Source organism: Streptomyces katrae (assembly GCF_000717655.1).
Taxonomy (GTDB): domain Bacteria; phylum Actinomycetota; class Actinomycetes; order Streptomycetales; family Streptomycetaceae; genus Streptomyces; species Streptomyces katrae_B.
Window position 1 is genome coordinate 1 of the sequence record NZ_JNZY01000045.1, and the last position, 54489, is coordinate 54489.

The following is a 54489-nucleotide window of genomic DNA, read 5'->3' on the forward strand; positions in this document are numbered from 1 at the left end:
CGGTCGGTCAAGGGTGGCCGAAGGCCATCGCGAAGCGACGCGACGACGAAGGAGGAGCGCCCTTGAGGGACCGGCACGACACGGAAGGACAGTGGACTGGCGGGAAACCCCCGGACTCCCTCTGATGCCGTCGGGCCGGAGCTCAGGCTCCGGTGATCCCGCCGAGGAAAGCCGTCCAGGTCGTCGGTTGCACGGCCAGTTCCGGGCTCGCCGTGAGCTTCGAGTCCCGGATGTGGACGGCGTCGGTGCATGAGGCGACCTCGACGCAACTGTCTCCCGCGCTGCCGCTGTACGTCGACTTGTGCCAGGAAAGGGCGACCTCGACGCAGTTGTCGCCGTCGCCACTGCTGTAGCTGCTCTTGAACCACCGCAACTCAAAGTTGTTCACAGAGATCCTCGCATTCGCATCAACAGACCCGTGCTGTCCGCAGGATTGAGGGCCTGGATGCGAAGTTTGGCATACCGCAGATGGAGGAGGCTGAGGTCTTTCGGGTCAGAAATGAGGCGGCCTGATTGCTGGCCCTCGCTGTATCCCACCCACTCGTTGTCCCTAGTCTCCAGGAGGCAGAAGGGGCCCCCGAGTCCTGCGTGTCGTGGGCTGATCTTCGGCATGATCTGCAGGTCGAGATTGGGGAGCTCCGCGCACTCCAACAGGTGGTTGATCAGCTCGCGGGTTACTGCGGGTCCGCCGGTCTGCCTCTCGATGACCGCCTCGTCGAGAATGAAGCTGAAGACCGTGTACGGGGTGCGCGACAGTAGTTTCTGTCGGCCCAGACGAGCCAAGATCCGGGCTTCCACCTCCTCCGCAGTGGGCGGTGGAAGGACGTCGGCGACCAAGGCTCGGGCGTACGACTCCGGCTGTAACAGCCCGGGAACCGAGCGGCACTCGAATGTGTCGAGGGTGATCGCTTCCGCCTCCAGATCTGCCCATGGTTTGAACCAGGACGCCAGCCCCCGCCTTCGCGTCAGCTCCCTCGCCGCGATACGGATGACGCCGAAGGCGTCCAGTGCCTCTTCCGCCCGGCTCACGAACTTCACCGACGGATGCCGACGGCCCTGCTCGACCGAGCCGACGTACTGGACCGAGTACCCGACCCGCTCGGCCAGCTGCTCCTGTGTGAGTGCTGCGCGTTTACGGAAGGCCTTAACGGTTTCCCCGAAGTTCCGCAGGCCGCTGTCCGGCTCGACCTCGCCGGCACCGCTCTCGTCGTGACTCACCCTCGCGGTCACCTCCCGCGTTCAGGTTCACGGGCGGTGACCGCCACTGTCCAGAGTGTGAACTCGTACAGATGAAAAGTAGTGGTCGTGTTTCTGGGAACTGCCTTGCGCACCCGGCACGTTGCTCCCATGACCGCACCCTCTCGCCCCACCCAGACCCTCGTACGCGTGTTCACGCAGCGTTTCAGCAGCACCCGGCGCGGAGCCCGGCTCGCCCGGTGTCTCGCCATGGTCGAGCTGCACGACTGGGGGATCCCGCACCGCACCCCGCTGTCCGAGGACGCGGAGCGGATCGTCGCCGAGTTCACCGCCAATGCCGTCACCCACGGGCGGGCCGCCGGGAGGGACTTCGAGCTCAAGCTGACCCTCGTCGAGAACGTCCTCCGCATCGAGGTGTCCGATGCCCGCAGGGAGCGGCGGCCCGCCCTGCTGCCGCACGCGTACCAGGCCGAGGGTGGCTACGGCCTGCGGATCGTCGATGCCCTCGCCGCCGACTGGGGGGTCACGGACCGGCTGATCGGCAAAACGGTCTGGGCCGAGCTCGGACGACGGTGATATCTTCTTTGAGAATCGTATATACGCCCCGGTCTGGAGGCCGCGATGTCCCGAACGGTGATCGACCTGGATGACGAGGCCTTGGCGGAAGCGGCCCGGCACCTCGGCACCACGACCAAGCGGGACACCGTGAACGCCGCCCTGCGGGAGATCGCCGATCGCCGCCGCAGAGCTGCTGCGGTTGAGCGTATGCGGCAGATGGTCGCCGACGGCGAGATCGACTTCTCCGCCATCGAGGGTGGCGATGCCGGGGGCATGCGGGAGCCGGGAAGGCACTCGGCTGCGTGAGCGAGAACTTCCTGATCGACACGAGCGCACTCGTCCGTTTCTACCGTCGGCAGGCCGCTCCCGCGTGGGACGAGGTGGTCACCTCAGGAGTCGTGGGGCTGTGTGAACCGGTCCGCCAGGAGTTCCTGCGTGCCGTCGGGGGCCGCCCGGCCTACTACGAGGCCGACGGTCTGCTGCGGGAGACCTTCCCGTACTTCGTGGCCCGTGATTCCGCTTGGGAGGACGCCTCGGCACTCCAGCAGAGGTTGGCCGACGAAGGCTGCCACCAGTGCGCGAGTCCGGTGGACCTGCTCGTCGCCGTCACCGCGCAGCATCACAAGCTGACCGTCCTCCACCAGGACGCGGACTTCGAGACCATCGCCCGCATCACAGGGCAGCCCGTGCGGCGCATCGCGGACTGAGGGCGCTGCACCGTCCCGTCAGGGCCGCCAGCGCGGTGCCTCGCGTCCGGCTCGGTCGGGCCGGGGAAGTGGAACGGACGCCGGGGTGGGTTGCGAGGTCCGAGCCCGCCCGGGTGGCGAGGGCGGCGTGCGGGTCGAGGGGACCTCGACCGCCACGAGGTGGCCCGGGAACCCGGCGGCGCGGCCCGCCTCCCGGACCGTCCGGACGGCGAACAGCGGGCGGTCCTGGAGGACGCATCCGTCGGCCTGTTCACGGATGCCGGCCGGGAGGCTCTCCCGCCGGATGCTCATGCGGATTCGTCCGGGACGAAGACGCTCAGCCGGTAGCTCGTCGGATGGGTGAGGCGGCCGCAGAACTGGTCGATGCGCAGGCTCTCTGGCTCGACCGTGCGCGCGGCGTAGAGGCGGCGGACGTACTCCTTCAGCTCCGCGTGCACCTGCGTGGAGAACAGCGGTTCCCAGTGGCCGGGTACGGCCGCTGCCCCGCGGCGGCCCCGTTCCCGGCTTCGAGTGCGCTTTTGCTGGCCCGGCAAGTGGATCAGCCCCCTTTCGGGGGCCATCGTCGGGGCGGCCGTCTGGCCGCGGCGACCGGATCAGAGGTACTGCGCGAAGTCGTCCAGGACTCGGAGGATCTCGGCCTCCTTCGCCGACGGGAGCTGGAGGACGACCTCCTCGATGCCCAGGTCCGCGTAGTGGCCGAGCTTGCCCGGGTTCGGCTGGACCGCGTACGGGACCACCTGGAGGGTCTTCGGGTCGCGGCCCGCGGTTTCCCAGACCTGGCGCAGCACCGGCAGGGACTCGGAGAGTCCGCCGCCGCCGATTGGGAGCCAGCCGTCGGCGTGGTCGGCGATGGCCGAGAAGAGCTTCGGGCCTGCCGCGCCGCCGATCAGGGTGCGGGGGCCGTGCAGGGGGTGGCCGGGGCCGAGCTCGCGCGGGGGCTGGGCCGGCTTGGGGTGGGCGGCGCTGGCCTGGACGGAGGAGAACTCGCCCACGTAGGCGGTGGGTTCCGGGGCCCACAGGGCGCGCATCAGGGCCATCCGGTCCCGGACCAGTTCGCGGCGGGTGTGCCACTCGACGCCGTGGTCGGCGGCCTCCTCGACGTTCCAGCCGTAGCCGATCCCGAGGGTGAAGCGGCCGCCGGAGAGGTGGTCCAGGGTGGCGATCTGCTTCGCGAGGTCGATCGGGTCGTGCTGGGCGACCAGGGTGATGCCGGTGCCGAGGGTGAGGCGCTCGGTGACGGCGGCGGCCTGGGCCAGGGCGACGAAGGGGTCGAGGGTGCGCCCGTACATCTCCGGGAGCTCGCCGCCCATGGGCGCGGACGTTTCGCGGCTGACCGGGATGTGGGTGTGCTCGGGGAGGTAGAGCCCGGCGAACCCGCGCTCCTCGAGGGAGCGGGCGAGGCGGACGGGGGAGACGGTGTGGTCGGTCAGGAAGATGGTCGTGGCGATCCGCATGGCTGAGGGCACCTCCGTGGCTCTTCGGGCTGTCCGGGTGTGGGGTTCCCCCTGGCGTACGGGTGGTCCGTGGCGCCCGGGACCGGCGGAGGTCACGCTACGGCCTGCGGGTCGGATTGTTGAGGGGGCGTCAGCCGACGGGGTAGCGGGTCGGCCAGCCGGAGGCGGGGACCGCCGGGCCGTGCAGGGCGGGGCCCTGGGTCATCTCGAGGGCGAAGTCGTCGGCGATTTCCAGCAGGGTGGCGCGGCCTTCGAGTTCCGCGAGCCAGGCGCCGGGGAGGGCGGTCTCGCCGTGGAGGGCGCCGAGCAGTGCGCCGCAGAGGGCGCCGGCGGCGGTGGAGTCACCGCCGTGGTTGACGGCGAGGCGCAGGCCGTACGGGACGTCCTCGGCGACCAGCGCGCAGTAGACGGCGACGGCGAGGACGTCCTCGGCGCCGCCGACACCGCCGTCCCCGCCCGCGGCGACGGCTGCGACGGCCTCCGCGGACGGCGGGCCCTGCGGGACGGCCGCGACGGCGCGCTGGAGGGCGTCGGTGACGTTCTGGTGGCCCGGGCGGGCGCCGAGCAGGCCGAGGGCGCGCTGGATGGCCCCGTCGAGGGATTCGCCGCGGGTGAGGCCGTGGACGATGACGGCGAAGGCTCCGGCGGTGAGGTACGCGGTGGGGTGGCCGTGGCTCTGCGCGGCGCACTCGGTGGCGAGCTGGAGGACCAGGGCCGGGTCCCAGCCGACCAGCAGGCCGAAGGGGGCCGAGCGGGTGGCGGCGGCCGCGTCGCGGGCGGTGGGGTTCTTCGGCCGGCCGAGGGTGCCGAGGACGTCGTCGGCGAAGCCGGTCATACAGGCGCGCTCGGGGCCGCGGCGGGCGTAAAGCCACTCCTGCCGGGCGAGCCAGCCGTTGTCCTTGCGGCGCTCGTCGGGGCCCCAGTCGTGCTGGGTGGCGGCCCAGCGCAGGTACGCGCGGTGGATGTCGGTGGGCGGGTGCCAGGCGCCGGTGTCCCGGCGTACGTGGGCGCGGATCAGCCCGTCGACGGTGAACAGGGTGAGCTGCGTGGCGGCGGTGACCGTGCCGCGGCGCCCGTACGCGGGGGCGGGCTGGGTCAGGCCGTGCGGACCGTGGGCCTCGCGTATGGCGTCGAGGGAGAGGTCTGCCAGGGGGGCGCCGAAGGCGTCGCCGAGGGCGGAGCCGAGGAGGGTGCCGCGGACGCGGCTGCGGAAGTCCTGCTGCTCGGCGCGCCCCCAGAGCCCGACGGCCGCACCGGACCGCCCGCCGGGGGTCCCGGACCGGCCCCCGGGGGCTGCGGACCGCCCGCCGAGCGTCCCGCCGGACCGTGCCCCGGTGCCGGGTCCGGCAGCCGGCGCCGTGTGCTCTTCGGCCGGCTTCTCGGTCGTCGTGTGGTCCATCGCGATCCCCCTGCCCCGCCCCGGCATGCTCTGGCGCGCACTGTAATGGACACGTTCGATCGAATCCGGAGGGAGGTCGTCCAGCGGCCCGGATGCGCGCGCGGAAAGGCCGGATTGCGTGCAGGCGCCTGCGGACATCTCGTTCACATCCGGTCCGAAAGGGTGGGTAGAAGTGCAGGTAGCGCGCCTTGGTCGATAGATGGCACGTTTTGTCACTCGCCGTGGAGCCGGTCGGTTTCGGCCATGTCCCGTTCATGCAGAGTTCTTCTGCGGCCAACAGCCACCGAGGGCATGAAGAAGGCACTCCTCGGCGGAGGCGACGACGGGCGCGAGCTGAAGCAGCTCGAGAAGGACCTCCTCGTCGGCTGATCCCCCCAGCAGCGACGACGAAGGCCCGGCCGGGATCCCTCCCGGCCGGGCCGTTCCCGTTCGCCCGTACCCCTGCGCCTAGTCCAGTACGGGCAGCAGCTCCGGCAGGTGCCCGTCCGAGGCGCGCGCCGCCTGCTGCCGCTCCTGGGGCACCTCCCCGTACAGCGTCGTGCGGGCCTTCGCGGGCCGCCCGGCGGCCTCCGCGACGGCGATCAGGTCCCGTACCGACTTGTACGACCCGTAACTCGATCCGGCCATCCGGGAGATGGTCTCCTCCATCAGCGTGCCGCCGAGGTCGTTGGCTCCCGACCGCAGCATCTCGGCCGCGCCCTCCGCACCGAGCTTCACCCAGCTCGTCTGGATGTTGGTGATGTGCGGGTGCAGCAGGATCCGGGCCATCGCCGTCACCGCACGGTTGTCGCGGACCGTCGGGCCGGGACGGGCGATGCCCGCCAGGTACACGGGCGCGTTGGTGTGGATGAACGGCAGCGTCACGAACTCCGTGAAACCGCCGGTCTGCTGCTGGATGCGGGCCAGCGTGCGGAAGTGCCCCAGCCAGTGCCGCGGCTGGTCCACGTGCCCGTACATCATGGTCGACGAGGACCGGATCCCGAGCTCGTGCGCCGTGGTGATGACGTCGATCCAGTCCGCCGTCGGCAGCTTCCCCTTGGTCAGCACCCAGCGGACCTCGTCGTCCAGGATCTCCGCCGCCGTGCCCGGGATGGAGTCCAGTCCGGCCTCCTTGGCCGCCGTCAGCCACTCCCGTACCGACATGCCCGTCCGTGTCGCGCCGTTGACGACCTCCATCGGCGAGAACGCGTGCACGTGCATCCCCGGCACCCGCTGCTTCACGGCGCGCGCGATGTCGAAGTACGCCGTCCCGGGCAGGTCCGGGTGGATGCCGCCCTGCATGCACACCTCGACCGCGCCCACGTCCCAGGCCTGGGCGGCCCGGTCGGCGACCTGGTCCAGCGACAGCGTGTACGCGTCGGCGTCCGTACGGCGCTGCGCGAAGGCGCAGAAGCGGCACCCGGTGTAGCAGACGTTCGTGAAGTTGATGTTCCGCGTGACGATGTACGTGACGTCGTCGCCCACCACCGACTTGCGCAGGTCGTCCGCGATCCGGCACAGCGCGTCCAGCGCCGGGCCGTCCGCGTGCAGCAGGGCCAGCGCCTGTGCGTCGGTCAGCTTCGTCGGATCGTCGGCGGCCTGCGCGAGCGCCGCCCGTACGTCGGTGTCGATGCGCTCCGGGACCATGCCGGGGGCCGCCGCCTCGCGCAGCGCCTCCCAGTCCCCGTAGACGTGGTCGAAGTCCTCGCGCCGGTCCCCGGTACGCCCCTGCGTGTCGATGGTGGCGTGCAGATCGGTGCGCCCGTACGAGCCGAACCCCTCCTCGGGCTCCTGCCACGGGTGCCCCTCGACGGTCGCGTCGGGGTTCGCCAGGCCCGTCTCCGGATCGGCCAGCGCCCGTACGTGCGGCAGCAGCCGCGGGTCCAGCCACGGCTCGCCGCGCTGCACGAACTCCGGGTAGACGCAGAGCCGCTCGCGCAGCTCGAAGCCGGCCGCCGCGGACTGCTCGGCCAGCACGTCGATCTGCGGCCAGGGCCGCTCGGGGTTCACGTGGTCGGGGGTCAGGGGCGAGACGCCGCCCCAGTCGTCGATGCCGGCCCGGATCAGCCGCGCGTACTCCCCGTCGACCAGGTTGGGCGGCGCCTGGAGGCAGCCCGAGGGGCCCATGATGTGCCGGGCGACGGCGACCGTGGCGACGAGGTCGTCCAGCTCGGCATCGGGCATGCCGCGCATCGCCGTGTCCGGTTTGGCGCGGAAGTTCTGGATGATCAGCTCCTGCACGCCGTGGTACGAGCGCGCGACCCGGCGCAGCGCGAACAGCGACTGCGCGCGCTCCTCGTACGTCTCGCCGATCCCGATGAGCAGCCCGGAGGTGAAGGGCACGGAGGACCGCCCGGCATCCTCCAGCACCCGCAGCCGTACGGCCGGCTCCTTGTCGGGGGAACCGAAGTGCGGGCCGCCCGGCTCGGACCACAGCCGCGTGGCCGTGGTCTCCAGCATCATGCCCATGGACGGGGCAACGGGCTTGAGCCGCTGGAAATCGGCCCACGACATCACACCCGGATTCAGATGGGGCAGCAGCCCCGTCTCCTCCAGGATCAGGATCGAAATGGCCCGCACGTACGAGACGGTGTCGCTGTACCCCTGCGCCTCGAGCCACTCACGCGCCTCGGGCCACCGCTCCTCGGGCTTGTCCCCCAGCGTGATGAGCGCTTCCTTGCAGCCGAGGGCGGCACCCCGGCGGGCGATGTCGAGCACCTCGTCGGGCGACATGTACATCCCGTGGCCCGCCCGCCTGAGCTTGCCGGGGACGGTGGCGAAGGTGCAGTAGTGGCACTTGTCGCGGCACAGGCGGGTCAGGGGGATGAACACGCTCTTCGAGTACGTGATGACGCCGGGCCGGCCGGCGGCCGCGAGGCCGGAGTCGCGGACCCGGGCGGCGGAGGCGGCGAGGTCCTCCAGGTCCGCGCCGCGCGCCTGGAGGAGTACGGCCGCCTCGGTCGCGTCGAGCGCGACGCCGTCGCGGGCTCGCTTGAGCGCGCGGCGCATCGCGTTTTCGGTCGGAGTCGTCATGCGGTGAGCATACGATCCGACGCCCCGGCCGCGAGGTGGCTCATCGCATCAGCTCACCGGCGTTGACCAGCAGGGACTGGCCGGTTATCGCCCGCGCCCGGTCGGAGGCGAGGAACACGGCGGCGTCGGCGACGTCCCCGTCCGTGGCGAGGTCGGGCAGGGCCATCCGCTCGGTCAGCCGGGCGTGCACCTCGGCTTCGGGGACGCCCTCGGTGTGCGCGGTGAAGGTCACGAACGCCTGCACGGGCGGACCCCACATCCACCCGGGCAGCACCGTGTTGACCCTGATCCGGTGCGGGCCGAGCTCGCGGGCCATGGAGTACATGGCAGAGGTCAGCGCCCCCTTGGAGGCCGCGTACGCAGCCTGCTGCACCTCGTTGGGCGCAGCAACGGCGGACTGCGTGCCCACGATGACGACGGACCCGCCCCCCGCCTTGAGCCCGCCCAGACAGGCCCGGGTCATCCGCAGCGTCCCCAGCAGATTCACGTCGATGATCTGGGACCACGTCCCGAAATCGGCGTCCTCGAGCCCGCCGAAGTACGAGTCCCAGGCGGCGACGTGGACGACGGCGTCGATCCCGCCGAACCGCGTCCGCGCCAGCTCGGCGAGGGCCGCGCACTGTCCTTCATCCGTGATGTCCGTCGGCAGGTAGGCCGTGTGGGCCCCCTCGGGGTCGATCTCGGCGGCGGACTTGGCGAGGTTGGCCTCGGTCCGCGCCCCGAGTACGGCGTTCCCCCCGTCGCGCACCACAGCCGCAGCCACCTGATGCCCGAGCCCGGCCCCGACACCGGAGACGATGACGGTCTTCCCTTGCAGCAGCATGCGCGTGGCCTCCCGGCGCAGGGTGTATCTGACGGCGTGTCAGGTTACGGCGGGAGGGCTCCGGAGGGAAGGGGCGGTCGCCCCGGATCGCGCCGACGTGACGACGGCCCGCCGGCGGCCTCCCTGACGGCCATCCGAGTGGTCATGTTCATTGCAGTAACGATCAAGCCTCGTGTGGAGGACGGTCCGAGCCGTCCGCGGGTGGAACGTTTGGGGCACCGATCCCCGCCGGAGACGCCGACGGGGCTGAAGAACGGAGAGAGCCATGTCGCAATTGCCGCCCGGCGTAGTCCAGATCCTTCCCGAGGGTGCGCCGTGTCCGCCCAAGACCCTCGGTCTGTACCAGCACTACAGCTGCCAGGGCCCGGGCTACGGAATCGGTGCCGGCTTCGACGTCGACCTCGCCCAGCTGCCCATCCCCGGCGGGGGCAGCATGTCCAAGAACGTCTCCTCGTGGGTCAACCTGACGGACAGTGACGTCAAGCTGATCGGCAAGGGCGAGCGCATCCTGAAAGCCGGCGAGAAGCTCGAGGAGCCGTCGGGCTACAACGACACGGTGCAGCGGATCGCCTGGGTGAGCTAGTCCCTGCCGATCCGCGTTCGGTGCGGGCGTGAGGCCTCGCGCCCGCACCGAACGGGACGGTCCCCGGAGCCGATTCCGGGGGCGGCACGTCCGCCAGGCATCGAGGAGGGCCGCTTCGGGGGTCAGTCGGAAGCAGCTGCTGCCTGCGTCAGGCGGACCAGGCCCTCCTCGATCTCCTCCGGCGTGTGCGTCGTGAACGACAGGCGCAACGTACGGAGGTCGGGCGCGCCCGTGTAGAAGGGTGCTCCCGGAACGAATGCCACGTCACGCGATATCGCCTCCTTCAGCAGGGCCGTCGCGTCACGCCCCTCCGGCAGCCGGGCCCACACGAACATCCCGCCCTCCGGCCGGCTCCAGGCCGAACCCGCCGGCAACGCTGCGCCCAGACCTGCCAGCAGGGCATCGCGCCGGTCCCGATAGGCGGTCCGCACCGTGGCGACGTGCGCGTCGAGGTCCACCGCGCGCAGATAGTGCGCCGCTGCCAGCTGGTCCACCGTGGACGTGTGCAGGTCCGCCGCCTGCTTGGTCACCACCGCCGCCCGCCGCAGTGCGGCCGGCGCGCGGAGCCAGCCCAGCCGGAGCCCCGGAGCCATGATCTTCGAGAAGCTCCCGAGCAGCGCCGTACGGTCCTGCGCCCCCGGGTGCGCCGCGAGCCACGGGATCTCGGCCCCCTCGAACCGGAGGTCTCCGTACGGATCGTCCTCCACCAGCCACAACCCGCGCCGCGCCGCGACCTCCGCCACCGCCGCCCGCCGGGTGCCCGGCAGCGTGCGCCCGGTGGGGTTCTGGAACGTCGGCACCGCATACAGCAGCTTGGGCCGCTCCCGCGCCACGATCTCCTCCAGCGCGTCGGGCAGGATGCCCTGCTCGTCACAGGGCACGGGTATCACCCGCGCCCCCGCCAGCCCGAAGCACTGGAGCGCCGCCAGGTAGGTCGGGTTCTCGACGAGGACCGCGTCGCCCGGCTCGACGAGCGCCGAGGTGATCAGCGCGAGGGCCTGCTGGGAGCCGGTGGTGATCAGTACGTCGTCCGCGGCGGTCTCCAGCCCCCGGGCCGCCGCCCGCGCGGCCACCGCCTCCCGCAGCTCCGGCGCGCCCTCGGTGGTCGAGTACTGCAGCGCCCGGCTCGCCGACACCGTGAACGCGGCGTCGTACGCGGCCCGCAGGCCCTCGGTGTCGAAGAGCTCCGGGGCGGGCAGACCGCCGGCGAAGGAGATCACCCCGGGGCGGGCGGTGAGGGCGAGGATCTCTCGGATGGGGGAGCCGGCGACGGCGCGGGCGCGGGCGGCGAAGGCGGGCGGCGGGGACGCGGAAAGAGCAGAGGGAGACGACACGGGAACTCCTTCGGGGAGGCGAGTGGGGCGCATCCTAACCGCGAAAAGATGCATACGACACCTACCTGTCAGGGGGTGGAACGCAGCGCACCCCCTCGTCATCTGACGTCGCATCAGCTAGACCGTTCTCCATGACGACGGAGAACCGGAAGAGCCAGGACGCCCATCCCGACACCCGCCCCGGCACCTACGCCGAGCTGGCGGCCGTGGGCCCGTACGGTGTCCGCCCGGGCCATGCGCTGATCACCATGGTCGAACCGCACCCGGGCCACGAGTACGCGTACAACCGCTGGTACGAGGACGACCACTACTACGCCGGCGCCATGGCCATGCCCTGGATGTACGCGGGGCGCCGCTGGGTCGCCACCCGCGAACTCCAGGAGCTGCGCTACCCGGAGAAGTCGGCCGTCGCCCAGCCCGTCACCGCGGGGTGCTACCTCTCCACGTACTGGGTCACCGAGGGCCGCTACGACGAGCACATGAAGTGGACCGTCGGAATCAACAAGCGGCTCAACCGGGACGGCCGCGTCTACCAGGACCGCACCCACGTCTTCACGTCCTTCCAGGACCACGAGGCCACCGTCTACCGCGACGGGGCCGCCGGCCCCCGGGACTTCCACGCCCTCGACCACCCGTACGCCGGCCTCGTCGTCCAGGTCGTCGACGCCGACGGGCCCGAGGAGCGGGCGGAGCTGCTGGAGTGGCTGCGCTCGCGCGCCCTGCCGAAGCGGCTGCACGGCTCGCCGGCCGCGATGGTGACGGTCTTCCGGCCGACCCCGCTGCCCGGCGACCGGATGACGTACGTCAAGCAGGTCGAGGGGGTCGACACCCGGCTGACGCTGCTGTGGTTCCTGGAGGCGGATCCGCGCACCTGCTGGGACCGGTTCCGGGGGCTGGACGCCGAGGTCGCCGAGGCCGGGCTGGGGCGGGTGGAGCTGGTGGCGCCGTTCATCCCGACGGTGCCGGGGACGGACCGGTACGTGAACGAACTGCGCTAGGGGGTCGGGGGCGACACCCCCTGGTCACCTGGCCCCGGACATGGCCGAGCCCCCTCGGCCGGGACGGCGGGCCAGTCGAGAGGGCTCCAGTCAGTGGTGCAGGCAGTGCAGGTGTTGCAGGTGGTTCCTGTAATGCAGTGGTTGCGCGTGGTGCAGCGAGAGGGCCGGTGGAGTCGTACGCCGTGACGTTCAGGCGAGGCGCCCCAGCCGGCCCTCGGTGACGTCGGCCACGAACGAGGTCCAGGAGCCCGGCGCGAAGGTGAGGGACGGACCGTCCTGCACCTTCGAGTCGCGCACCGCGATGGCCTCCATGACGGGGGACTTGACCTCGACGCAAGCGCCGTTTCCGCCGGAGTAGGAGGACTTGGTCCAGTTGTCCGTGCCGCCCTGACGAATAGCCATGTTTCTCTCCGGTTCAGCGAGTCGTGCCAGTGGGTTGTCGGCCATTTCGGTTTCCCCGGCCGACGTGATCGACGCTACCGGCACCTTCCGACGGGCGAAGGGGTCATTCACCCGACCGAGTGGCATATTCCATTCAGGACTTCTGTGGCCGGGGAGCAACGGTGTACCGTACCGGCCCCCTCGCCACCTGCCCGCCGACGCGGTGTCCGCTGCCTCCGCTTTTACTTCCCCTTGACCGCATACTCGCCGATGATCTCGGCGATGAACTGACGCGTCTGCTCCACATTGAGCGCCTGCGCCCGCAGGTGCTCGTACATCACGCTGTACTTCTGTACGTCGTTGGCCTTCTCCAGGTACAAATCGCTCGTCACGCCCTCGATGTAGACGACCGTCGAATCGGACGCGTCCGGGAATTCCAGGATGGCGTACTGGCCGTTCACGCCCGGGTGCGCGCCCATCGAGAACGGCATCACCTGCACGGTGATGTACGGCTGCTCGGACTGCTCTATCAAGTACTCGAGCTGCCTGATCATCAGCTGGGGGTCGCCCACGTGCCGCCGCAGCGCGGCCTCGTCGATGACCGCCCACAGCCGCAACGGCCCGACCTCCGGGTTGTTGTTGTCCGTCTCGGAGAGCCGTTTCTGCCGGTGCATCCGCACCTGGACGCGCTTCTCCACGTCGACCGGGGCCGTCTCGGGCAGCGCGCCGCGGATGAGGGCCTGGGCGTACTCCGGGGTCTGGAGCAGGCCGGGCACCATCTGGGGTTCGTACGTGCGCAGGCTCGCGGCGTCCGTCTCGAGGCCGTTGTAGACGCTGTACGGGATGTCGCCGAAGGCGTGCCACCAGCCCTGCTGGCGGGAGTCCTTGGCCATCTGCATGAGGGAGTCGACGAGCCGGCGGTCCTCGACCTCGTACACGTCGCACAGGTCGCGGACGTCACGCTGGCTGATGGAACGGCGGCCGTTCTCCAGCCTGCTGATCTTCGACTGGGAGACGAGCAGGCGCTCGGCGACCTGCTCGGCCGTCATGCCCTTGTCTTCGCGGAGCTTGCGCAACTCCATGCCCAGTCGGCGGCGTCGGACGGTGGGATTGACATTGGACGCCACTTGAACGGCACCTCCGCCTTCTTCTGGTTCTGTCTCTCTGCGTGTCTGATGGTGAGCAGACTGCCACCGAAGGGCGGGGCGGCGCCGGAGAACGGCACGGAAATGCAGACGCGCGGGACGGCGGGGCCGGCGGACCGGCCTCGCCATCCCGCGCGCTGGCGGCTCCCGAACCGGGTCATCGGGGACGCCGGTTGCGGCGATGGCGGCGATGGCGGTTCGGTGGAGCAGTGGATCCGTGGTGCCGTGAATCGGTGAAGCCGTGAAGCAGTGGATCAGTGCGCGGCCGCGCGGGCCATCGCGCCCGTCCGGCGTGCCTGCAGCGGAACGCCGTTCGCCGTGGCCCGGGCGGGCGGCGGTGCCGCCGGTGCGCGGTCACGGCGTGGCTGCGCAGCCACACCGTTCTGGACGTCCATGACGGCGTGCGCCACGAGTCCGCCCATCGGGTCGTGCCGGATCAGATCCCGCAGCCGGGACCTGGACGACCGCCCCTCGTTGCCGGGGTACAGGTGCTTGCCGAGTCCGACCGCGTGGGCCAGTGCGGCGAGCGCCGCGGTCCGCGGGTCCGGCGGTACGCCGGTGCGGATCGCACTGTCGAGCCGGGCGCGGATCTCCCGGCTGATCGCCGTGTCGGTCGCCTGGTAGCGAGTCGTCGGCAGCACTCCGCACATCTGTCCCGCGACGGCATGCACCATGCCGCAGCGCTCCAGATGAGCGAGGTAAATCTGGCGGAGCCCCAACCGGGGTCCACCGATCCAGTGGACGGCCCGTACCGGGCTGCCGCGCCTGCGCAGCAGTTCCAGTGCGGAGTCCAGAGTCGGATCTCCTGTCGGCCGTGGCATCACCACGGCGATACGATCCCCGTCAGGGGCTATCCGTCCTGCCAGAGCCAGCTCTACTAGCTGTGCCCCGGCCAGGCCGAGGTCGAGCGACTGCGGCTGCGCCGTGGTACCCGTGGTCGGGTCCAAAGCGAGCAGCAGAAGCTCCTCCGGAATTGTTCTGCGGCTCCTGCCCATCCATGCCTCCCCGCGTGGATGAGTGACAGGGTGACGCCTCTCACATTCATCTGTCGAGAGCGCGTGGTCGCTTTGTGGGGGAACCCGCAACTATGTCGTTCTCGTCTAGCACGGGGGCGATGCCCCCTAGACGGGACACTGTTAGACATTCGGACAGCCGGACGTGGTGGCGATCGAGGAGGAACTGGTGGCGGGCGAGTCCCCCGACAAGTCGGTTGATGAAGGAGCGTCGGGGGCGGCGATGTCCTCCGCGGAGCGTGACCCGAGGTTGTCCGTGTTCCGGCCGCGGGAACCAGAGTCCGGGACCGCTTCCGCCTCCGGCTCGGGCTCCGGCTCGGGCTCCGGCTCCGGCGAGGGCAAGGACCGGGATCCGCTGCGCGAGGCGGTGGCGGCGTGGGTGGCTACGACCGACGCGGAAGCGGAGGCCGACGGCTCCGCCGCGGAGCCGAAGCCGGGCGCCGGGTCCTCCGGACGGGTGGACTCCGAGGCCGCGGCTGAGGCCGAGGGCGACTCGGCCCCGGCCGACAGCGAGCGCACCGCCGTGTCCCGCGCGCCGAAGCCGGACGCGGATGTCCCCGACATCGATCCCGGCTCCGATTCCGACTCCGATTCCGGCTCCGACTCGGATTCCGCTTCCGGCTCGGATTCGGCTTCTGCGGACGAGTCGTCGGACGCCGAGCGGCTGCGCTCGGAGCCTGCCTCCGCCAAGGGCCGTACGGATGCCCCCGCGTCCGCGGCTGCGAAGCCGGTGACTGCCGATGCGCCGGCCGAGAAGCCGGGCTCGGCTTCCGTTTCCGCGGGCGAGCCGGCGGCCGACAGCGAGCGCACCGCGGTGTTCCGCGTCCCGAACGCAGGTTCGGCTTCCGCTTCCGCCGGTGCAGCGGCCGGGAAGCCGGGCTCGGCTCCCGTCCGGAGCGGCTCGGACGATTCCGCCGGGGACGAGCCTGCGGGCGGCGCTCGCACGGATTCCGGTTCGGTGTCCGCCGCTGACGAGCCGGCTGCCGCCGATGCGCCGGCCGAAAGCGAGCGCACCGCGGTCTTCCGTGCCGTGAAGCCGGGCTCCCCGTCTCCGTCAGGTTCTGCTTCGGCCAAGGGCGGTACGGACGCCGTCGCTGCGGACAAGCCGGCGGAAGCCGCTGCCGAGGCGTCGGCGAAGGCCTCGGCGGACAGCGAGCGTACGGCCGTGTTCCGTGCCGTGAAGCCGGGCTCCGCGTCCCCGTCCCCCTCTGCTTCGCCCAAGGGCGGTACGGACGCCGCGGCCGCGGGCAAGCTGGCGGCCGACAGCGAGCGCACCGCGGTCTTCCGTGCCGCGAAGCCGGGGAGCGGTACGGGTGCCTCGGCGTCCGCCGCCGAGAAGCCGGCCGGTGGTGACCGGGGCCCTGCCGGGGGTTCCGCTTCGGGTGACGCCAAGGGCGCGGCCCCCGCCGATGCGGCGGACAGCGAGCGCACCGCCGTCTTCCGCGCTCCGAAGCTGGATGCCGCCTCGGGTGCCCCGAAGGCCCCCGCCGCAGGCAAGGCTTCCGACGAGCCCGCGGACAGCGAGCGCACCGCCGTCTTCCGGGCCGTGAAGCCGGACGCGAAGGCGTCGCCCCAGGCATCGGCATCGGCGTCGGCATCGGCTCCGGCTCCGGAGAAGCCCGCCGCCTCCCGCCCCGTGCCGCCGAAGGCGGTCGGCGGGGAGCGGGCCAGCACGTTCGTGCCGCTGCGCAAGGACGAGGGCCCGGCGTCCAAGCCCGCGGCTTCGGCTTCGGCATCGCCGGCCGCCCAGGCCCCGGCCCCGGCGCCCGCCGCCCCGAAGCCGGTCGTCGTCCCCGAGCGGACCGAGCGGACCACGCAGCAGCCGCTGCCGCCCAAGCCGCCGCTCGACATGCTCGCGGACCTCACCAACAACCCGCCCCCGCCGCCGAGCCCCCTGCGTACGGCGGTACGGCGGTTCAAGATCTACGCCCCGCTCGTCGCGCTCCTCGCGATCATCCTCGCCGTCGTCCAGCTCGTGCGCCCGCTGCCCGAGCCGAAGCTCACGATGACCGCGAAGTCCTCGTACACCTTCGACGGCGGCAACCCGGTCCTGCCCTGGCCGAAGGAGGGCCAGGCCCACATGGCCGCGGCCGGCCTCGGCACCGTCGGCAGCTTCGGCGAGCAGAAGCCGATCGCCATCGGCAGCGTCGCCAAGACGATGACGGCGTACGTGATCCTGAAGAACCACCCCCTCAAGAAGGGGGAAAAGGGTCCGATGATCGATGTCGACAAGACCGCGGTCGACGACGGCAACAAGGACTCCGAGGGCGAGTCCACGGTCAACACGCTGAAGGCGGGCGACAAGATCTCGGAGTACGACGCCCTCGCCGCGATCATGATCCCGTCCGCCAACAACGTCGCGCGGCTGCTCGCGCGCTGGGACGCCGGCGGCGACCAGGAGGCGTTCGTCAAGAAGATGAACGACGCCGCCAAGGAACTCGGCATGACCAACACCACGTACACCGACCCCTCGGGTCTGGACGCGACGACGGTCAGCACCGCCGAGGACCAGGTCAAGCTCGGTCTCAAGGTCGTCGAGATGCCGGAGCTGATCGCCATCACGAAGCTGCCGGAATGGATCGACCCGTCCGGCAAGAAGTGGCGGAACTACAACACCCTCATCCCGTACAACGGCGCCCTCGGGATCAAGACGGGCTCCACCACCAAGGCCGGCGGCAACCTGCTCTTCGCCGCCGAGAAGCAGGTCGGCAAGACCAGGCAGCTGATCGTCGGCGCGGTGCTCGGCCAGCACGGCAGCCCGATCCTCGACACCGCCATCGCGGCCAGCAAGCAGGTCATGCTGGCCACGCAGAAGATGCTGGTGGACGCGCCCGTCGTGAAGAAGGGCGACGTCGTCGGGTACGTGGACGACGGTCTCGGCGGCCGCACCCCGGTCGTCGCGACCGGCGACGTGGCGGCGGTCGGCTGGCCTTCGCTCACGGTCGACATCAAGCTGGCCGGCGGGGACGGCAAGCTCCCGCAGAGCGCCAAGGCCGGCACCGAGATCGGCGTGCTGACCGTCGGTGAAGGGGCCAGCCAGGTGAAGGTGCCGGTGGCGCTGCAGAGTGATCTCGTCGCGCCCGGCATCGGCAGCAAACTGACCCGTGTCGGCTGATCGCCGGCATCGGTGAGCTGACCGCGTGATTCGGCGCCCCGGGCAACCCCGGGGCGCCGTGGCGCGTCTAGCGACCCGGGAACGGGACCCGAGAAGGGCCGCAGATGTTCGATCGATGTGCCGGGAAGTCCCGGAAGTCCGGGGAGTACGGCAGTGACCACTGCTGAACAGCAGAGCCAGAGCCAGAGCCGGAGCGCACCACCCGCCGTCGGCGGATCCGGTGTGCCCGAGGCCGTCTCCGGCTCCGCTTCGGGCGCCGTCCCCGCTGCCGCGCCCGGCGGCTCCGGGGCCCCCGGGGTCCTCGGCTGGGCCCGCCGGCACCCGGTGCCGGTCACCACCGTGCTCGCCGCGGTCCTGCACGTCGCCTGGTTCTTCAGTTTCGCCAACAGCGGCGGCGACCTGGCCGCGCAGGACGCCTGGGCCGAGTTCGTCGGCCGCCATCCGGACTCGGCGTACAACCTCGCCTGGTACGGCGGCATGCACCCGGTCTCGTACAGCGTCGTGTCCCCGTACGTCATGTACATGATCGGCGTACGGACCACGATGATGGTCGCCGGCACGGTCTCGGCCGGGCTGCTCGCGCTGATCCTGACCCGCTGCCGCGGCACCGTCCGCGAGCCGCTGTGGCCGGCCCTCGCCGGGGCGTACGGGCTGCTCTGCAACGCCCTGTCCGGCCGGGTCACCTTCGGCCTCGGCGCGATGTTCGCGCTCGGTGCCGTCGCCGCCGTCTTCTGCTGGCCCCGCAAATGGGCGGAGCGGCGCTGGGCCAAGGCCGCGGTGGCGGCCCCGCTCGCCGCGCTCGCGACCGCCTCCAGCCCCGTCGCCGGACTGTTCCTCGGGGTGATCGCGGCCGCGCTGTTCCTGTCAGGGCGGCGCCCCGGGGCGTACGCGCTGGGGCTGGCCCCGGCGGCGGTGGTCGGGCTGTCGGCCTGGCTGTTCCCGTTCTCCGGGACGCAGCCCATGAAGCTCGGCTCGGCCGCGCCGCCGTTCTTCTTCGGGCTGGCGATCCTGTTCCTCGTACCGAAGCGGTGGAAGACGGTCCGGATCGCCTCCGCCGTCTACGCCTTCGGGGTCCTGCTGACCTGGGCGATCGACTCGCAGGTCGGCTCGAACGTCACCCGGCTGGTCATGCTGTTCGGCGGGGCCGTGCTGCTCGCGGTCCTCCCGTACGCGGTCCCGCGCACCCGGCACTGGTACGCGGTGCTGCTCGCCTTCGCCGGGATCAACATCTGGATCACCGCCAACAGCATCACGGACATCGTCCGCACGACCCCGGTGGCCGCGTGGAACCGCGAGCTGGCCCCGCTGGTCGACCAGCTGAAGAAGGCGGGCGCCGACCGCGGCCGCGTCGAGGTGGTCCCGGCCAGCAGCCACCGCGAGTCCTCGGCCTTCCCCGCGTACGTGAACCTCGCGCGCGGCTGGAACCGGCAGGCGGACCTCGAGCGGAACCCGCTCTTCTACGACGACACCCTCACGGCCGAGAGCTACCGGGGGTGGCTGGACCGCTGGGCCGTGCACTACGTGGTGCTGCCGGCCGACAAACCCGATTCGGGAGGGGAGGACGAGGCGAAGCTGGTGCGCGCGGGGCTCCCGTACCTCCAGCAGGTGTGGGGCGACGCGAACTGGCAGCTCTTCAAGGTGGACGCGCCGACGGACCTGGTGTCGGGGCAGGCCACGGTGGTGCGGGCGGGGGCGGACCAGCTGGTCGTCGATGTGAAGGCGGCCGGGCGGGTGCTCGTACGGATCCCGCACTCGCCGTGGCTGGGGCTGGTGGACGGCGCGGGCAAGCCGGTGCCGCCGCCGCAGGAGACGTTCGCGTCGAAGGCGCGTAGCGGGGGCGGCGGCTCGGGCTCGGGCACGCTGCCGAAGGAGTACGCGAACACGGCCGGGTGCCTGTTCAAGGCCGCTCCGGACACCGCGGGCGATGTGTGGACGGAGCTGCTGGCACCGGGGCCGGGGGTGTACCGGGTGGCGGCGAAGTACCAGCTGCCGCGGGGGACGCCGTGCCCGGAAGAGCTGACCCGCTGGGTGGCGGGGGCGGCGCAGCGGCCCTGATCGGAGGCGGGTCCGGAGTTTTTACGCACGGTCCGGGTGCGTTGCTCCGCATATCTGCATACCATCCCAATAGTCCGATTGGGTGCTTCCCGAGGGAGTTGACGACGGGATGAGCAAAGAGCAGCAGAAGCAGGATTTCCGAGAGGCCTTCCAGGCCCAGGAGCCGGATCGGCCGCCGCGCCCGGCAGGCCACGGCTTCGACGGTCTGGTGCGGAGCAAGGTCAAGGGCGGGGCGCACACGAAGGCGGCCCTCAAGCGGGCCGGCACTCCGCAGGGTGACCGCATCGGTGAACGCAGCAGAGGCCTGAGCTGATCCCACGCCCCCGCCCACGCCCACGTCGCCAGTCGATGGACGTCAGCCCTTCCGGTTCCGGCCGGGAGGGCTTTCGTGCGTCTGCGACCAGGGACTCTGGTCCTTGGCGGGTCCGTGGGCGAGGATCCGGACAATTGTTGCATTACCGACGGATGGCCAAAACGTGACCCTCGTAGCGTGAGGGTCGTCGCCAGGGCGGACCACATCGAACGTGGCCGGCCCGGACCGAGAGCCAGAGGCGACTCCGACCCGAGGGGAACCACGCGTGCGCTCCACCTTCCGTACCGCAGCCGTCGTCGCCGGTGCCTTCACCGCACTGGCCCTCCCGGCCGCCCAGGCCTTGCCACCGACGCCCCTGCCGCGGAGGCCGAGGGGATCATGCAGGAGGGCTGGACCGGGGCCGCGGCGCTGATCGCGGGTGGCGCCGGCCTGGCCGCCGCGGGCGCCGCGGGCCTCGGCTTCACGATGCTCCGCCGCCGCCGCGCCGAGGGCTCACCCGACACGATGTCCAGCACCCTCACGCCTCGCACGCGCCGTGATCGTGACGACGACCCTGGCGGCGTCGGTCACGGCCGCCCTGGCCGCCTGCGGTAGCCAGCTTCCCCCGGACCCGAAGGCCGCCGGCACCGCCGCGGCCCCCGTGGCCCACACATCGACCGCCCTCCCCCCGTCGAAGCCGACCGGTATGAAGATCGAAGCCGCGGGCGTGGACGCGAAGAAGATGGTCGACCCGGAGGTGGACGCCGCCACCGGCGAGCTCGGAGCCGAACGCCGACACGGACGCGAACCACCCCGGCTGGTGGACGGAGGGCGTCACGCCGGGCGAGAAGGGCGTCTCCGTCCTGGTCGCGCACTTCGACACCCCGGCCTGATGACGGACGTCGAGAAGATCAAGCTCGGCGATCTCATCGAGGACTTCCCGACCGGCAAGGTCTACGCCGACACGCAAGGCCTCGAACTCCGCCCGCTGACCTGCGGCGGCGACATCAAGGACGGCCACCGCACGAACAACATCATCTTCTACGCCGACCTGACGACCTGACCGCCGCCCCCCGAACCGCAGGCGCGCTCCTCACCCGCTCCGCGACCGAGCCCACGCCCCGTCAGACGCTCGATCGACACCACCCGGGGAGAACCCGCTGCATGCATGCGAAAGGGCCAGTCCGAGAGGATCGCTCCTCCGAACTGGCCCTCAGCCGCGTGCCCCCGGCAGGATTCGAACCTGCGACACCCGCTTTAGGAGTTCGCCCACTGCATGAGGCGGGGCATTCGGGGTGGCGAGAGGGCTGCACCCGGAGAGCCTGGGTGGTTGCCGTCGTTCATGGACGTTGCCGTCACGGACTGCCGTCAGGCCGCAAGCAGTCGAACCCCGTCGTGCGACCGGACGTGCGGCACCGGGCCGTCCAAGGCGTCCGCGACGCGCACGGCGAACACTTCCTGCATGGACTGCTCCACCTCTTCGGGGGTGAGCCAGCGAACCGCCGTTGATTCGTCGGACAGTTGCTCCACCCCTCCCACCGGCCGACACCGGAATACCAGGGCGATGACCCCGAGCGTGAGGTTCTTGTAGACCCCAGTGAGTCGCTCCACCTCGACATCGATCCCGGTTTCCTCGGCGACCTCCCGCAGTACGCCCTCCTCGGGTCGCTCATCCCGTTCGAGAATGCCGCCTGGCGGCTCCCACGCCCCGTTGTCGGCGCGCCGGATCACGAGGACGCGCCCGTCCTCCCGGACAACGATTCCGGCGACCGAGACGGAGTGCAGCGGTCTCTCAGAGGTAGCGTTGGTCATATACATGAGTCTAGGAGAATCAGCAGAGTATGCCCCTCTCGCCAGCACGTGACGCCGGTCGCCCGCGCTACCTCCAAATCGCAGACGACCTCAGCCAGCAGATTCAGGAAGCCCTCCGGGATCCCGAGGCCAAGCTCCGCCCGGGAGAAAAGGTGCCGAGCGAGTCAGAGCTCATGGACCGGTACTCGGTCGCACAGGGCACCGTCCGCAAGGCGATGACCGAGCTGCGGATTCGCGGACTGATCGAGACGCACCACGGTCGCGGCAGCTTCGTACGCAAGGCTCCACCGATGCAGCGGAAGTCCAGCGATCGCTTCCGCCGCTCGCACAGGAAGGCCGGCAAAGCCGCGTATCTGGCAGAGGCCGAGCAGTCGGGTTCGAGGCCCAGCGTCCGCGTCCTCTTCGTCGGCCAGACCGAGGCCCCTGCCGAGGTGGCCACCCGGCTTGGGCTGGACCCTGGCACCAAGGTGCTCGCGCGTCGTCGGCTGTACTACAGCGACGGCATCCCCACCGAGGAGGCAACGTCGTACCTCCCGTGGGACCTTGCCGAGAGCATCCCGCAGCTCAGGGAGGAGAACCCGGGGCCGGGCGGGATCTACGCCCGCATCGAAGAGCGCGGGGACCTGCTGGTGGAGTTTCGGGAAACGGTACGGGTTCGTCTCGCCACCAAGGAGGAGCAGAGCTCGCTGAGCCTGAGTCCGGGGGCGCCTGTCATCCACCTCATGCGGGACGCTCAAATCGAGTCAGGTCGAGTGGTCGAGGTCTGCGACACGCTCATGAGTGCTGACCAGTTCGTTCTGGAGTACCGCATCCCCGCCGGAGACTGACGACCCACCACATTCAAGTCAGCCCGCAGCGCCACACGCCGCCTAGCGGGTTGACTCCTCTACATGAGTACAGCACTCTCTTATCAGTGACTCCTGCACAGGAGTACACGACTGAAGGAGTTGTGTGGCCCTTCTTTGGGCTGCTCACGCACCCGAGCTTTGCCCGCAGTACCTCGCTCCGACGGTGCCCCGTACCTACGGGAGAGCCTTCCTGGCCTACCGCGCCCCGCCGGAAATCGACTGCTCTTTGAGAACTCAACAGTGGACATGTAGTTGAGGCCGCCGCCTCCTCAGTAAGGCGGCCGGCGCGGCCAAGGTCCGCGCGCACGACCCCCTCGCAGCCCTTGGGCTGCGGCTGGTTGCCTCCCCCGCCCGTCCGGAGCTTCGGCGCCGTACGGGCGGGGCCGAGGGGAGCCGGAGTTCTTTCCGCTTCACCCCCAACGCAATGCAGCCCCCGGCGCTGGAACGCCGGGGGCTGCTGTTCGGGCCCCGTTCCTCTCTCGAAGGAGCAAGACCCATGAAGTCCATCGCTGCACTTCAGGACCGTGTTACCCCGTGGTCGGACGGCTTGGAGCCGTCGGACGCGGAGCTGGACGCGATCGACCAGGAGTTGCCGCTGATCCTGGCGGAGCGCGACCTGCTGGACGCGCAGATCATCACGCTGGACCGGACCCCGACCGAGGTCGACGCCCGCCGGATCCGCCGGGCCCGCAACCGGGTCCTCGTGGCCCGGCGGGACCTGGCTAACCGCATCGCCGGATCGACGGCTTCGGGGGATGCGGCATGAACAAGCAGACCTTCCGAGCGCAGCTCTCCCTGCGCTGCTGCGGCACCACCGCCCCGGAACAGACGGCCGGCCCGTGCTGGCAGTTGTACGTGGCCATGACCGGTCTGGTCAGCGAGTGGCCCACCTTCACCTGGCCGACATCTACCGCGATCCCGAATCTCTACCAGCGTCAGGCCGCTCTGGCGTACCTCGGGTTCGTTCTCGCCGAGGACGCCGAGTGGGAGTGGACGGAGAGCACCAGCCCGGCCTACCACCCGCACCCGGCACGGGTCAGCCTCCTGGGCGCGGTGAAGGTCCGGCCGCTGGAAAACGGTGCGGTATGAGCATCCTGCGGAAGCTCTTCAGGCTGCCCCGGCCCGCCTCGCCGCCCGCGCCGCCGCAGGTCGCGCCGCCCGCCGAGTGCGAGGTGGACGACTGGATGGGCGAGTCGTGGATCTGGGAGCCGGGCGACCTCGACGGGGAGGCCGACCGGTGAACCGCAACGCCAAAACCCTCCTGGTGCTCGCCCTGGTGCTCGTGGTCGGCATGGCGTTCCGGGTCTCCTGGAACGCACTGCGGGACGTGGCTCGAGCAATCGGCGCGGACAGCACAGCCGCGACGCTCTACCCGTTCGTAGTCGACGGCCTAATGGCCCTGGCGCTGGTCGCCGCCCTCGTGCTGACCGGCGAGGCCCGCACGTTCGCCTTGCGGGTTCTCGCCGCGTACACGATCGCGTCGCTGGTCCTGAACTACGTCCACGGACTGCTGCCCGAGCTGCACAGCGAGTCGATCGGCTGGACTCGACTGGCTTCGGGTGACTGGACGCACTACGCACTGGTGCTGCTGGCGACGTCGCTGCCGGTCGGGTCGATCTACTTCGGCTCCGATCTGGTCGCCAAAGTCCTGCACCACCGGCCCCCGATCGAGCCGACTATGCAGGAATCGGTGCAGATCGATGTAAATCGGTCGATGGTTGAGCAGGGCGAACCGACGGTCGAAGAGACCACCGAGCCGCCCGTGCTGGAGCCGGTACCGGTTGATGTGCTCGAGGTTGCTGACCCGATCGCGGTCCGGGTGCCGGTCGCTGCTGCTGAGGTTCCGCGTTCGCGTCGGGCGACCGGTCGGGTTCCGGAGTCGGCCCGATCGGCTCGACCGGTCCGCACACCGGAAGAGCTTCTCTCTGAGGCTCGGAGCATCACGGAAGCGTGGCCGGTCGAGGACCTGACGGGTGAGCGGATCCGCAAGGCCCTGCGCACGTCCCCGGCCAAGGCCCGCGTCCTGCGCGAGACCTTGAAGGGTGAGCGGGCCGCGAGTGCTGCCGCTGAGGCGGTAGCCGGATGACCCTCTGCATCGATCCGACCGGCGCCCGATACGGAATACCCACCTTCCCCTGGCGCCTGGCCCCGGACGGGCTCGCCACCCGACGGCAGTTACGGGCCCTGGGGCTGCGGCCCGGCGGTCAGGACATCGCCGGTCAGGTGCTCCGCCCCCGCTACCGGCGCGGCCCGCTCGCCGCGTTCCTGTATCGCGTCGACCGAGCCAAGCCAGTCCGGCCGATGACACCCGCGAAACGCGCTGCTCTGGCCAAGGCCAACACAGCCCGCCGCACCTGCCCGTCCTGCGGGGTGGATGCCGGATACGTCATCCCGGCCTCGCTCGGCATGTGCGTCCCGTGCGCCTACCCCGAAGCCTCCTGACGGGAGATGACCGTGAACCACCTGCCCGAACCCGTCCGACCGGCCTCCGTGGTCCGGCTCCCGGACGGCACCCACGTCTACTCCGACAGCCTGCCCGTCACATACGCCGGGCCGCAGGTCGTGCACCAGCACATCCACCAGGCTCCACCCGACCGCACCGTGCAGCGCATCGCGCTCGGCTCCGGGGTCGGCGCCGGAGCCGTCGCGGCCGGCGTCTACTTCGGCCCGCTGCTCGTGGCCGCCCTGGCCTCCATGGCCGCGAGCCTCGCGTTCCTGGCCTTCCTCGCCCTGATGCTCGGCTGGGGCGTCCACACGGTTGTGAAGTCGGTCGGCAGCCCCGAGGGCACGCAGGCCGGGAAGAACGTGCGCAAGGCCCGCCGCCGTCGCGGCTGACCCCTCCCCCTCACCGTCTTGAGGAGTACTCGCATGCTCACGACCATCAGCCGCTACCTGCTCATCGCCCTGCTCGGCCTCGCTCTCGGAATGGCCCTGCTGTGGGTCCAGCGGACCTGCGGCCAGCACATCGGATGGACCGCCTTCCTGGCCGTCGAGGCCGCACTCGCCATCCGGATCCTGCTGCTCTCGCGCCGTCGCTGACGGCTGCCCGATCCACCCGCCCCAGGCGGGTGGTGAGGGGAGCCGGAGAGACCGGCCCGGAAGGAGCTGCACGCCATGGCGAAGGACCCGAAGTTCACCGCGCGTGAGATCACTCAGATCGGCTGGTACACGGCCCGGATGGCTAAGCGTGGGATCGCCGGGGAGAACGTCCACCTCGGCGACCTGCAGAAGAAGGTCGACCGGATCATCGACGGCGCCCGCGAACGCGAAGAGCGCCAGGCCGCCGACGCGGCAGAGGCCGAGAAGGCCGCCCGCAAGGCCAGGACCAAGAACCGCAAGTAGCTGTGCCCCGGGGCGGCCGTCCCTTCTCGCCAAAGAACGCCGGCCGCCCCGGGCCCTACCCACCCACTTGTCAGCGAGAGCAGGAGTTCTCAGCATGACCGACAACGTCGTCCCCCTGTTCAAAGACCCCCAGAGTCCCACCGACACGATCCCCGCGGCCGCCCCCGGACCGGCCGCACCCGACCCCGTGCGTCCGATCGGCGTGTGGCGCCAGCGCGGGCGGGGCCTGCGTGCGGCGGTCACCAGCGAACGCTCTCGCATCGCCGTCCGGCTGGTGGCCCGCCACGGCATGTATGTCATTGGCGGGACCCGGATCACGGCCAAGCGGACGTGGGACGCACGGACCGCGTCCCGCTACGAGCGGATGATCCGCGCCGCCGAGGCTGCGGGGAACTTCGAGGAGGCCAAGGAGTGGGAGGACCGGCTCACCCGCTTCCGTACCGGCCGCCACCACCGCCGCATGGACCTGCTCCGCTCCGCCCCCGACCTCGCCAAGAGCGCCCTGTACGGGACCGGTCTCACGGTTGGTGGCCTGCTCCTGCTCGGGATCGTGCTGGCCATAGCCAACAAGGACATCACCTGGGTCATCGGCCCCATCGGCGCCGTGATCGAGGCGATCCGCTGGGCCGCCGTGGTCGCCACCGTGGTGTGGGGGCCCGCGCTCACCCTCGGGCCGTGGCTGGCCTTACTGGCCCTGTGGGGAGTCGGCCGCCGCCAGCAGACCGCACCGCAGTGGACACTCCCCGCCCAGCAGCGCGACGACACGGGCGCCCCGATCACCCCCTCGATCGTGGTCACCGCCTTGCGTGACCTGGGCATCGCGCCCTTGCGTAACGCCATCAAGGAAATGGGCGACGCCGGCGCGGCGATGCTCGGCCCGATCCGGATCGCCGGATGCGGCGTGGAAGTCGATGTCACCCTGCCCTCCGGGGTGTCGACGGCCGAGGTTCAGGGCCGCCGCAGGAAGCTCGCCGAGAACCTCGCCCGCCACGAACACGAGGTGTTCATCACCCTGCCGACCGCCGCTCGTACGGTCCGGTTGTGGATCGCCGATTCCGGCGCGCTCGACGAGCCGATCGGGCCTTCCCCGCTGGTCACCGACGAGACCATGACCGCGAACTACCGCACGGGCAAGGCGCCGTGGGGCCAGGACCTGCGCGGCGACGCTGCGCTGATCAGCCTGTATCAGCGGCACCTTCTCATCACGGGTCTGTCCAACCAAGGCAAGACCGCAGCCCTGCGCGCGCTCGCCCTGTGGCTCGCTCTGGACCGCAAGGTGGAGCTCCGGATCGCCGACCTCAAGGGCGTGGGCGACTGGGCAATGTTCGAGGGCCTGGCCACCACCCTGATCCAGGGGCCGACCGACGAGCACGTCATCGACGCGACCGAAATGGTCGAGGGCATGGTCGCCGAGATGGAACGCCGCATCCAGGCACCGCCCGGCACCGTTTTCGATCCGCTGATCGGCATCGTGGACGAAGCACAGGTCGCTTTCATGTGCCCCGCCGTGGGCGACGACAAGCGGCCCTACGGCGGCTCCAAGGCCACCAGCCGGTACTTCATGGCCGCCCGGAAGCTCGAAAACCAGGGCCGCGCCGTGGACGTGATCCTCTACCAGGGCACGCAGGACCCCACCGACCAGAACCTCCCCAAGCTCGTCCGCGAAGGCGCCCACACCCGCGCCTCCCTCGCGCTCGGCACCGAATCTCAGGCCCGCATGGCCCTCGGCGACAAGGCAGTCGACGGCGGCGCCGCCCCGCACCTGCTTCGCCAGGGCCTCGACAAGGGCACCGTGGTCGTCGCCTCCGACGGCATCGCCATCCCCGCCGGACAGGCCTCCATCACGGTCCGCACGCACTACATCGACACCGACACCGCGGGCGTCATCGCCGACCGGGCCAAGGCCCTGCGGTCCGGCATCGTCACCGCGCACACCACCCCGGACGTGGACGAGCACGACCCGCTCGCGGACATCCTCACCGTCCTGGGCACCGAGGCCCGCGTGCTCACGCAGGAGGTCCTGAAGCGGCTGGCCGCGCTCAACGACAAGGCGTACGGGCGGTGGTCGTTCATCGATCTCAAGCGGGTCCTCGACGGCACGGGCGCGGAGCCGTACAAGTCCGACGGCCGGATGGTCATCGGACGCGACCGCATCGCCCGCGTCCTCGGCTCCCGCCCGCAGGACGGTTCCACTTCTGCCGCCGAGTAGAGGGAGCCGACCCCCGCACGGTCAGGGAGGCAGGGAGAACTCCCTGAACCCCTCCCTGACCTGCCTCCCTGCCTCTGACCTGCGCAAATGATCTGCTAGGGAGGCAGGGAGGCGCCGCAGGTCAGACCCCCGAAACCCCCTCCACACGCACCCGGACAGGGGGTGCCCATGCCTCCCTGCCTCACCTGCGGAAGGGATTCCGCATCACCCGTACGACATGCCAAGAGCGGCCCCCACTCACGCCAATGACTGGGGCCGCTCTCGTCCAGCACGCTCAAGAACTGGAGAGACCAGCATGACCCACCCGACCGACTTCCCGCGAGACCCCGCCCGGTCGGCCTTACCCGCCCACCTACGCACCGCGCTCTGGCTCGCCGAACTCGGACTGCCCGCACTGCCGCTACGCGAGGGCAAGCTCCCGTTCGGGAACTGCCGCGGCTGCAAGAACTCGGCATGCGGCGACCGGCCCCACATGCTCGCCGCCGGCCCCTGCCAGTGTCCCGCCCCCTGCCACGCCTGGGCCGCCGCCACCACCGACCCCGCCGTCCTCACCTCGCCCGCGTGGGCGGGCGCCTGGAGGCAAGCTCAGGCCGTCGCCTACCACCCCGGCGGCGCCGGACTCACCGTCGTGGACCTCGACAACGCCGAAGCGGTCTCATGGGCCCGCCAGGAACTCCCCACGACCAAGGTCGTGGCGACCACCCGGGGCGAACACTGGATCTACCGGGGCGCCATGCGCTCGGTGAACGGCGTACGGCCTGGTGTCGATCTGAAGTCGACGATGTCCTACGCCCGGTGGCGTGGTCCCGGCACCGGCACCATGCAGGCCCTGCCTGATGTCGTGCGCGCGCTGGCCGCGAAGGAGCCGACCGTTGCCCGGCCCGCGCCGTGCATCGTCACCGTGCCGGCGTTGGCCGCGGGCGGGGAATGCCGCCACCGCTCACCCGCCTACCTCGAGCGCGGCATCGCCATGGCCGAGCAGCGCATCAAAGAGACCGGGGAGGTCATCCACAAGACCGTGTACCGGACGTTCCTCGCGGTGCTGTCTAGGCACGGATGGTGCGGCTGTCTCACCGAGGCGCACATCAAGCGGCTGTTCACAGCTGCGCAGGAGAAGGGCGAGTCCCTGCGCAACTGCGAGGACGCCTGGGCCAACGCCCGCACGAAGCTGGGGATGTAGCCATGCCCGAGGAAGAGAAGACTCCGGCCCGCCAGATCATCACTGACTACGCCCAAGCCCACTTCCGGTACTTCCGCACCGCCGACGGGACCGTTTACGCGCAGAAGCAAGGCCACCCCGTGGCCCGTCCGATCCGCTCCCAGGGGACGACTGGGAGCCACCGCCAGGAACTCATGGTCGGTCTCTTCAAGGACGGGATCGGCACGTTCAACGGCACAGCACTCAAGGAGGCGTTGGACTTGATCGAAGCACTCGCGCTCAGCCAGGACGTACAGCCCACCCACATTCGGGTTGCCCCGGGATTCGACGGCGCGACCTGGCTCGACCTGGGCCGCAGCGACGGTCAGTCCGTCCGCATCCACGCGACCGGATGGGACATCCTCACCCCCGACCCGCAAGAGGTGTGCTGGCGGCGTACCCAGCTGACTGGGGAACTACCGTTGCCGGCCAAGGACACCGACGGCAAGGGCCTGGACCTGCTTCTGCAGCTGTGCAACTTCGCCGGGGCGCAGACGGAGTGCCTGGCCGTCGCGTGGCTGATCGGTTGCCTTGGGCCGTCCGTGCCGGTCCCCGCTCCGTTCCTCACCGGCCCCCAGGGGGCGGGCAAGTCCACCGGCGGGCGGATGCTGGTGCGGATCATCGAGGGCATGAGCGGCGACCTGCGACGGGCGCCGAAGGATGAGGAGAACCTGATCACGGCCGTCGCGGCCGGATGGATCACCGCCCTGGACAACCTCTCGCACCTGCCACCGGACCTGTCCGATCTGATGTGCTGCATCGTCACCGGCGCCGAGAGCATCAAACGCGCACTGTTCACCGACGGCGACGTCGTCCGCTCCCGCTACCGCCGCCCCCTTCTGCTGACCGGCATCGACGTGGGCGTCATCCGCCCCGACCTCGCCGAACGCCTCCTCCCGCTCCGCCTGGAACGTCCTCGCGTGCGGCGGACTGAAGCGGAGCTGTGGGCGGAGTTCGAAGAGGTCCTGCCCGTCATCCTCGGCTCACTCCTCGACCTGACCGTCAAGGTCCGCGCCGCCCAGGCCGACATCCCCACCGATCTACGGATGGCGGATTTCGCCCACCTGTGCGCGCAGCTCGACGCGGCCACCGGCCTCGGAGCGCTGAACGCCTACCGGGCCGCCCTCGACGACCTCAACGACGACGTCATCGAGGGGGACTTGCTGGCCCAGACGGTTCTCAAGCACGCCGCCGGCGCCGTCCCTGGCGAGGAAGTCCGGATGACGTCCACCGAGTGGCTGTACACCCTTACTCAGCTCTACGCCGGGGAGGAGTGCCGCCCCCTGCCCAAGGGGTGGCCCACCACCGGCAAGGTCTTCTCCGACCGGCTCAAGCGTCTTCAGCCGACGCTCGCCGCGCGCGGCCTGCTCGTCGACTGGGGCCGCACCAAAGCGGCCCGCTACATCGAGATGACCCGCCCCGCCCCCACGCCGCCGGATCCGATGTTCTAACCCGGCCGCACAAGCAAGAGGAGCACCCGGCCTCCGGGCGAGGCGTGCTCCTCTTGCTGTTCCGGCGGCTTGCCGCCGCTGCACAGGACGTGCCGCGCAGCGGCTCCTTCTTCACGTTCTGAGGCGCACCGCACGACAACAGAAACCCCCTCTCTTTTTCCTAGGAGAAGAGACGCTGCGTCACCCGCGTCACGGCAGGCCAGAAGACGGCCTGTGACCTGCGGATACACCGGGTGACGCAGGCGCCCACAGCTGCGTCATTCCACGTCACCCGCGTCACCGGCCGTGTCACCCGGCGGCGCGGTGACGTGGGCGGGTGACACACGACCGCACCCCTTGCGTCACCAAAAACCGCAGGTCAGGCGCGCAATTGACGCAGATGACGTGATGACGCAGAAATCCCAGCCTCGGACAGGAACGGGCCTTGACCGGACCCGGCCCCCGCTCCGCGACCCATCGCCCTCAACCCTCTCGGCCCAGCGACAGGAGAGCCCCTGTGCCGACCGCGCTCCCGCCCCCGCCCCTGCTCATGACCGTCCCCGAGACCATGGCCGCGCTCAAGCTCGGCCGGCACTCCGTCTACAACCTGATCCGCTCCAAGCGACTCCCCAGCATCACCATCGGCCGCGCCCGTCGGATTCCCTCCGACGCGGTGCGCCGCTTCATCGACACCGAACTGGAGGCCGCCGCCTGATGGCAGGCAAGAAGAACCCCAACGGCGCTGGCAGCATCTGGCAGCGTAAGGACGGCCGGTACGAGGCACGGGTGTACGTGCCCCAGCCGGACGGTACCCGCGCCCGCAAGACCGTCTACGGCAAGACCTGGCAGGAGTGCGACGAGAAGCGGCAGGAGCTGGTGTTGCGCGACCGGCAGGGCGTCCCGACGCCGACCCGCTCCGCCCGCTTGTCGGAGTGGCTGCCGTACTGGCTGGAGCAGCACGTCGAGCCGCGCCGGAAGCTCAGCACCTACGACAAGTACGAGACCCACGTGAGGCTGCACCTCGTGCCCCTGCTCGGGTCCCGAAGCCTGGAGTCGCTGAGCACAGCCGACGTGCGCCGGTTTCTCACCCGCGTACAGAAGGAGAAGACGGTGGCCACGGCCAAGGAGGCCCATCGCGTCCTGCGCACCGCGCTGTCGGGGGCCGTGCGGGACGAACTGATCACGCGCAACGTGGCGTTCCTGGTCGAGCCGCCAAGGGCGAAGCAGCGGGAGATCCGGCCGTGGACGCTTGAGGAGACGCTTGCGTTCCTCGAGGCCGCGCGAGGGGAGGCCCTCTACGCGGCGTTCGTCCTGGCCATCGCGATGGGGCTCCGGCGAGGTGAGCTGGTCGGGCTGCGGTGGTCGGACCTCGACCTGGACAACCGGGTTCTGCACGTCCGCCAGCAGACCCAGCGCCGGCGCGGGCAGCTGTACCAGGACGACCCGAAGAGCCGCCGCCAGCGGGCCGTGCCGCTGCCCGCGATGTGCATTGCCCCCCTCCGGTGGCACCGGCTCAAGCAGCGCGCGATCTTCCGAGAGACGGGCGTCGCGTGGTCCGAGGCCGGGGCCGTCTTCGCCACCCGGAACGGTCGGACGGTGGAGCCGAGGAACGTCTACCGGGCCTTCACCCGCGTTGCGGCCGACGCCGGCCTACGGGTCGTTCGCCTGCACGACGCCCGCCACGGGTGCGCGACTCTGCTGACCGCCGCCGGGGTCGCGCCCAGGGTGATCATGGAGATCCTCGGGCACAGCCAGATCAGCATCACCATGGACGTGTACACGCACGTCGTGGACGAAACGAAGCGTGAGGCGATCAGCCACATGGACCGGATGCTGCGGCGGCGACGGCCGAGTGCATGACCCCGTTGCCGTCAGGCGGTGCAGTCAAACGGCCCGGAGCGTGATCGCTCCGGGCCGTTTGCCCTGGTGCCCCCGGCAGGATTCGAACCTGCGACACCCGCTTTAGGAGAGCGGTGCTCTATCCCCTGAGCTACGAAGGCCTGACCTCCGACAGCCTAGCGGATCGTGCTCCACGGATGCGCCCCCATAAGCGAGGCTCGACGTCGGCCCGTGCCCGCCGCACCACGTAGGACACACGGATGCCGAAGGCCGTGATGACGACCGTCCTGTTTCCCGCTGTGGTGGTGCCACCGCCGTCCGAGTCCCACAGGGGCGCTCGGGCGGGGGTGTTGGGAGGCGACGGGCCGTGGACGACTCCGTGAGCAGCAACATCTCCGGCGGCACCTTCTACGGGTCCGCCTGCAGCCGGGACTTCAACGGGATGACGTTCGGCGAACGCCCGCAGCGTCCGGATGACCGGGGGAATTCCGCCTGAATCGGTTTGAGCCCGAACACCCCGGTCCATGGGACCCCCATGGACTTCCTTCGCCCCGCCGGCTGGGAGGAGGCGCTCGCCGTCAAGGCCGAGCACCCCACCGCCGTGCCCATCGCCGGTGGCACCGACCTGATGGTCGAGATCAACTTCGACCACCGCCGGCCGGAGTACCTCATGGACCTGAACCGCATCGGGCTGCTGCGGGAATGGGAGATCGGCGAGGACGTCGTACGGCTCGGCGCGTCCGTCCCGTACACGGAGATCATGGAGCACCTCCGCGCGGAACTCCCGGGGCTGGCCCTCGCCTCGCACACCGTCGCCTCACCGCAGATCCGCAACCGCGGCAGCGTCGGCGGCAACCTCGGTACGGCGTCCCCGGCGGGTGATGCGCACCCGGCGCTCCTCGCGGCCGGCGCGCAGGTCGAGGTGGAGTCCGTACGGGGCTCCCGGCTGATCCCGATCGACGCGTTCTACACCGGGGTCAAGCGCAATGCCCTCGCCCCCGACGAGCTGATCAAGGCCGTCCACGTGGCCAGGGCCGACGGGCCCCAGCAGTTCTCCAAGGTCGGCACCCGCAACGCCATGGTCATCGCCGTCTGCGCCTTCGGCCTGGCCCTGCACCTGGCGTCCCGGACCGTCCGTACGGGCATCGGCTCCGCGGCCCCCACGCCGATCCGGGCGAAGACGGCCGAGGAGTTCCTGGCCGCGGCGCTGGAGGAGGGCGGCTTCTGGGAGTCCCGCAAGGTCATCACCCCGTCGATCGCGAAGCAGTTCGGGGATCTCGCGGCCGCGTCCTGCAACCCGATCGACGACATCCGCGGCACCGCCCGCTACCGCCGCCACGCCGTCGGCGTCCTGGCCCGCCGCCAACTCCTGTGGACCTGGGAGGAGTACCAGGCCGGCGGAGCCGCGTGACCCTGCGCCTCAGACGCCCATCGGGGTGTGCAGCTCCACGGTGACCTCGACCTCCACGGGTGCGTCCAGCGGCAGCACCGCCACCCCCACCGCGCTGCGGACGTGGATGCCGGCGTCGCCGAAGGCGGTGCCGAACAGCTCGCTGGCCCCGTTGACCACGCCCGGCTGGCCGGTGAACCGCGGATCGCTGGCCACGTAGCCGACCACCTTGACCACGCGCTTGACGGCGGACAGGTCGCCGCTGACCGAGGCGATCGCGGAGAGGGCGTTCAGCGCGCACTGCCGGGCCAGCTCCGTTGCCTGCTCGGCGCTGACCTCGGCCCCGACCTTGCCGGTCAGCAGCAGTTCGCCGTCGACCATCGGGAGCTGGCCTGAGGTGTACACGTAATGCCCGTTGACCAGGGCGGGCACGTACGTGCCCAGCGGGGCGAGCGTTTTCGGGAGGCTGAGTCCGGCCGCGGCGAGCCGTTCTTCGGGGGTGCCGGTCGTCATCCGGTTCTCCTCGGGTCTTCGTGAGCTGAAGCCGTCCGGCCTCAGGGGCGGGTGATCCGGACCTGGAAGCTGCCGTTGCGCAGCTCGCCCACCACCGAGACGCTGATGCCGGCCTTGTCGTCGGTGAACGTCTCTCCCGGCCGGAACGGCGCGTCCGACAGCTCCCCGTGCACGTTGGGCCGCCGGGTGCAGCCGCCGCTGCCGGTCGCGCTGTCCGAGACGGTCACGGGCCCGCGCCCGGTGTCCACCTGCGAGTCCACCTTGTAGATCAGGACGCCGGGTTTGCAGACGGCTTCGTCGTTCCCGGACCGGGTGCGCACCTCCACCGCGTACCCGGCGCTCTCCGACACCGGTACGAAGGCCAGCTTCGTGCCGCCCTCCACCCCGAGCGGGGTCAGGGTGTGGTCGCTGATGCCGGACTTCGAGGCGCAGCTGATCTGGGAGCCGTCCAGCCAGCCCAGCTTCCACTTGTGCCAGCCCAGCAGGTCGTTGTTGGCGCCCCAGTCCTCGCTCATGATGTCCCAGTGCCCGACCGCGCCCCCGCCGTCGGGGGTGTACAGGTCGGGCAGTCCGAAGACGTGCCCGTTCTCGTGGGGGAGCACCCGGTAGCCGGTCTCCCGGTAGGAGCCCGAGCCGTCGTCCTGGCGGCTGTAGACGAAGGACGTGTTGGCGAGCGGCACGCCGTCGGCCATGGGGGCCTCGCCGTTGCCGGAGAAGGTCACCGAGAGCACGGTGTCCAGGGCGGACGGTCCGGCGTTCGGGGTGACCAGGATGTTGACCAGGTCGTAGCGGCTGAAGTCCACCTCGGAGTCGGCGGCCTTCGCGATGTGCTCGACGAGCTGCCGGTAGCCCGGCTCGTACGCGGAGCCGCGCTCGATCCCGTACGCGGCGAACGGCATCGGCATCCGCAGCCAGGTCCTTATCGGCGCCTCGGCCCGGTACGTGAGCCGGCCGTAGGAGCTGGTGCGGAACCATTCGGAGGTCTGGGGGAAGAACTCCGCGAGCCGGTCCAGCGCCGTGCCCTCGCCCTTGGCGTCCGGGAAGTCGATCATCAGGTTCAGCGCCCGGACCTCGCCGGTCGAGCGGGAGTACCCCGGCGGGGTCGGCATGCCCTCGGACATCTGCACGCCCATGGCGCCGGTGATCCGGCAGGGCGCCAGCGCGGACTCGGCGCTCGTGGCCACGGGCCCGGCCGCGGAGTGGCTGCGGTCGGCTATCCCGGTGCTCGCGGTGGCGGTGACACCGAGGGCCAGCGCGGTGAGGCCGATGTAGGCGCCGGCACGGCGTGGCGTGCGTATCCGGTGGCGGGTCTGCGGCATGGAGATCGCCTTCGGGTCCGCGGCAGCCGGCCGGGCCCGGACTGCGCTCTGTGCGATCACCCTCCGTCGGCTCCGGCGCGCCCGCGCGTCGGGTGCGTCCGAACGGGAGCCGGGGTGTTGCCCAGGTCACACATGAGAGTGAAATAACCGGGGACTCGATCCCCGTTTGTACGGGAGTCCCGCAAAGCGGGGACCAGCTCCCCGTTTACAGGAGCGGGATACGAGTCCCAGGCCCAGGGAGGCCTCGAATGAAGCGCTCCACCACCCTCGCGGCGGCCCCGGCCGCCCCGCAGGCGGCCGCGGACCTGCCGGGCACGGACCTGCCGGCCACGGACCTGTCGGGGGACCGGCCGGGCGACGGCCTGACGGCCGCGGAGCCCGAGCCCGCGCGGGTCCTGCGTCCGCGCGCGGACGCGGTCCGCAACCGCGAGCGGATCCTGGTGGCGGCGCGCGAGGTGCTCGTGGAGCTGGGCTCGGGCGCACCGTTCGACGAGATCGCCCGCCGGGCGGGCATCGGCAACGCCACGCTCTACCGGCACTTCCCCGACCGAGCCGCCCTGGTCCACCACGTCGTGCTCTTCGTCATGGACCGGGTCACGGTCCAGGCCGAGGACTCGCTGGCCGAGGAGTCCGACGCCTTCGCCGCGCTGTGCCGCTTCACGCACGCCGCCGCGGACGAGCGGATCGGGGCCCTGTGCCCCATGCTCGCCGGCGACTTCGACGGCGAGCACCCCGAACTCGTCGCGGCCCGCGAGGCCTTGGCGGAAGCCGTCGAGACCCTGGTGACGGCCGGTCAGGAGGCCGGGCTGATCCGCACGGACATCGGCGTCGGCGACCTGATGGTCGCCCTCTCCCAGCTCAGCCGGCCCCTGCCGGGCATCAGCTGCACCGAGGTGGAGGGATTCGTCCACCGTCATCTCCAGCTGTTCCTGGACGGGTTGCGGGCTCCGGCCCGCTCCGAGCTGCCCGGCTCGGCGGCCACCCTCGACGACCTGAGGCAGAAAACCATGTGACGCCCCCGGGTCGCGCCCGCTAGCGTCGTAAACCCGGTTTAAACGTTGTAAACGTAGCTTTTTCAGTCATTCCGCACACGAAATGGGTATCCCCATGCCAAAAACGGCCGCGACCCTCGCGCCGGCTGCCGATCCCAGCCGCTGGAAGGCACTCGTCTTCATAGCCCTGGCGCAGCTGATGGTCGTCCTCGACGCGACCATCGTGAACATCGCCCTCCCGTCCGCCCAGACCGACCTCGGCATCTCCGACGGCAACCGCCAGTGGGTCATCACCGCCTACGCGCTGGCCTTCGGCGGACTGCTCCTCTTCGGCGGCCGCATCGCCGACAAGTGGGGCCGCAAGAACGCCTTCATCGTGGGTCTCATCGGCTTCGCCCTGGCCTCCGCGCTCGGCGGCGCCGCCAACGGCGAGGCGATGATGCTCGGCGCCCGCGCCCTCCAGGGTGCCTTCGGCGCCCTGCTCGCCCCGGCCGCGCTCTCCCTGCTGGCCGTCATGTTCACCGACGCCAAGGAGCGCGCCAAGGCCTTCGGCATCTACGGTGCGATCGCCGGCGGCGGTGGCGCCGTGGGCCTGATCCTCGGCGGCTTCCTCACCGAGTACCTGAACTGGCGCTGGACCTTCTTCGTCAACATCCCGTTCGCGATCGCCGCGGCCGTGGGTGCCTGGCTGGTCATCCGCGAGCCCGCCGGCGGCCGCAACCGCGCGCCGCTCGACGTCCCCGGTGTGGTCCTGTCCACGCTCGGCCTCGTCGCGCTGGTCTACGGCTTCACCCGCGCCGAGTCGGCCGGCTGGTCCGACACGGTCACCGTGGCCATGTTCATCGCCTCGGCGGCGCTGCTCGCGGCCTTCGTGTTCGTCGAGTCCCGGGTGAAGTCCCCGCTGCTGCCGCTGCGCGTCCTGCTGGAGCGCAACCGCGGCGGTGTCTACCTCTCCCTGGGCCTGGCCGTCATCGCGATGTTCGGCCTGTTCCTCTTCCTCACCTACTACCTCCAGGTCGTGAAGGGCTTCTCGCCGGTCAAGACCGGCTTCGCCTTCCTGCCGATGATCGCCGGCATGATCACGGGCTCCACGCAGATCGGCGCCCGCCTGATGACCCGGGTGGCGCCCCGGCTGCTGATGGGCCCGGGCTTCCTGCTCGCCGCCGGCGGCATGCTGATGCTGACCCAGCTCGAGGTCGGGTCCTCGTACCCGGCGCTGATCCTGCCGGCGCAGCTGCTGCTGGGCCTCGGCATGGGTACGGCGTTCATGCCGGCCATGTCGCTGGCCACGCACGGGGTGAACCCGGCAGACGCCGGCGTCGCCTCCGCCATGGTCAACACCTCGCAGCAGGTCGGCGGCGCGATCGGCACCGCCCTGCTGAACACGATCGCCGCCTCGGCGACCACCGCGTACCTGACCGACCACGCGGCCGAGGCCGCGGCGGGCGGCCCGGCGGCGAAGCTGATCCAGGCCCAGGCGATGGTGGAGGGGTACTCCAGCGCCATCTGGTGGGCGGTCGGCATCCTCGCCGCCAGCGCGACCATCGCGCTGACGCTGATCAACACCGGCCGTCCGGGTGCCGGCGGCCCCGTCGCCTCCGGTGCGGGCGCGGGCGCCGACGCCGAGCTGAAGGTCCCGGTGATCGCCCACTGACGCGGCTCGGGGAACCCCGGGAATGACTGCCGGCCCCTTATCGTTCAAATTTGAACGACAAGGGGCCGGTCTCGTGCCCGGCACGGCCCCGCGCTGACGAACGAGGAGCGCCCCGTGACGACCATCCCGACCCCCGCCGATTCCCCGGCCCCCGCCGATTCCGCGACCCCCGCCGATTCCCCGGCCCCCGATTCCCCGTCCTCCGACTCCCCGGCCCGCATGCCGGCGCTCTACCAGAGCCACGGCGCCCCGCCGCTCGCCGACGACCCGGTCTGGCCGGGTGAGCTCGCCGCCTGGTCCGCCGCGCTGCCCCGCCCCCGCGCCATCCTGATGGTCTCCGCGCACTGGGAGGAGGCCCCGCTCGCCCTCGGTGCCACGGAGCCGGTCCCCCTCGTGTACGACTTCTGGGGCTTCCCCGAGCACTACTACCGGGTCCGCTACGACGCCCCCGGCGCCCCCGCGCTCGCCGCCTCCGTACGGGCCCTCCTGCACGCCCCCGGCACCCCCGTCCAGGACGTCCCGGACCGCGGCCTCGACCACGGCGCGTACGTCCCGCTCGTGGAGATGTTCCCGCAGGCCGGCATACCGGTCCTGCAGATCTCCCTGCCCACGCTGGACCCGCGCCGCCTGATGGACATCGGCCGCAAGCTCGCACCCCTGCGCGACGAGGGCGTCCTGATCATCGGCAGCGGCTTCTTCACCCACAACCTGGCCGCGCTGCGCCACACCGGCCCCGGGGTCCCGTCCTGGTCGGCGGAGTTCGACGCGTGGGGCCGCGAGGCGCTGGCCGCGTCCGACATCGACGCGCTGCTGGACTTCGAGGCCAAGGCCCCTGCGGGCCGCCTCGCCCACCCCCGTACGGAGCACTTCGCCCCGCTCTTCGTCACCCTCGGCGCCGCGGACGCCCCGGGCGATCTCGCCCGCCGCTCCGACGCGGTCGACGGCTTCTGGAGGGGCCTTTCGAAGCGATCGGTCCAGTTCGGCTAGGAATGGGCCGGTTGCCCAGGCAACCGGAGACGGGCGAGGGCCGTCTTCAGGGGTGGAGTGCAGCTATGGCATATGTCGCGGAGTGTGACGGCGGTCTCACGGACGCGGCGCCCGTACGGGTCGGCGAAGGCTTCCGGGCCGGCCTCGAACGCGGGCCTGACCTGCATCTCTTCGAGCTATCCCGCCCGCTCCCTGCGCGAGGGAGGCGAGGCAGGATACTGCAAGATCTCGAAAAAGAGGGACCGGCGTGGGAATTCTGTCCCGATTCCAGTCGTTGTTTCCTTCGGAAGCGGGCACTCGGGAGAGTGTCCAGGGACGCAGAGCCGCGTTCCAGCAGCCGCACCGCGACCTAAATCATTGCAAGGGAGCACGCATGGCAACCCGCGCCGTCGCCCGTCGTCAGTCCAGGGGCAGCGCCCGCGCTGTGGGCGGGGAGATCGCCGACCGCGACCTGGTGGGCATGTACCTGGACGAGATCGCGCGCACCCCGCTGCTCGACGCGGCCAAGGAAGTGGAGCTCTCGCAGATCATCGAGGCGGGCGTGTACGCCCAGCAGATCCTCGACGGCGAGACGGAGCGCGAGGGCGAGATGCCGTCGCGCGAGGAGCTGGAAGCCCTGGCCGCCGAGGGAGAGCGGGCCAAGGAGATCTTCATCCGCTCCAACCTCCGGCTGGTCGTGGCCGTCGCCCGCCGCTACCCGCGCAGCGGCCTGCCCCTGCTCGACCTGATCCAGGAGGGCAACGCCGGCCTGGTGCGCGCCGTCGAGAAGTTCGACTACGCCAAGGGCTTCAAGTTCTCCACGTACGCCACGTGGTGGATCCGCCAGGCCATCACCCGCTCCATCGCCGACCAGTCCCGCACCATCCGCCTCCCCGTGCACCTGGTCGAGGAGCTCGGCCGGATCCGCCGGATCCAGCGGGAGTTCAACCGGGAGAACGGCCGGGACCCGGACCACGCGGAGATCGCCGCCGAGCTGGACTCGACGGAGAAGCGCGTGGGCGACGTCCTGGACTGGGCGCGCGACCCGGTCAGCCTGAACATGTCCGTGGACGACGAGGGCGAGACGCAGTTCGGCGACCTCCTCGAGGACACCTCCGCGATCTCGCCGGAGCAGTCCGTCCTGTCGCTCCTGCGCAGCGAGGAGCTGGAGGACCTGCTGGGCAAGCTGGACCAGCGCACGGCGTCGATCATCAAGATGCGGTACGGCATCGACGACGGCCGCGAACGGACCCTGACGGAGGTCGGCAAGCAGCACGGCCTGACGCGGGAGAGGATCCGCCAGATCGAGAAGCACGCGCTCCTCGAGCTGAAGCGCATGGCCCGCGACACGGGCTTCGACGCAGTGGCCTGACCGGCCCGCACGAAGCCCCCTCGAACGAGCCCTCGGCGTCACCCCCCCCAGACGCCGGGGGCTCCCTTTTCCGCCCCTGCGGCGGTGAAGCCCCGGGCGGTGTCCCCGGCTACGGAGCCGTCGCCGAGGTCAGGCGCGCGGCCAGCGCACGGGCCGCCGCCGCCAGGACGTCCGGGGCGTGGACCGTGAAGGGAATGCCGACCAGGGCGAGGCGGGCCGCCACCCACTCCGGGGAGTCCGCGCTCGGGAAGCGCACCCGGCAGCCCGCGCCCTCGGACTCGGCGTCGGCCTGCAGCCACCCCGGCAGCGCCTCCGCCGGGCCTGCGAACGACACCTCCACCGCGTACGTCTCCCCGCCCCGCAGCCCGCGCCGTACGAACTCCGCCGCCTCCATCGGCAGCTCCCGCGGAGTGAACCGCGCGCCCGTCGCGAAGGGCTCCGCCACCCGGTCCACGCGGAACGTCCGCCAGTCCTCCCGGCCCAGGTCGTACGCCACGAGGTACCACCGGCTTCCCGTGCTCACCAGCCGGTAGGGCTCCACCAGCCGCCGCGAGTCCGCCCCGTCGCGCGCCCGGTACGCGAACCGCAGCCGCTCCGGCCCGGCCGCCGCCGACGCCATCGTCGTCAGCGTCCGCGGGTCCACGCTGGCCCCGTCCCCCCGCGTCACCGCGATCGTGGCCGACTGCAGCGCGCCCACCCGGCGCCGCAGGCGCCCCGGCAGGACCTGTTCCAGCTTCGCGAGGGCCCGTACGGACGCCTCCTCCACCCCCTCGATCGCATGCCCGGCGCCCGCGCGCAGGCCCACCGCGATCGCCACCGCCTCCTCGTCGTCCAGCAGCAGCGGCGGCATCGCGGCCCCCGCCACCAGCCGGTACCCGCCCTCGGCGCCCAGCGTGGCCTCCACCGGGTACCCGAGCTCCCGCAGCCGTTCGATGTCGCGCCGGATGGTCCTCGCGCTCACCCGCAGCCGTTCCGCCAGCTCGCTCCCGGGCCATTCGCGCGGGGTCTGCAGCAGGGAGAGCAGGGTGAGCAGCCGTGCCGGGGTGTCCGTCATGCGATCCAGGTTGCCAGCAAAATAGGACACCAACTGACCTACATGCCGTCTAGGTTTCTCTCCATGAGCAGCGAGACGTCCAAGACAGCGCCCGAGAGAGAGAACGGGCCCATACGAGAAGAGCGGAACGACACCGTCCACGACGCAGCAGTTTCCAGCTCGCCCGCCGACCGCCGCCGCTGGCTGGCGCTCGCCATCGTGATGACCGCGGCCTTCATGGACCTGGTCGACGTCACGATCGTCAACATCGCGATACCCCGCATGCGCGAGGACTTCGGCGCCTCCACCAGCGCGATCCAGTGGATCACCGCCGGCTACGCGCTCGCCTTCGCCGCCGGCCTGATCACCGGCGGCCGTCTCGGTGACATCTACGGCCGCAAGCGCCTCTTCCTCATCGGCATCGCCGGCTTCACCGCCGCCTCGCTGCTCTGTGGCATCGCCGCCAACCCCGACATGCTCGTCGCCTCCCGCATCCTCCAGGGCGGCATGGCCTCGTTGATGGTCCCGCAGGTGCTGGCGATCATCCACGTGACCTTCCCGCCCCATGAGCGCGGCAAGGTCTTCGGCATGTTCGGCGCGATCGTCGGCCTCGGCGCCGTCTCCGGCCCGATGCTCGGCGCCCTGCTCACCGAGTGGAACCTGCTCGGTCTCGAATGGCGCCCGATCTTCCTGATCAACCTGCCGGTCGGCATCGCCGGCGTGATCCTGGGCCGCAAGTTCATCACCGAGTCGAAGGCCCCCAAGGCCCTGCGCCTCGACGTGGTCGGTGTCGTGCTGGCCACCCTCGCCCTGGTCATGCTGATCTTCCCCCTCACGCACGGCCGCGAGAACGACTGGCCGGTCTGGGGCTTCGCCTGCATGATCGCCTCGCCCTTCGTCTTCGCCGCCTTCATCGCGTACGAGAAGTACAAGATCCGCAAGGACGGCTCCCCGCTGGTGGAGCTCTCCCTCTTCAAGGTCAAGAGCTTCGCGGGCGGCATCGCCGTCCAGCTGACCTTCGGCATCGCGACCGGCATCTTCTTCCTGGTCTGGACGATGTACATGCAGATGGGCCTCGGCTGGAGCGCCCTGAAGGCCGGTGCCACCGGCATCCCCTTCTCCCTCGCAGTCTCGGCCGCCGCGGGCATGTCCGTCGGGAAGCTCGTACCGCGCTTCGGCCGCAAGGTGCTCCAGGCGGGCGCGCTCGTCATGGCCGCGGGCATCCTCCTCTACATCTGGGAGGCGCAGCGCTACGGCATGGAGATCGCCTCCTGGCAGATGGCCGCACCCCTGATCCTCATGGGCCTCGGCATGGGGCTGATCGTCGCGCCGCTGAACGACACCGTGCTGTCCGAGGTGCCGCGCGAGCACGCCGGTTCGGCCTCCGGTCTGATCAACACCACCGGCCAGATGGGCAACGCGCTGGGCCTCGGCCTCACCTCCGTCGTCTTCTTCGGCCTGATGGACGACGACCGCGTCTTCGGCGCGCCGTACGTCGACGCCTTCCACGGTGCGCTGTGGTGGATCGCGGCCGTGATGATCGTGATCTTCGCGGTGATGTTCGTCCTCCCGCGCAAGTCGGTCCCGACGGAGCAGCGCGAGGGCGGCCTGCAGGCCGAGTCCGCGGCCGCTCCGGAGGCCGTCCCCGCCGGGTAGCCCCCACCGTTCCCGCTGACGGGCATGTCCGCTTCGCCGGCGGACATGCCCGTTTGCTTTGGTTTGGTCCGGAACGGGCGTACCGTGGGCGCGTGATCAGCAGAGGTCGTGCTCGTATGATCCTCACCGTCACCCCGAACCCCTCCCTCGACCGGACGTACGAGGTCCCCTCGCTGGACCGCGGCGCCGTGCTGCGCGCCACCGGCGACCGCGTCGACCCCGGCGGCAAGGGGGTCAACGTCTCCCGCGCGGTGGCCGCCGCGGGAGTGCTCACGACGGCGGTCCTCCCGCTCGGCGGCGCCTCGGGCGCACTGATCGCCGAACTGCTGGGTGCACAGGACGTGGACGTCACCGCGGTGACGGTCGCCGGGCAGACCCGGTCGAACATCTCCCTCGTCGAACCGGACGGCACCCTCACCAAGATCAACGCGCCCGGCCCCGAACTCACCCCGGAGGAATCAGCCCTCCTGCTGGAGACCGTCCGTACCGAGGCCGGAGAACCGGCCTGGATCGCGGCCTGCGGCAGCCTCCCGCGCGGCCTGCCGCCCGAGTGGTACGCCGACCTGGTCGCCCGGGCCCGCGAGGCCGGCGCCAAGGTCGCACTGGACACCTCGGGCCCGGCGCTGACCGCCGCACTGCACTCCCGCCCGGACCTGATCAAGCCCAACGCCGCGGAACTCGCCGAGGCGGTCGGCCGCCCGCTGACCACCCTGGGCGAGGTCGCCCGGGCGGCCCAGGAGCTCCGCTCCCGGGGTGCGGGCGCGGTGCTGACCTCGCTCGGCGCGGACGGCCAGCTCCTGGTGAGCACCGAGGGCACCTTCCACGGCACGGCCCCCGTGGCCGCCGTCCGCAGCGACGTCGGAGCGGGCGACGCCTCCCTGGCCGGCTTCCTGATCGAGGGCGGGACCGGCCCCGGGGCCCTCGCCTCTGCCCTGGCCCACGGCGCGGCCGCCGTCCAGCTCCCCGGCAGTGCGATGCCGGTCCCCGCGGACCTGCGCCCCGAGGCGGTCCGCGTCACGGGGAACCCGCCCCCGGACCTCCGCCTGTCCGCCCCCGCCACGCCGTGAAGCGGTGCTGGGGGGCGTCGCCAAACTTTCGTCCGGCCTCACGGGCGGACGGCGCTACTTCGACGACACCCCCTGGAGCAGCCTCACCTCACCCGTGCGCGAAGCTCCATCGCCCCGCGGGCAGCCGCCTCGCTCTCGTACACCTCGCACATGTGCCGCCCGTCCGGCGTCGCGGTGTGCTCGACCTCCCACAGGCTGACCTCGCTCCCGTCCAGCAGTACGAACGAGTGCTCGTACAGGCTGAATCCGGCTCTCCGCCCGTCCGCCCTGCGCGGCCTGGTGCCGAACGCCTGGGTGATCCGGTGCGCGTACGCCGATCTCAGCAGCAGCGCCGTCCCCTCGCCGGGCCGGTCCGGGTTCTCCGCACGCCGCAGCACCCTGCGCGCATGGTCGGCGGACTCCTCCACCGCGTACTCCCGGTGCCGGTGCGTCGGCGCACCGGCCGCGAACAGCGCGCTCAGCACCGCCACGTCGGTGTCCGGATCCTCCTCGGCAGCGGCGAACGCCGGATCCAGCTCGGGGTCGAAAGCGGCCTCCGCCGGGGCGTCGCCGAACAGCCGGGCCACGGCCAGGCAGGTGTCCGCCTTGCTCGCGAAGACCTCGTGCCGGATCGTCCGGTCGCCCTCCAGCCGGTACACCAGCTCCCACAAGGACGCCGAACCGCCGTCGGACAGCAGGTACGTGTGCCGGTGGGTCTCCCGCCACCGCCCCGCCGCCGGGCTGTGGTGGGTGGTGTACAGGGAAGAGCTGTGGGCGAGCGCCGTACCGAGGCGCTCGACCAACCGGTCCGGCAGGTCGAAGGAGTTGAGGGCGCGGCCCAGGAGTCGCTCGAGGTGCGCCTCGGTTGTCTCGTACGGATCGCTCAAGGTGGGTCTCCAGGCCGTCGCAGCTAGTGACTTCGCGGAAGCTCAACGTAGCCCCTGGCTCTGACATCACGTCCGGGATTCGGTAAAACGTCCGGGAAGCATCAGGGGTTCCCCCACCCCTTCAGGTCAACTTGCGCAGGGATGCGCATGGTTCACCCGGGTCTGTGCCGGAGCGGGAGAACATGGGCCGTATGGCTACGAAAACAGTGGGCCTTCCCCGCCAGCAGGGGCGGCCCCACCGTCGAGACGAGGACGAACCGGCCGCCACCCCCCGGGCGTTGGCCTGGCTGCTGGTGCTGACCGGGGCAGCCGGGGTGCTGGCCGCCTGGGTGATCACCCTCGACAAGTTCCTGCTGCTGGAGGACCCGGACTTCAAGCCCGCCTGCAGCCTCAACCCCGTGGTCTCCTGCGGCAGCGTCATGCAGAGCGACCAGGCGGCGGCCTTCGGCTTCCCCAACCCCCTGCTGGGACTGGTCGCGTACGGGGCGGTCGTGTGCGTCGGCGCGGGCCTGCTGGCCGGCGCCCGCTACCGCGGCTGGTTCTGGCTGGGACTGAACGCCGGCACCCTCTTCGGAGTCGGCTTCTGCAGCTGGCTGATGGCGCAGTCCCTGTACGAGATCAACGCGCTCTGCCTGTGGTGCTGTCTGACCTGGGTGGCCACCCTGCTGATGTTCTGGGCGGTCACCGCGTACAACGTCCGCACCCGCGCCCTGCCCGCTCCCGGCCCGGTGCGGACCCTCTTCGCCGAGTTCGGCTGGGCCCCGCCCGCCCTGCACATCGGAGTGATCGGGATGCTGATCCTCACCCGGTGGTGGGAGTTCTGGACCGGCTGACGCCCGGCACGCGCAAGGGCCCCGGCAGCTGGAGGCTGCCGGGGCCCTTGTCACATCGCTCCACGGGCGGGGTGGGCCCGGACTGCAAAAGTCAGGGGAGCGGAGATCAGCTGCCGACGGCGCCGTTGCCCGACAGGACCGGGATGTTGTCCAGGATGTGCGAGAGGGCCTCGTCGCCCTTGGCCTGGGTGGAGTTCTCGGTGCACTGCTGGTTCTGCGGGTTGGACAGGACGTTGATTTGTTGAGCGTGCCCTGGACCAGGCTGAGCTGCGGGCTCAGGTCGCCCGCGGTCTTCTGGTTGCCGTAGATCTGGGAAGCACCGTTCCCGTTGATGGTGGTGATCCCGTTGTCGTTGCCGATGGCCATGGCCGGGGCGGCAACAGCAGCGCCCGCGCCGACGGCGGCGGCGGTGACCGCGGCAGCAGTCATGATCTTCTTGAGCATCATTGGTCCTTTTGTCGCACGAGTGCCCGCTAGTGGAGCGTCCTGGTCAACTGCCCTGCCTGGGGGTTGGTTCCGCGGCTTCACCCGAACGGCCCGCTCGGCTCGAGGTTTTCCCCACCCCGGGTGAGCCTCCTGCGGACGTGTGCGCGAAGCCCGTACGCAGCCCGTACGGCCGACCGGCATCCCGCACGCTCCGGTTGCGCTCCGTGCAGGGTGTTCGCACGGTGGGTAAGGAAGCGGATCGCCCGGGTCCGCCTCTGTGCGACCACCGAAGGAACCCCTATGCACCGCACGAAGCCGTTCCGCAGCCGCGTCCTCGTCCCGTCGGCCCTCGCCGTCGTCATACTCACCGGCGCGGCCGCCCCCGCGGGCGCCGCGGACGGTGACGCGTCAGCCGCCGTCAGGAAACGAGTGGCGGCCGCCCAGGAGCAGATCGACCGCCGTGTGGCGGCGGCCGGCCCGCTCGACGACCTCCTCGCGGGGATCACCGCCACCCTGGACGGACTCCTCAAGTCCCTCCAGAACCTGCTGCCGGGGGTGACGCTCCCGCCCGTCCAGCTGCCGACGCTGCCGAACCTGCCGGCGATCCCGTCGCTGCCGATCCCCTCCATCCCCGAGATCCCGGAGATTCCCGAAATCCCCGAGATCCCCGAGATCCCGGAGACCCCCGAGGTTCCTGAGATCCCCGTCTCGAAGCCGGCGGCACCCGTCTCGAAGCCGGCGGCGCCCGTGTCCAAGCCGGTGGTCCCGGCCAAGCCTGCACCGGCACCGGCCAATCCGGTTCTGACGCCGGTGGAGATCGTGCCGGAGCGCCCCGGCCTCCCGTAGCGGGAGGGCAGGGTGGCGGAGGGCGGCCGGAAAAAAACCGTGCGTGATTACGACTATTGAGCTGAACAGGTCTGATTGCGTGCGAGGCCGTGTCGTCCGGGAGTCTGAACCGTTTCGCTCGATGTGAGCCCCGCGTCGGGGCAGAACATCGAACAGAAGGTGCACTTCCCATGAACTCTGCCAAGAAGGCCGCCCTGGTCCTGGCCTCCGCCGGTCTCGCTGCGGCCGGTGCCGCCGGCTCCGCCATGGCCGACTCGTCGGCCGAGGGCGCGGCCGTGGGCTCCCCCGGTGTCCTCTCGGGCAACCTGGCCCAGGTCCCGGTTCACGTTCCGATCAACCTCTGCGGCAACACCGTGAACGTGATCGCTGCGCTGAACCCCGCGTTCGGCAACGTCTGCGTCAACGACTGACGTCTGTCGCACACCTGACTGTGGGCGCCACCGGCTTCGCCGGTGGCGCCCACAGCGGTTTGTGCTCCGGGCGGTGACCCGACGGGCTCAGTGCGCCCCGCCGTTGAGCTTCACGCCACCGAGGAGCGGGGACGCCTGCGTGAGACCGTTCGCCACTTCGAGCACCTCGGCCGGCGCATTGTTCCGGACCTGGTTGACGCGCTGGGCGGTGTTCACGACCTCGGTGACGGTCTCGCCCTGCTCGGCCAGCCCGTTGCCCAGGGTCTGCGGGAGCGACTCGGTCACCGGGGCCAGCGAGTTGAACGTCTCGGTGGCGCCGCCCGTCAGGCTCGTGGGGGGCATCGCGGCCGGGGCGTCGGCGGCGAAGGCGGGAGCGGAGGCGCCGAGCGCGGCAACGGAGCCGGCGATGACCGCGGCGACCTTCGTGAGCTTCATTATCGAAATCCTCTTCTTTCGTGGACAGAGGGACCAGTGGCGACCGTCGCGCCGCTTTCGCCCTGGGTAACGATTCCCCGCCGCTCCGGAAACGCGTACGGCAACGGCCGGAGAACCCGTCAGGGATTCTCCGGCCGACATTTCTTCCGATTACCGGTATTGCCGGTCAGGAGTTACGGGACCTCCGGTACAGAATGGCGCCGCCCAGGATCAGTGCCGAGGCGAGGGCCGCCGCGGCGGCGGGCTGACCCGCGCCGGTCTCGGCGAGCGCCGGCGCCGACACGTGGGCCGGGGCGGGAGCGGGCGCGGCCGGGACCGGTACCGGGGCCGCGGGGACGGGCACCGGTGCGGGTGCCGGTGCCGGTGCCAGGTGGACGGGGGTGTCGCCGCCGGGAGCGGCCGGAGGCTGGTCGGCGGGACGGACGACCTCGGGCGCGGTGGCCGGCGCCGGGTGCTCCACGAACCGGCTGCCGTGCGGCGGCGCGGGGACGGGAGCTTCCTCGGCGACGGGCGCGGGGGCCGGAAGCGGCCGGGGCGCTTCCGCGACCGGAGCCGGGAGGGTCACCGGAGCGGGGACGGGCTCCGGCGCGGGCTTCGGCGGCGCGGGCGTCTGCGCCACGGGAGCATCGGGGACCGGGGCGGGCCTCGGAGCCGGGTGCTCCGCCTCAGGCCTCGGGTGGGGCCGCGGCTGCGGCCGTTCGGGTGCCGGGGGTGCGTGGTGGGCCGCGGGCGCCGGGGCCGGGAGGGTGTGCGGGTGGTCGTCGCACTCCTCCTCGTCCGGGCCGCGGTGACCGCCCTGCCCGCGCGGTCCGCCCTGGTCGCGGTGGTCGGCCGGACCGCCGTGATCGCGGTGGTCGGCCGGTCCGCTGTGGCTCCGGTCGCCCTCCTCACCCGAACCGCCGTAGCCGCCCTCGTCGCGGGACTCCTCGTGACGGGGTGCCGCGTGCCGCGGCGGCTGCCGGCGGGATTCCTCGTAACGGGGCTCCTCCCGGCGCTGCTCCGGCAGCGCGTGCCGGCCGCCCTGGCGCTCCTCGAGGTAGCGCTCGAAGACCTCGGCGTTCTCGGGGCTGAGGTAGCGCCCGTAGTCGTGGTCGGCGTGGTGTGCGTCCGAACCGGTCGTGGTGGCGCACGTGTTCCCGAACGAGGGGTTGAGCGCTGCTCCGCCGTCCACACTGTTGCCGCACACGTTCGGCGAGAGGGTGATCGGTACCGAGACGCTGTTGCCGGACAGCACACCAGGCGAATGCGAGGCTTCGGCCATCGCCGCCGGGTGCGCGCAGGCCGCGCCGGTCGCGATCGACAGCAGGCTCGAGGCGGCCGCCGCCGTGAGCACCCCCTTGCCCAGTACCTGTCGGCTCAGTACCTGTCGCATGGGTCCTTCCCTGTCTCCGGCACTCCCGCCGGTGCTGAATCGAAGGTGGCCCCGAAGTGCACCGCCGTGCACTCCGAGGCCACCCCGAGGAGGTTTGCCCTTGCGGGCAGGCGCTTCGTCAGGCGTTGACGCAGGTGTTGCCGAACGCGGGGTTCAGCAGGGCGATCACGTTGACGGTGTTGCCGCAGACGTTGACCGGGACGTGGACCGGAACCTGGACGAGGTTGCCGGACAGGACGCCGGGGGAGCCGACGGCCTTGCCGTCGGCGACCGCGTCGGCCATGGCGGGCGAGGCGGCACCGGCGGCCATCAGAACGCCGGCGGCCAGCACCACTGCCTTCTTGTACGTCATTTTGATTTCGATCCTTCCCGCAGAGGCGTGTCCACTGCAGAAATAACAACGAGTGGGTCCGGAAAAAGAAACCGCAGATTTCTGCGGGCAGCTCCGTAATTCACCTCAACGCCCGGCAGCCGGAAATCATGGTGAATTTGCGACGCTATTGGCGCGCCGACAAGCGGCGAGGCCGCCGCGACCCGGAGCGGGTGCGGCGGCCTCGCTGGCACGCGGTCCGGTCAGCTGTGGACGGCGCCGTTGCCCGACAGGATCGGGATGTTGTCCAGGATGTGCGAGAGGGCCTCGTCGCCCTTGGCCTGGGTGGAGTTCTCGGTGCACTGCTGGTTCTGCGGGTTGGACAGGACGTTGATGTTGTCGTTGCCGATGGCCATCGCCTGCGGGGCCATGGCGGCACCGATGCCCACGACCGAGGCTGCAGCAGCCGCAGTGGCCATCATCTTCTTGATCATTGTCGTCCCTTTTTTGCTGGATTGCCCGGTAGTGGAGCACCCGGATCAACGCCCGGGCTCCGGTTCGGGTTGCGTGGCTTCACCCGGATGCCGTCGTTTCGGGCAGCACGGTTGACAGCGAGGGTGACGGTCAGGCGTTGACGCAGGTGTTGCCGAACGCCGGGTTCAGCAGGCCGACCAGGTTGGCGGTCAGGCCGCAGACGTTCACCGGGATGTGGACGGGGGCCTGGGCCAGGTTGCCGCTCAGCACGCCGGGGGACCCCGCCGCGACGCCCTCCGCCGAGCCGTCCGCGGAGGCGAGGCTGGCGCCGCCCATCAGGACCGCAGCGCCCGCGACCGCCATCGTGGCGCCTCGCATCAGCCTCTTCTTCATCTCCGATTTTCCTTTCGGTTCGAACGGTGGTGCAACCGCATAACGACCCGCCGACTGTGAGGGTGCGTGTTATCGCCCAAAAGGCCGTACGAGCGAGTCCGGCGTGATTTCCCGCCTGACTTCTGACAAAGTTCACTCCTGTTTTGTCCCCCTTGATCGAAAATGGAGACGGGGTTCATGGGTTCGTCCCGCAGATTCCTCGGCACGCTCGGTCTGCTGTCCTGCCTCGTCCTTTCGGCGAACGTCCCTGCTGCGGCCGCGGCCGCAGCCCCGCCGGGCCCCGCGGCACCCGCCGTGCGGGAAATGCCCAAGATCCCGTTCACCCAGCGTTACCAGGCCGTCCAGCGCGGCGGGCTGGTCCGGGCCTCCAACTCCTCCATCGCCTGCCGCCGGGAGGAGGCGCCGGACGCCGAGCCGTGCGCCGAGGTCAAGCGGGGCGCGGCCGGGGTCAACGGCGACTTCGACATGTTCTACAGCGAGGTCGACAAGGACCCGGACACCTACAACTCCACCCGTGCCGAGCTCAAGGTCCCGCAGGGCGCGAAGGTCTCGTACGCCCGCCTGTACTGGGGCGGGAACCTGCGGGTGGGTGAGCAGAAGCCGCCGCAGGACAACGGCCGGGTGCTGGTCGCCGAGCCGGGCGGGGCGTACAAGGAAGTCCTCGCCGACACCGTGATCGGCCACCGTACGGACGCGGGCAGCGATGCCTACCAGGCCTCGGCCGACGTCACCCCGCTGGTCCGCAAGGGTGGCGCCGGGATGTGGACGGTCGCCCAGCTGAACATCGCGATGGGCAACTCCGAAGTGGGCGCCTGGGGCGGCTGGACGCTGGTCGTGGCCTACGAGCACCCGCAGGAGCCGGTACGCCGGATCTCGCTGTGGGACGGCTTCGAGTCGCTCGCCGCCGGTGCGGGCGAGGCGGCCGGCGAGACGGTCGAGATCGCCGGCCTCGACGCGGCCGCCGGATCCGCCGGCAAGGCCGGGGTGGTCGCGTACGACGGGGACCGCGGGACCCTCGGTGACTCACTCACGGTGACCGCCGACAGTGGCCGCCGGGTCGACGTCAGCGATGCAGAAAATCCTTTTAATGATGTTATGAATTCCACGATCACGGAATTCGGGCATCAGTCTTTCGTGCGACAGCCCGAACATGTGAATAATCTCGGATATGACGCGGACGTGTTCGACCTGAGTCCCGCCCTGTCCGGTGGCGCCCACAGCCTGAGCTTCAGGTTCGCGGGCGAAAGTCAGGGTCAATTCCTCGGCGTGCTCTTCGTTCAGACAGACGCGCGCCGCTGAACGTAGGAGACCGCTCCGCGTGCCGAAACAACCTCCCCCTGCGCAGTTCTCCCCTGCGCAGGTCCCGATTCCCCGCCCCCTGTCCGTCCTGCATCTCGTCCAGCCCGTCGACGGCGGTGTCGCCCGTGTCGTCGTCGACCTCGTCCGCGCCCAGACGGCCGCCGGTCTGCGGACCGCCGTCGGCTGCCCGCGCGGCGGACAGCTCGCCGATGCCGCCCGCACCGCCGGAGCCGAGGTGCTCACCTGGCGCGCCGGGCGGGCCCCCGGGCCCGACCTGCCCGCCGAAGTGCTCGGCGCCCGGCGGGTGATCGCCCGGATCCGGCCCGACGTCCTGCACGCCCACAGCGCCAAGGCGGGCCTCGCCGGGCGGCTCGCCGTCCGCGGGACCGTGCCGACCGTCTTCCAGCCGCACGCCTGGTCCTTCGACGCCGTCGGCGGGGCCACCGCCGCGCTCGCCCTGCGCTGGGAGCGGTTCGGGGCCCGTTGGGCCGACCGGGTGCTCTGCGTCAGCGAGGCCGAACGCCGGGCCGGCGAGGCCGAGGGGATCGCCGCCCACTGGTCGGTGATCCGCAACGGCGTGGACCTCGACCACTTCCGCCCCGGCGGGCCCGACCGGGCCGCGGACCGGGCCCGGGCACGTACCGAACTGCCCTTGCCCACCGCCTTCCTGGGGGACGGGCCGCTCGCCGTCTGCGTGGGCCGGCTCTGCCAGCAGAAGGGCCAGGACATCCTGCTCCGGGCCTGGCGGGAGGTGCTCGGCAACCTCCCCGAGGCCCGTCTCGCGCTCGTCGGCGACGGCCCCGACACCGAGCGGCTGCGCCGTACCGCCCCACCCGGGGTGCTCTTCGCGGGGGCCGCCCCCGACATCCGACCGTGGCTTCGGGCCGCCGATCTCGTTGTACTGCCGTCGCGGTGGGAGGGCATGGCGCTCGCCCCGCTCGAAGCCATGGCCTGCGGCCGACCGGTCGTGGTCTCCGACGTCAGCGGTGCCCGGGAGAGTCTGCCGCCCGGCCAGGGACGGCTCTGCCTGGTACCGCCGGAGGACCCGACGGCCCTGGCCAAGGCCCTGGGGCGGCTCCTCGCCGAACCGCGGCTGCTCGCCGAACTCGGGGAGCAGGCCCAGCAGCACGCCCGGACCGACTTCGACGTGCGGCGGACCGCGGACGCGGTCACCGGTCTGTACCACGAACTGCTGGGCAGGCCCCGGCCCTTGAACCAGGAGCGCATCAGCCGATGACGATGGACAGCGCACCCGCCCGGCACACCGGGCAGGGCGGCACGGGGCACGTCGGCGGCACCGCCGGCACCGCAGCCGTCCGACGGTCCGTGACCGCCATCCACCCCCCACGCGGGCCCAGGGCCGACCCGGCCCGGCCCCTGGCGCGGCCCCAGCGGGTCCGGCGCCGCGACGGGGTCGTCCCGCTGCTGACCGCCGACGCGCTGGCCGCCGTACTGACCACGACGGTCCTGGCCCGGCCCGGGGCGGCGCTGCCGGCCGAGGCTGCCGCCCCGATCGCCGTGCTGGCCGCCGCGCTGCACGCGCAGGCCGGGCTGTACCGGCCGCGACTCGCGCCCTCCGCGCTGCTGGACCTGCCCGCGCTGGCCGGGCGGGCCGCCGTCCTGTGGTGCGGGGCCGCCGCCGTTGTTGCCGCCACAGCCCAGGGCCGGGCCCTGGGCTGGTCCGCCCTGCTGAGCGCCGTCTGCCTGCAGGTCCTGCTGACGTGCACGGGCCGCGGGTTCGCCAACCAGCTCCGCTGCCGCTCCGCCCGGCGCCGCCCCGCCTCCGCCCTCGTCGTCGGTCCCGGAGCCGGGGCGAGCGCGGTCGCCGCCGCCCTGCACGGGCGCCCCGAGTACGGGCTGCGGCCCGTCGGGCTCGCCGACACCGGCGCCGGCGAGGAGGGCGGCGGCAGCGTGCCGGTGCTCACCACCCACGAGGACATCCGCCGCGCGGTCATCCAGAACTCGGTCCGGCACGCGGTGTTCACCCGCCCGCCGGAGGCCGACGAGCGCACCGCCTCCCTGGTCCGCCTCTTCCACGACCACGGCTGCCGGCTCTGGCTCGCCGACCCGGCCGGCACCGCCAAGGTGACCGGCATGCGGGTGGCTCAGCCCGCCGACC

At 71.3% G+C, this 54489-nt stretch carries 59 protein-coding genes, 1 tRNA gene and 1 pseudogene (1 of these 61 only partly in view); 38 read left to right on the forward strand and 23 right to left on the reverse strand.

The features are described 5' to 3' along the window. Positions 1-142 precede the first annotated feature (142 nt). The gene (locus IF09_RS0134300; RefSeq protein WP_030302596.1) at positions 143-388 is read right to left on the reverse strand and encodes a DUF397 domain-containing protein; all 246 of its coding nucleotides are present in this window, start codon (positions 386-388) and stop codon (positions 143-145) included. Further along, positions 385-1218 (reverse strand): helix-turn-helix domain-containing protein, encoded by an 834-nt coding sequence (locus IF09_RS0134305; RefSeq protein WP_234321257.1) that lies wholly within the window; start codon positions 1216-1218, stop codon positions 385-387. Before IF09_RS0134305 ends, IF09_RS0134300 begins: the two co-directional genes overlap by 4 nt. A gap of 129 nt (positions 1219-1347) precedes the next feature. On the opposite strand from IF09_RS0134305, the gene IF09_RS0134310 reads away from it, so the two are divergent. Genes IF09_RS0134310 through IF09_RS0134320 form a run of 3 tightly spaced genes read left to right on the forward strand, consistent with a single transcriptional unit; the run spans position 1348 to position 2462 of the window. Further along, positions 1348-1773: an ATP-binding protein gene (locus tag IF09_RS0134310; protein ID WP_030302605.1), complete on the forward strand. Its 426-nt coding sequence runs from the start codon at positions 1348-1350 to the stop codon at positions 1771-1773. Positions 1774-1818: 45 nt separating this feature from the next. Beyond that, entirely contained in the window at positions 1819-2061 is a 243-nt protein-coding gene (locus IF09_RS41090; protein ID WP_037636837.1) for a type II toxin-antitoxin system VapB family antitoxin, read from the forward strand. After that, entirely contained in the window at positions 2058-2462 is a 405-nt protein-coding gene (locus tag IF09_RS0134320) for a PIN domain nuclease (RefSeq protein WP_030302607.1), read from the forward strand. Before IF09_RS41090 ends, IF09_RS0134320 begins: the two co-directional genes overlap by 4 nt. A gap of 287 nt (positions 2463-2749) precedes the next feature. Here IF09_RS0134320 and IF09_RS0134330 read toward each other — a convergent pair whose 3' ends face one another. The 3 genes from IF09_RS0134330 to IF09_RS0134340 form a co-directional block, all read right to left on the reverse strand. Further along, positions 2750-2995, reverse strand: coding sequence for a hypothetical protein (locus tag IF09_RS0134330; RefSeq protein WP_051833402.1), 246 nt, complete (start codon positions 2993-2995; stop codon positions 2750-2752). Positions 2996-3055: 60 nt separating this feature from the next. Then, positions 3056-3916, reverse strand: a complete 861-nt coding sequence (locus tag IF09_RS0134335) for an LLM class F420-dependent oxidoreductase (RefSeq protein ID WP_030302612.1) — start codon at positions 3914-3916, stop codon at positions 3056-3058. A 130-nt stretch (positions 3917-4046) separates the two neighbouring features. Further along, on the reverse strand, positions 4047-5315 hold the full coding sequence (locus tag IF09_RS0134340) for an ADP-ribosylglycohydrolase family protein (RefSeq protein ID WP_078613635.1): 1269 nt from the start codon (positions 5313-5315) through the stop codon (positions 4047-4049). A gap of 243 nt (positions 5316-5558) precedes the next feature. Here IF09_RS0134340 and IF09_RS48125 point away from each other — a divergent pair, with 243 nt between their 5' ends. Next, entirely contained in the window at positions 5559-5684 is a 126-nt protein-coding gene (locus tag IF09_RS48125) for a hypothetical protein (protein WP_267882196.1), read from the forward strand. A 78-nt stretch (positions 5685-5762) separates the two neighbouring features. Here the strand turns inward: IF09_RS48125 and IF09_RS0134350 are convergent, their stop codons facing one another. Both IF09_RS0134350 and IF09_RS0134355 read right to left on the reverse strand, forming a co-directional pair. Further along, on the reverse strand, positions 5763-8327 hold the full coding sequence (locus tag IF09_RS0134350) for a bifunctional FO biosynthesis protein CofGH (RefSeq protein ID WP_030302616.1): 2565 nt from the start codon (positions 8325-8327) through the stop codon (positions 5763-5765). Positions 8328-8367: 40 nt separating this feature from the next. Then, positions 8368-9150 (reverse strand): SDR family oxidoreductase, encoded by a 783-nt coding sequence (locus IF09_RS0134355; RefSeq protein ID WP_030302618.1) that lies wholly within the window; start codon positions 9148-9150, stop codon positions 8368-8370. Between the two features lie 265 nt (positions 9151-9415). Here IF09_RS0134355 and IF09_RS0134360 point away from each other — a divergent pair, with 265 nt between their 5' ends. Beyond that, positions 9416-9733, forward strand: a complete 318-nt coding sequence (locus tag IF09_RS0134360) for a hypothetical protein (protein ID WP_158710132.1) — start codon at positions 9416-9418, stop codon at positions 9731-9733. A 122-nt stretch (positions 9734-9855) separates the two neighbouring features. Here the strand turns inward: IF09_RS0134360 and IF09_RS0134365 are convergent, their stop codons facing one another. Next, a complete protein-coding gene (locus tag IF09_RS0134365) occupies positions 9856-11067 on the reverse strand; it encodes an aminotransferase class I/II-fold pyridoxal phosphate-dependent enzyme (protein ID WP_030302622.1) in 1212 nt (403 codons plus the stop codon). A 131-nt stretch (positions 11068-11198) separates the two neighbouring features. Here IF09_RS0134365 and IF09_RS0134370 point away from each other — a divergent pair, with 131 nt between their 5' ends. Further along, a complete protein-coding gene (locus tag IF09_RS0134370) occupies positions 11199-12065 on the forward strand; it encodes a hypothetical protein (protein ID WP_030302624.1) in 867 nt (288 codons plus the stop codon). Positions 12066-12254: 189 nt separating this feature from the next. On the opposite strand, the gene IF09_RS0134375 is transcribed toward IF09_RS0134370, so the two are convergent. The 3 genes from IF09_RS0134375 to IF09_RS41095 form a co-directional block, all read right to left on the reverse strand. Continuing rightward, on the reverse strand, positions 12255-12467 hold the full coding sequence (locus tag IF09_RS0134375; protein ID WP_030302625.1) for a DUF397 domain-containing protein: 213 nt from the start codon (positions 12465-12467) through the stop codon (positions 12255-12257). A 221-nt stretch (positions 12468-12688) separates the two neighbouring features. After that, complete coding sequence (locus IF09_RS0134380) at positions 12689-13573, reverse strand: helix-turn-helix domain-containing protein (RefSeq protein ID WP_030302627.1); 885 nt, start codon at positions 13571-13573, stop codon at positions 12689-12691. Between the two features lie 272 nt (positions 13574-13845). After that, positions 13846-14586 (reverse strand): GOLPH3/VPS74 family protein, encoded by a 741-nt coding sequence (locus IF09_RS41095; protein WP_030302629.1) that lies wholly within the window; start codon positions 14584-14586, stop codon positions 13846-13848. Positions 14587-14749: 163 nt separating this feature from the next. Between IF09_RS41095 and IF09_RS47605 the strand changes: the two genes are divergently transcribed. From IF09_RS47605 to IF09_RS41100, 4 genes are all read left to right on the forward strand, one after another. Continuing rightward, complete coding sequence (locus IF09_RS47605; RefSeq protein WP_234321258.1) at positions 14750-17719, forward strand: hypothetical protein; 2970 nt, start codon at positions 14750-14752, stop codon at positions 17717-17719. Positions 17720-17872: 153 nt separating this feature from the next. Next, a complete protein-coding gene (locus IF09_RS0134395) occupies positions 17873-19774 on the forward strand; it encodes an MFS transporter (RefSeq protein ID WP_418953092.1) in 1902 nt (633 codons plus the stop codon). Between the two features lie 109 nt (positions 19775-19883). After that, entirely contained in the window at positions 19884-20087 is a 204-nt protein-coding gene (locus IF09_RS0134400) for a hypothetical protein (protein ID WP_234321259.1), read from the forward strand. 541 nt (positions 20088-20628) lie between these two features. Then, positions 20629-21129 (forward strand): hypothetical protein, encoded by a 501-nt coding sequence (locus IF09_RS41100; protein WP_234321260.1) that lies wholly within the window; start codon positions 20629-20631, stop codon positions 21127-21129. Positions 21130-21434: 305 nt separating this feature from the next. Here the strand turns inward: IF09_RS41100 and IF09_RS0134410 are convergent, their stop codons facing one another. Next, positions 21435-21878: an NUDIX domain-containing protein gene (locus tag IF09_RS0134410; protein ID WP_234321261.1), complete on the reverse strand. Its 444-nt coding sequence runs from the start codon at positions 21876-21878 to the stop codon at positions 21435-21437. Positions 21879-21907: 29 nt separating this feature from the next. On the opposite strand from IF09_RS0134410, the gene IF09_RS0134415 reads away from it, so the two are divergent. The 14 genes from IF09_RS0134415 to IF09_RS0134480 all read left to right on the forward strand — a co-directional run bounded on the left by IF09_RS0134415 (position 21908) and on the right by IF09_RS0134480 (position 32765). Then, positions 21908-22705, forward strand: a complete 798-nt coding sequence (locus IF09_RS0134415) for a GntR family transcriptional regulator (RefSeq protein WP_030302637.1) — start codon at positions 21908-21910, stop codon at positions 22703-22705. Between the two features lie 517 nt (positions 22706-23222). Next, positions 23223-23492, forward strand: a complete 270-nt coding sequence (locus IF09_RS0134420; RefSeq protein WP_030302639.1) for a DUF6284 family protein — start codon at positions 23223-23225, stop codon at positions 23490-23492. Next, complete coding sequence (locus tag IF09_RS0134425) at positions 23489-23815, forward strand: DUF6303 family protein (RefSeq protein ID WP_030302640.1); 327 nt, start codon at positions 23489-23491, stop codon at positions 23813-23815. Before IF09_RS0134420 ends, IF09_RS0134425 begins: the two co-directional genes overlap by 4 nt. Then, on the forward strand, positions 23812-23967 hold the full coding sequence (locus tag IF09_RS46040) for a hypothetical protein (protein ID WP_158710133.1): 156 nt from the start codon (positions 23812-23814) through the stop codon (positions 23965-23967). Before IF09_RS0134425 ends, IF09_RS46040 begins: the two co-directional genes overlap by 4 nt. Beyond that, on the forward strand, positions 23964-24812 hold the full coding sequence (locus IF09_RS0134435; RefSeq protein WP_030302642.1) for a DUF2637 domain-containing protein: 849 nt from the start codon (positions 23964-23966) through the stop codon (positions 24810-24812). Before IF09_RS46040 ends, IF09_RS0134435 begins: the two co-directional genes overlap by 4 nt. Further along, complete coding sequence (locus tag IF09_RS0134440; protein WP_030302643.1) at positions 24809-25168, forward strand: RRQRL motif-containing zinc-binding protein; 360 nt, start codon at positions 24809-24811, stop codon at positions 25166-25168. The genes IF09_RS0134435 and IF09_RS0134440 overlap by 4 nt, the downstream gene beginning before the upstream one ends. 12 nt (positions 25169-25180) lie before the next feature. Next, positions 25181-25561: a DUF6251 family protein gene (locus IF09_RS0134445; RefSeq protein WP_030302645.1), complete on the forward strand. Its 381-nt coding sequence runs from the start codon at positions 25181-25183 to the stop codon at positions 25559-25561. 33 nt (positions 25562-25594) lie between these two features. Further along, complete coding sequence (locus tag IF09_RS46045; protein WP_158710134.1) at positions 25595-25765, forward strand: hypothetical protein; 171 nt, start codon at positions 25595-25597, stop codon at positions 25763-25765. A 75-nt stretch (positions 25766-25840) separates the two neighbouring features. Next, positions 25841-26068 (forward strand): DUF6257 family protein, encoded by a 228-nt coding sequence (locus IF09_RS0134455; RefSeq protein ID WP_030302647.1) that lies wholly within the window; start codon positions 25841-25843, stop codon positions 26066-26068. A gap of 94 nt (positions 26069-26162) precedes the next feature. Beyond that, positions 26163-28277, forward strand: a complete 2115-nt coding sequence (locus tag IF09_RS0134460) for an FtsK/SpoIIIE domain-containing protein (protein WP_030302649.1) — start codon at positions 26163-26165, stop codon at positions 28275-28277. Between the two features lie 295 nt (positions 28278-28572). Next, positions 28573-29457: a bifunctional DNA primase/polymerase gene (locus IF09_RS0134465; RefSeq protein ID WP_030302651.1), complete on the forward strand. Its 885-nt coding sequence runs from the start codon at positions 28573-28575 to the stop codon at positions 29455-29457. A 2-nt stretch (positions 29458-29459) separates the two neighbouring features. Further along, positions 29460-30926 carry a hypothetical protein gene (locus IF09_RS0134470; RefSeq protein ID WP_030302657.1) on the forward strand — a complete coding sequence of 489 codons (1467 nt, stop codon included), beginning with the start codon at positions 29460-29462 and terminating at the stop codon, positions 30924-30926. A 529-nt stretch (positions 30927-31455) separates the two neighbouring features. After that, positions 31456-31620, forward strand: coding sequence for a helix-turn-helix domain-containing protein (locus IF09_RS0134475; protein ID WP_106975206.1), 165 nt, complete (start codon positions 31456-31458; stop codon positions 31618-31620). Continuing rightward, positions 31620-32765 (forward strand): tyrosine-type recombinase/integrase, encoded by a 1146-nt coding sequence (locus tag IF09_RS0134480; RefSeq protein ID WP_030302662.1) that lies wholly within the window; start codon positions 31620-31622, stop codon positions 32763-32765. The genes IF09_RS0134475 and IF09_RS0134480 overlap by 1 nt, the downstream gene beginning before the upstream one ends. Positions 32766-32829: 64 nt before the next feature. Here IF09_RS0134480 and IF09_RS0134485 read toward each other — a convergent pair. Further along, positions 32830-32905 (reverse strand) — tRNA-Arg (locus IF09_RS0134485). A gap of 206 nt (positions 32906-33111) precedes the next feature. On the opposite strand from IF09_RS0134485, the gene IF09_RS48130 reads away from it, so the two are divergent. Together IF09_RS48130 and IF09_RS0134495 are read left to right on the forward strand one after the other, a co-directional pair. Beyond that, the gene (locus IF09_RS48130; protein WP_267882197.1) at positions 33112-33240 is read left to right on the forward strand and encodes a hypothetical protein; all 129 of its coding nucleotides are present in this window, start codon (positions 33112-33114) and stop codon (positions 33238-33240) included. A 39-nt stretch (positions 33241-33279) separates the two neighbouring features. Next, entirely contained in the window at positions 33280-34155 is an 876-nt protein-coding gene (locus tag IF09_RS0134495; RefSeq protein WP_030302664.1) for an FAD binding domain-containing protein, read from the forward strand. Positions 34156-34164: 9 nt separating this feature from the next. Here the strand turns inward: IF09_RS0134495 and IF09_RS0134500 are convergent, their stop codons facing one another. Then, entirely contained in the window at positions 34165-34647 is a 483-nt protein-coding gene (locus tag IF09_RS0134500; protein ID WP_030302666.1) for a RidA family protein, read from the reverse strand. A gap of 41 nt (positions 34648-34688) precedes the next feature. After that, positions 34689-35966 carry a M6 family metalloprotease domain-containing protein gene (locus IF09_RS0134505; protein ID WP_030302668.1) on the reverse strand — a complete coding sequence of 426 codons (1278 nt, stop codon included), beginning with the start codon at positions 35964-35966 and terminating at the stop codon, positions 34689-34691. 362 nt (positions 35967-36328) lie between these two features. On the opposite strand from IF09_RS0134505, the gene IF09_RS0134510 reads away from it, so the two are divergent. The 4 genes from IF09_RS0134510 to IF09_RS0134525 all read left to right on the forward strand — a co-directional run bounded on the left by IF09_RS0134510 (position 36329) and on the right by IF09_RS0134525 (position 40950). After that, positions 36329-36979, forward strand: a complete 651-nt coding sequence (locus IF09_RS0134510) for a TetR/AcrR family transcriptional regulator (RefSeq protein ID WP_051833441.1) — start codon at positions 36329-36331, stop codon at positions 36977-36979. 94 nt (positions 36980-37073) lie between these two features. Next, complete coding sequence (locus IF09_RS0134515) at positions 37074-38612, forward strand: MFS transporter (RefSeq protein ID WP_030302672.1); 1539 nt, start codon at positions 37074-37076, stop codon at positions 38610-38612. 219 nt (positions 38613-38831) lie between these two features. Continuing rightward, positions 38832-39599: a dioxygenase gene (locus IF09_RS0134520; protein WP_030302674.1), complete on the forward strand. Its 768-nt coding sequence runs from the start codon at positions 38832-38834 to the stop codon at positions 39597-39599. Positions 39600-39972: 373 nt separating this feature from the next. Further along, positions 39973-40950 carry a sigma-70 family RNA polymerase sigma factor gene (locus tag IF09_RS0134525; RefSeq protein ID WP_030302676.1) on the forward strand — a complete coding sequence of 326 codons (978 nt, stop codon included), beginning with the start codon at positions 39973-39975 and terminating at the stop codon, positions 40948-40950. A gap of 109 nt (positions 40951-41059) precedes the next feature. Here the strand turns inward: IF09_RS0134525 and IF09_RS0134530 are convergent, their stop codons facing one another. Continuing rightward, positions 41060-42004, reverse strand: coding sequence for a helix-turn-helix transcriptional regulator (locus IF09_RS0134530; protein WP_030302678.1), 945 nt, complete (start codon positions 42002-42004; stop codon positions 41060-41062). Positions 42005-42067: 63 nt separating this feature from the next. Between IF09_RS0134530 and IF09_RS0134535 the strand changes: the two genes are divergently transcribed. Both IF09_RS0134535 and pfkB read left to right on the forward strand, forming a co-directional pair. Then, on the forward strand, positions 42068-43639 hold the full coding sequence (locus IF09_RS0134535) for an MFS transporter (RefSeq protein WP_030302680.1): 1572 nt from the start codon (positions 42068-42070) through the stop codon (positions 43637-43639). A 116-nt stretch (positions 43640-43755) separates the two neighbouring features. Then, complete coding sequence (pfkB, locus tag IF09_RS0134540; RefSeq protein WP_030302682.1) at positions 43756-44706, forward strand: 1-phosphofructokinase; 951 nt, start codon at positions 43756-43758, stop codon at positions 44704-44706. Between the two features lie 83 nt (positions 44707-44789). On the opposite strand, the gene IF09_RS0134545 is transcribed toward pfkB, so the two are convergent. Beyond that, entirely contained in the window at positions 44790-45572 is a 783-nt protein-coding gene (locus IF09_RS0134545; protein ID WP_030302684.1) for a DUF6227 family protein, read from the reverse strand. A gap of 191 nt (positions 45573-45763) precedes the next feature. Here IF09_RS0134545 and IF09_RS0134550 point away from each other — a divergent pair, with 191 nt between their 5' ends. After that, complete coding sequence (locus IF09_RS0134550) at positions 45764-46405, forward strand: vitamin K epoxide reductase family protein (RefSeq protein WP_030302686.1); 642 nt, start codon at positions 45764-45766, stop codon at positions 46403-46405. 106 nt (positions 46406-46511) lie between these two features. On the opposite strand, the pseudogene IF09_RS47610 reads toward IF09_RS0134550, so the two are convergent. After that, positions 46512-46849: pseudogene (locus IF09_RS47610) on the reverse strand (rodlin). A gap of 282 nt (positions 46850-47131) precedes the next feature. On the opposite strand from IF09_RS47610, the gene IF09_RS42200 reads away from it, so the two are divergent. Both IF09_RS42200 and IF09_RS0134565 read left to right on the forward strand, forming a co-directional pair. Further along, positions 47132-47677, forward strand: coding sequence for a hypothetical protein (locus tag IF09_RS42200; RefSeq protein ID WP_051833411.1), 546 nt, complete (start codon positions 47132-47134; stop codon positions 47675-47677). A 170-nt stretch (positions 47678-47847) separates the two neighbouring features. After that, positions 47848-48087: a chaplin gene (locus IF09_RS0134565; RefSeq protein ID WP_030302687.1), complete on the forward strand. Its 240-nt coding sequence runs from the start codon at positions 47848-47850 to the stop codon at positions 48085-48087. A gap of 87 nt (positions 48088-48174) precedes the next feature. On the opposite strand, the gene IF09_RS0134570 is transcribed toward IF09_RS0134565, so the two are convergent. The 5 genes from IF09_RS0134570 to IF09_RS0134590 form a co-directional block, all read right to left on the reverse strand. Then, the gene (locus IF09_RS0134570) at positions 48175-48522 is read right to left on the reverse strand and encodes a hypothetical protein (protein ID WP_030302689.1); all 348 of its coding nucleotides are present in this window, start codon (positions 48520-48522) and stop codon (positions 48175-48177) included. A gap of 166 nt (positions 48523-48688) precedes the next feature. Further along, positions 48689-49894 (reverse strand): chaplin, encoded by a 1206-nt coding sequence (locus tag IF09_RS48135; RefSeq protein ID WP_030302690.1) that lies wholly within the window; start codon positions 49892-49894, stop codon positions 48689-48691. A 118-nt stretch (positions 49895-50012) separates the two neighbouring features. Next, positions 50013-50246 (reverse strand): chaplin, encoded by a 234-nt coding sequence (locus IF09_RS0134580; protein ID WP_030302692.1) that lies wholly within the window; start codon positions 50244-50246, stop codon positions 50013-50015. Between the two features lie 221 nt (positions 50247-50467). Next, positions 50468-50698: a hypothetical protein gene (locus tag IF09_RS0134585; protein ID WP_030302694.1), complete on the reverse strand. Its 231-nt coding sequence runs from the start codon at positions 50696-50698 to the stop codon at positions 50468-50470. Between the two features lie 130 nt (positions 50699-50828). Continuing rightward, complete coding sequence (locus IF09_RS0134590; RefSeq protein WP_030302695.1) at positions 50829-51056, reverse strand: chaplin; 228 nt, start codon at positions 51054-51056, stop codon at positions 50829-50831. A 192-nt stretch (positions 51057-51248) separates the two neighbouring features. On the opposite strand from IF09_RS0134590, the gene IF09_RS0134595 reads away from it, so the two are divergent. The 3 genes in view from IF09_RS0134595 to IF09_RS0134605 are tightly spaced (at most 19 nt apart) and all read left to right on the forward strand, a layout consistent with a single transcriptional unit that may run on beyond the window. Next, positions 51249-52370, forward strand: coding sequence for a DUF3344 domain-containing protein (locus tag IF09_RS0134595; protein ID WP_030302697.1), 1122 nt, complete (start codon positions 51249-51251; stop codon positions 52368-52370). A gap of 19 nt (positions 52371-52389) precedes the next feature. Continuing rightward, positions 52390-53607: a glycosyltransferase gene (locus tag IF09_RS0134600; protein ID WP_078613638.1), complete on the forward strand. Its 1218-nt coding sequence runs from the start codon at positions 52390-52392 to the stop codon at positions 53605-53607. Continuing rightward, positions 53604-54489 carry the 5' portion of an exopolysaccharide biosynthesis polyprenyl glycosylphosphotransferase gene (locus IF09_RS0134605; RefSeq protein ID WP_030302701.1) on the forward strand. It continues 632 nt past the right edge of the window, so the window shows 886 of its 1518 coding nt (coding positions 1-886); it begins with the start codon at positions 53604-53606; its stop codon lies beyond the right edge, outside the window. Before IF09_RS0134600 ends, IF09_RS0134605 begins: the two co-directional genes overlap by 4 nt.

Coding starts and splice junctions, on each gene's coding strand:
- IF09_RS42200 (WP_051833411.1), top strand. CDS start 47,132: ATGCACCGCACGAAGCCGTTCCGCAGCCGCGTCCTCGTCCCGTCGGCC.
- IF09_RS0134495 (WP_030302664.1), top strand. CDS start 33,280: ATGGACTTCCTTCGCCCCGCCGGCTGGGAGGAGGCGCTCGCCGTCAAG.
- IF09_RS0134530 (WP_030302678.1), bottom strand. CDS start 42,004: ATGACGGACACCCCGGCACGGCTGCTCACCCTGCTCTCCCTGCTGCAG.
- IF09_RS0134515 (WP_030302672.1), top strand. CDS start 37,074: ATGCCAAAAACGGCCGCGACCCTCGCGCCGGCTGCCGATCCCAGCCGC.
- IF09_RS0134410 (WP_234321261.1), bottom strand. CDS start 21,878: ATGACCAACGCTACCTCTGAGAGACCGCTGCACTCCGTCTCGGTCGCC.
- IF09_RS0134400 (WP_234321259.1), top strand. CDS start 19,884: ATGAGCAAAGAGCAGCAGAAGCAGGATTTCCGAGAGGCCTTCCAGGCC.
- IF09_RS0134425 (WP_030302640.1), top strand. CDS start 23,489: ATGAACAAGCAGACCTTCCGAGCGCAGCTCTCCCTGCGCTGCTGCGGC.
- IF09_RS0134375 (WP_030302625.1), bottom strand. CDS start 12,467: ATGGCTATTCGTCAGGGCGGCACGGACAACTGGACCAAGTCCTCCTAC.
- IF09_RS0134550 (WP_030302686.1), top strand. CDS start 45,764: ATGGCTACGAAAACAGTGGGCCTTCCCCGCCAGCAGGGGCGGCCCCAC.
- IF09_RS0134460 (WP_030302649.1), top strand. CDS start 26,163: ATGACCGACAACGTCGTCCCCCTGTTCAAAGACCCCCAGAGTCCCACC.
- IF09_RS0134590 (WP_030302695.1), bottom strand. CDS start 51,056: ATGCGAGGCGCCACGATGGCGGTCGCGGGCGCTGCGGTCCTGATGGGC.
- pfkB (WP_030302682.1), top strand. CDS start 43,756: ATGATCCTCACCGTCACCCCGAACCCCTCCCTCGACCGGACGTACGAG.
- IF09_RS0134335 (WP_030302612.1), bottom strand. CDS start 3,916: ATGCGGATCGCCACGACCATCTTCCTGACCGACCACACCGTCTCCCCC.
- IF09_RS0134585 (WP_030302694.1), bottom strand. CDS start 50,698: ATGATCAAGAAGATGATGGCCACTGCGGCTGCTGCAGCCTCGGTCGTG.
- IF09_RS0134340 (WP_078613635.1), bottom strand. CDS start 5,315: ATGGACCACACGACGACCGAGAAGCCGGCCGAAGAGCACACGGCGCCG.
- IF09_RS46045 (WP_158710134.1), top strand. CDS start 25,595: ATGCTCACGACCATCAGCCGCTACCTGCTCATCGCCCTGCTCGGCCTC.
- IF09_RS0134535 (WP_030302680.1), top strand. CDS start 42,068: ATGAGCAGCGAGACGTCCAAGACAGCGCCCGAGAGAGAGAACGGGCCC.
- IF09_RS0134415 (WP_030302637.1), top strand. CDS start 21,908: ATGCCCCTCTCGCCAGCACGTGACGCCGGTCGCCCGCGCTACCTCCAA.
- IF09_RS0134505 (WP_030302668.1), bottom strand. CDS start 35,966: ATGCCGCAGACCCGCCACCGGATACGCACGCCACGCCGTGCCGGCGCC.
- IF09_RS0134565 (WP_030302687.1), top strand. CDS start 47,848: ATGAACTCTGCCAAGAAGGCCGCCCTGGTCCTGGCCTCCGCCGGTCTC.
- IF09_RS0134310 (WP_030302605.1), top strand. CDS start 1,348: ATGACCGCACCCTCTCGCCCCACCCAGACCCTCGTACGCGTGTTCACG.
- IF09_RS0134360 (WP_158710132.1), top strand. CDS start 9,416: ATGTCGCAATTGCCGCCCGGCGTAGTCCAGATCCTTCCCGAGGGTGCG.
- IF09_RS0134570 (WP_030302689.1), bottom strand. CDS start 48,522: ATGAAGCTCACGAAGGTCGCCGCGGTCATCGCCGGCTCCGTTGCCGCG.
- IF09_RS0134350 (WP_030302616.1), bottom strand. CDS start 8,327: ATGACGACTCCGACCGAAAACGCGATGCGCCGCGCGCTCAAGCGAGCC.
- IF09_RS0134470 (WP_030302657.1), top strand. CDS start 29,460: ATGCCCGAGGAAGAGAAGACTCCGGCCCGCCAGATCATCACTGACTAC.
- IF09_RS0134475 (WP_106975206.1), top strand. CDS start 31,456: ATGACCGTCCCCGAGACCATGGCCGCGCTCAAGCTCGGCCGGCACTCC.
- IF09_RS0134500 (WP_030302666.1), bottom strand. CDS start 34,647: ATGACGACCGGCACCCCCGAAGAACGGCTCGCCGCGGCCGGACTCAGC.
- IF09_RS0134580 (WP_030302692.1), bottom strand. CDS start 50,246: ATGACGTACAAGAAGGCAGTGGTGCTGGCCGCCGGCGTTCTGATGGCC.
- IF09_RS48125 (WP_267882196.1), top strand. CDS start 5,559: ATGTCCCGTTCATGCAGAGTTCTTCTGCGGCCAACAGCCACCGAGGGC.
- IF09_RS0134355 (WP_030302618.1), bottom strand. CDS start 9,150: ATGCTGCTGCAAGGGAAGACCGTCATCGTCTCCGGTGTCGGGGCCGGG.
- IF09_RS0134370 (WP_030302624.1), top strand. CDS start 11,199: ATGACGACGGAGAACCGGAAGAGCCAGGACGCCCATCCCGACACCCGC.
- IF09_RS41090 (WP_037636837.1), top strand. CDS start 1,819: ATGTCCCGAACGGTGATCGACCTGGATGACGAGGCCTTGGCGGAAGCG.
- IF09_RS0134440 (WP_030302643.1), top strand. CDS start 24,809: ATGACCCTCTGCATCGATCCGACCGGCGCCCGATACGGAATACCCACC.
- IF09_RS0134480 (WP_030302662.1), top strand. CDS start 31,620: ATGGCAGGCAAGAAGAACCCCAACGGCGCTGGCAGCATCTGGCAGCGT.
- IF09_RS41095 (WP_030302629.1), bottom strand. CDS start 14,586: ATGGGCAGGAGCCGCAGAACAATTCCGGAGGAGCTTCTGCTGCTCGCT.
- IF09_RS48135 (WP_030302690.1), bottom strand. CDS start 49,894: ATGCGACAGGTACTGAGCCGACAGGTACTGGGCAAGGGGGTGCTCACG.
- IF09_RS0134455 (WP_030302647.1), top strand. CDS start 25,841: ATGGCGAAGGACCCGAAGTTCACCGCGCGTGAGATCACTCAGATCGGC.
- IF09_RS0134595 (WP_030302697.1), top strand. CDS start 51,249: ATGGGTTCGTCCCGCAGATTCCTCGGCACGCTCGGTCTGCTGTCCTGC.
- IF09_RS0134420 (WP_030302639.1), top strand. CDS start 23,223: ATGAAGTCCATCGCTGCACTTCAGGACCGTGTTACCCCGTGGTCGGAC.
- IF09_RS0134465 (WP_030302651.1), top strand. CDS start 28,573: ATGACCCACCCGACCGACTTCCCGCGAGACCCCGCCCGGTCGGCCTTA.
- IF09_RS0134525 (WP_030302676.1), top strand. CDS start 39,973: ATGGCAACCCGCGCCGTCGCCCGTCGTCAGTCCAGGGGCAGCGCCCGC.
- IF09_RS46040 (WP_158710133.1), top strand. CDS start 23,812: ATGAGCATCCTGCGGAAGCTCTTCAGGCTGCCCCGGCCCGCCTCGCCG.
- IF09_RS0134520 (WP_030302674.1), top strand. CDS start 38,832: ATGCCGGCGCTCTACCAGAGCCACGGCGCCCCGCCGCTCGCCGACGAC.